The following is a 55,616-nucleotide window of genomic DNA, read 5'->3' on the forward strand; positions in this document are numbered from 1 at the left end:
CTGGAGATCTGCAACGCAGTCATCGAGGTGGTAAAGCCGACCGCTGACAACAAGCTGATCCTCAACCTGCCCTCGACCGTCGAGATGGCGACGCCGAACATCTATGCCGACCAGATCGAATGGATGTGCCGCAATATCGACAATCGCGAGAACGTCATCATCTCGCTGCACCCGCACAACGACCGTGGCACCGGGATTGCCGCGACCGAGCTGGCGCTGATGGCTGGCGCCGACCGCGTCGAAGGCACGCTGTTTGGCAATGGCGAGCGCACCGGCAATGTCGACGTGGTGACGCTGGCGCTCAACATGTACACGCAAGGGGTGGATCCTGGGCTGGACTGCACCGATATCGAGCGCATCAAGGACGTCTACGAATATTCCAACGAAATGGTCATTCCCGAGCGCCATCCTTACGTCGGCGAACTGGTCTATACGGCGTTTTCCGGCTCGCACCAGGATGCGATCAACAAGGGCATGAAGGCAATCAAGACCGCCAACCATCCGGTGTGGGAAGTGCCTTACCTGCCGATCGACCCGCGCGACGTCGGCCGGTCCTACGAGGCGATCATCCGCATCAACTCGCAATCGGGCAAGGGCGGCATCGCCTATATCCTGCAGCAGGATTACGGCATCAACCTGCCGCGCAATCTGCAGGTGGAGTTCCGCGAGGACATCCAGCGGATTACTGACGAGGAAGGCAAGGAAGTCGCTTCCAAGCGCATCCATGAGCGCTTTATCGAGCGCTATGTGGACCAGCCTTCAGCACGGCTGAAATTCGTCGATCACCAGACGTTCCCGGCCGGGATGGAGCACAAGGGCATCCGCGTCGTTTCCGCCGAGATCACCGATGGTGGTGAGACGAAGACGATCGAAGGCCGCGGCACGGGCCCGATCGACGGGTTCATCAACGCGCTGTCGGCCTATCTCGGGATCGAGTTGTCGGTGAACGAGTATTCGGAACACTCGCTGCAGCATGGCTCGAACGCCTCGGCGATCGCCTATGTCGAGGTCGAGCATCCGGGCGGCAAGCTGTTTGGCGCCGGCATCAACAACAACATCGTGACGGCATCGCTCGACGCGATCGTGTCGGCCGCCAACCGCGTGTTGGAAGAACGCGGCCGGTAAGCCGGGGCCTTTTGGGTATCAGAAGACACAAGCCGCATCGCCAGCCGATGCGGCTTTTTGCTGGGATCAGGTGGACCTGATCGCGCGTCGCTCAGATCAGTCCCGCGGCCTTGGCGGCGATCTCGTCGAGATCGGCGGCGGAGGAGGGGCCGACGACGACATAGGTCGCGAGCGGCGTGCTCCAGGACACAAGACCCGTATCGGCGCGGATGTCCTCGACCGGTTTGTTGGTGTCCGGACGGGTCTTGGAGAAGGTGATCGCGATGATCTCTCCTTCATCGCCGCGGCGATAGAGGAGGAGGCCGGAGGGGCGGTTGTCGGCGGTGAAAAGCCGTGCGCCGGCGAAGGCGAGCCCGCTTTGCGACAGGTCCGGAATGCGAAAGGCGATGCCGGTGCCTGTGGTCAGCCATGCGAGGATATCGCCCGGCCTGTCGGCACCGATTTCCACCAGACGATCGGGCAAGCGGGTATAGAGCCGGTAATGGGCGACGACGTCGTCAAGCCAGTCCCGCGAATCGAGCTGCACTTCCGAGCCGCCGAGACGGGTCGATCCCGGCTGCGTGCCGAGCGCATAGCCGATGCCGCCGCCGAGGCAGAGACTGAGAATGCATGCGACAAGCGCCTGCGTTCTGCTTGGCTTGAACGAGAGTGACTGGCGCTTTTTGTCATCAGGCAGCCTGATCGCGCGGCGCGGCAGCGGTGCGTTCTTGATGGTGCGGACGAGTTCGAGCGGCAATGTTTCCTTCATGGCATCGTCGAAGACGCGCCGGCCGTAATCCGTGCCGCGTTTCAGGTTGTCATGCAGGGCCCGCGCCTGCGGCTCGTTGACCAGAAGCGCTTCGATCTCCTGCCGTTCGTGTTCGTTGGCTTCGCCATCCAGGAAGGCCGAAATGCGCTGTTCGAGCGCGGACGAGGAAGCACTGGCTTTCATGCGCGGCGCTCCGATGCTTCCGGCGCGATTTCCGACAGTCTGAGCCGTGCAGAACACAGGCGTTCGGCGAAGGCCTGTTCCGGAATGCCGAGTATAGCAGCCGCCTCGCCATAGGCGAATGCCTCGACGTCCACGAGAAGGAAGACACTGGCGAGGCCTGAGGGCAGGGACAGCAGGATCTGATCCGATGTGGCCATCGTGGAAATTTCGGTAGCCGATACGACGCCCTGTGCCTTCGGGGTGGAGGACGGCTGGGTCTTGCGGCGCTTCTTGATCTCGTCGGACCAGGCTGTGCGCATCAGGCTGAACAGCCAGCTTTCGATGCGGCCTTCGCCCTTCCAGTGATGGCTTTTCTGGATTGCACGCGAACAGACTTCGCGCACCAGCCTGTCAGCATCCTCGGCGGTGCCTGCAAGCGTCAACGCGAAACGACGAAGCCTCGGCAGCAAGGCTACGAGGTCACGGCGAATGTCCATGGTCTGGGTCGGATTGTTCATGCGGAAACAAGCTTAACGGGGCTATGCGTTATGATTACGGCCATCTCGTTAAGCTATGAATCGAATGTGATGCATTTGCAACAGGCGACGCAATTAATCTACAAGATTTCGACGGTCTCGGGCTGGATCGCCGGCATAGGCAGTGGTTGATCGCCATAAAAGACGCGGCTGCTGTCCAGCGCAATGCCGTCACCTGCCTGCGTCAGCCCGTAGCGTTCACAAACCAGGTTCCAGTTGCCGGGTTCGCCAGACAGCGAAAACAGGTTGTAGGAAGCAGGTGGCTTGTGGCCGCCCGGACCTTGCGAGGCGGACGCGATACCGACGACCGGCACGGGCCGGTTATGGGTCTTGAGTTCGTAGACGGTGTTAAGGTGCGTATGGCCGTGCAACACCAGTTCGGCGCCGCCGGTCGAGATGGCCGCAGCAAATCGACGGATGCCGATCATACGCTTGTGCGATGACGCCGCGCCGTGGATCGGCGGGTGGTGAATCATCACCACTCGGAACAGTCCCCGTTCGCCGGCTTTCTTCAGCAGGTTCACGGTTTCGCGCGCCTGGCGCGGGCTGAAATAGCCGGATGCGGAAAACGGCGGCGTGGCATTGGATGTGGAGCAGCCGATAATGGCGATCGGGCCACGCTCCCGGTAGGTCGGGAAGATGTGATCGTCCTTCGGCCATTCGCCCGGATCGTCGTCGCTTTTCACGAAGGGATACCAAGCGGCAACCGACTTGTCGTGAGCGCCCGGCACATAGGCGTCGTGATTGCCCGGCACGACGGTCGTATCGGCGGGTTCGCCGATCGTATCGAGCCATTCGCGGGCCAGCCGGGTTTCGATCTTTGTCGCCAAATTGACCAGATCGCCTGTGATGAGCAACTGGTCCGGCTCTCGGTCCTTCATGTCGCTCAACAGCAGATCCAGCGTGTTGACGAGAAGATGCTTACGGCGGGTGCGGTGCCAGTTGACGAAACCGGTGATGCGTTTTGACAGAAGCTCGCGCATCGTCAGCCGCGGAAGGGGCCCCAGGTGGATATCGGAAATATGCGCGAACTTGAACATGGCGAAGACATAACGCATGAGAGAGCAATTGGTACCGAATTTATCGCCGCTCCCGAAGTTATGAAGTGGAACGCCTGAATGGTTGAGCAGGGCATTCCCGAAGTTACTGGCGGCCGCGCCCGCATTCTCGTCTGGCTGATGCACAAGGCGTTCATCGTCACACGAGGCATGACGATGGGTGTGCGGGCCGCCTGTTTCGACGACGAGGGCCGGATTTTCCTGGTGCGCCACACCTATGTCCCGGGATGGTATATGCCCGGCGGCGGCATGGAACGCGGCGAAACCGCGCTCCAGGCGCTGCACAAGGAACTGCGGGAAGAGGGAAATCTGGAGATTGTCGGAACGCCGGAGCTGTTCCACGTCTACCTGAACCGCAACGCCTCAAAGCGCGACCACGTGCTGTTCTACAAGGTCCACGTCAACCAGACGGCGCCGCGCGCCGCGGATTACGAAATTGCGGAAAGCGGCTTCTTTGGCCTCGACGCGCTACCGCCCGAGATCACCCAGGCAACGGCGCGGCGATTGCAGGAATTGGCAGGAGAGGTCGCGAAGGGGGACTACTGGTGAGAGTTACCCGCTTCCCTACCCCCGCCCATGCGGTGCGTCGAGATCGAGCTCTGGTCCTGTCGGGACGATGCCGGTCGGGTTTATGGTCTTGTGGCTCTCGTAGTAGTGGTGCTTGATGTGGAGGAGATTGCAGGTCTCGGCCACGCCCTCGTGCTGGTAGAGATCGCGCAGATAGGCTGAAAGGTTCGGGTAGTCGGCGATGCGGCGGATGTTGCATTTGAAGTGGCCGACATAGACCGGATCGAAGCGGATGAGTGTGGTGAACAGCCGCCAGTCGGCTTCGGTCAGCTTGTCTCCGAGCAGGTAGCGGCTTTTCGAGAGACGGGTCTCGAGACTGTCGAGCGTTTCGAACAGCTTTGAGACGGCCTCTTCATAGGCGTCTTGCGTGGTGGCGAAGCCGGCCTTGTAGACGCCGTTGTTGACGGTGTCGTAGATGACCGCGTTGATCTTATCGATCTCACTGCGCAGATCGTCTGGGTAGAAATCGACATCGGAGCCGGTGATGCCGTCGAAGGCGCTGTTCATCATGCGGATGATTTCGGCGCTTTCGTTCGAGACAATCGTGTTCTGCTGCTTGTCCCAAAGGACCGGAACCGTGACGCGGCCGGAATAGGCGGGATCGGCTTTCAGATAGACCTGGTAGAGATAGTCGGAGCCGAACAGGGCGTCGCCGGTTGCGCCGTCGCGTTTGCGGAATTCCCAGCCGTTTTCCAGCATCAGGTAGTCGACGACGGAGACCGAGATCAGATCCTGCAGCTTCTTGAGGTTGCGGAAAATCAGCGTCCGGTGCGCCCAAGGGCAGGCGAGCGATACATAGAGATGATAGCGTCCGGCTTCAGCCTTGAAGCCTGACTTTCCCGACGGTCCGGCAGAGCCGTCAGCTGTCACCCAATTGCGGAACTGTGATTCGGAGCGCTTGAAATGACCCTTGCTGGCCTTGGTGTCGTACCAGACGTCGTGCCACTTGCCGTCTACCAACATGCCCATTGCAATCTCCTTGTTTGTCTCAGCAGTTAGATACGGCAAAGCCAGACAATGACGAGGTGCGATTTTGTAAACGCTGCGTATTTGGATTGGACGGGCGGAAAAAATTCTGATAGCTCGCTTGTCACGATTGTTCGAAAACCCTCAGGGAATGACCGAAGTGCGGATACTGCGACGACGCTGAAGATCGACCACGACGCCGAATACGCGTCGTCGATATCGCTTGTCCTGTCTGCTCTCTCCTTACGGCTTCGGTTCTCCATGTCCCTGCATCTCGTTGCGTCGCAATCCTCCACATCCCAGAATTCCGCTTCCAAAAACTCCGCCAAGTCCATGGCGAAACACGACCTCGTCTATCTGACCGAGGATGCGTCTCACGACGACATCATCGAGGTGATCAACGAGGAGGCTTTCGGCCCCGGACGGCATGTGCGCGCCGCGTCCCGCATTCGCGAGCAGGGGCCGCATGACCGGTCGATCTCGTTTGTCTGTGCCGACGATGGCGAGACGATCGCTTCCGTGCGGATGACGCCGGTTCTGGCGGGAAGCGTGAAGGGCCATATGCTGGGGCCGCTCGCCGTGCGGCCATCACACAAGAACCTTGGCATCGGCCGCGAACTGGTGCGGATCGCCATCGATGCCGCCCGCCGGCATGGGTCGGAAGCCGTGATCCTGATTGGCGACCCGCCCTATTACATGCCGCTCGGCTTCGAGAAGGTGGCGTATGATGCGCTCGATTTTCCGGGACCGGTCGATCCGGGCCGGGTGCTGGTCGTGCCGCTCAAAGACGGTGTGCATGACGGGCTGAAGGGCGTGATCGGCTGGCGGGAGCTGTGATCGGGCGTCGGCGTGAAGTCGCAGGACTTGCCGCCAAGCGTCTGATCTAGAATCGTTTTTCCAGCCAGGTCACATCATGTCCACCGGCGAGGCCTTCGAGCTTGCCGATCGGCTGGTAGCCGAGCTTAAGGTAGAGCGCGAGTGCTGCCGGGTTCATCGTATCGATATAGGCGCCGATACAGCCGCGCTTCGCCGCCTCCGCTTCGGCCATGGTCATGAGGCGGGCGGCGAGGCCTTTGGCGCGCATCAATTCCGGAATGAACAGCATCGAGATGTAAAGCCAGCCGCGGCCGGTATAGCCGACGAGGCCGCCTGCGATATCGCCGGCCGTATCACGTAGCGGGATTGCCAGTTCGCGACGGTCGCTCGCGCCGAAGCATTCGATATTGAAGGCTTTCAGCTTGTCGAGGATGATGTCTTCGTCCTGCTGCGAGATGCCTTCGACGATTTCCAGATCCATATCCAACCTCTCGAGTTGCGGCCGAGATGGATAGACTAAAGCGCTTTTTGAAGGAAGGTGCGGGTTCTGGTTTCGACGAAATTTGGAATCTCGCCAAACACTTGGTAGCCGTGGCTCTTGTAGGCTTTGAGGGCGAGTGGGTTGAACGTATCGATCCAGGCGCCCTTGCAGCCGCGGGTGCGGGCTTCATTTTCGGCCTCGGTCAGAAGCTTTGCTGCCATGCCCTTGCCGCGCAGGGTTTCCGGAATGAACAGCAATTGCGTGAAGAGCCAGCCCCAGGACGTGTAGCCCGACAGACCGCCGATGACTGTGCCGCTCTCGTCGCGGATCAGTACGGCGAGCAGTTTCCTGTCGGAGGGGCCGACTTCGCCTTCGTTGAAGGCGGTGAGGCCGCCGCTGACGATTACTAGATCGTCTGGGCTCGGCGCGTCGGTGAGATAAAGCTCGTGCGCCATCAGCGACCCTCGCGCCACCACATTGCCGCCATCGCGAACAACAGCACAGACAGGCCGGCAAAGCCGGCAAACAGTGGCAGCGTGTTGATGCCGCGCAGCACCGTCTCGTCGGTCATGCGGATGACCATGCGGTTGGGATCGCTGACGCGAACTTCGCCGCGAACGGGGAGGATGTCGGGAATGGTGACGCCATCGCCCGAGGCGACGCGGGTCACGAGGCCACGGGTCTTGTCGGCATAGGGCCGCAAGGTTGCCTCGGTGGAGATCATTGCCTTGAACTCGGGCGAGTCGACCGCGCCGACATGAACAAGGGTCTGGAAGTCGCCGTTTCTCACCTCGAACAGGCCGGTTTCATCCATGCGGCTTTCATACCGGTATTCGCCGGGGCCGGCCGGCGTCATCTGCACGGTTTCGGTGCGGCCGGATGGGTAGCGGATGGTGGCGGGACCGGGATCGTCGCCGATCGTCTGGCGGGTGGCGGCGAGTGTGCGGCCGACGGAGCGGGCGGTCAGCGCCTCTTCCTCGAGTTCCGGCTCCTTCATCAACCAGTGAGCGATGCGGCGATAGAGCGCCACATGCGGGCCGCCGCCTTCGAAGCCACGGGCCCAGAGCCAGCCCTGATCCGACAGGAGCATGGCGACGCGGCCTTCGCCCTGACGGTTGAGGACGAGGAGAGGGCGGTCGCCATCGCCTTCCATCACCGTCTGGCCCTGCGGCGGATCGACATCGATGGTGCGGAACCAGCGTCCCCAGGCGGGCGGCGTCTGGTTGGAGCCTTCAAGACCGCGGGTTACCGGGTGCTTGGTGCCGACTTCCGACAGATGCGGGAAGAAGCCGGCATTGTGGACTTCGCCTGTGGGTGCGGCCGGCAGGACCTGTTCGAGCGGCGTCGCGGCAATCGAATCTTCGCCAGCATGTTCCGGGCCTGCCGCGATCAAAAGCGCGCCGCCGTTTTGCACATACTGGGAGATGTAGTCGTAATAGAGGATCGGCAGCACGCCGCGATGCTTGTAGCGATCGAAGATGATCAGATCGAAATCCTTGATCTTCTCGACGAACAGTTCTCGGGTGGGGAAGGCGATCAGCGACAGCTCGTTGATCGGCGTGCCATCCTGCTTTTCCGGCGGACGCAGGATGGTGAAATGCACGAGGTCGACGGAGGCGTCGGATTTCAGAAGGTTACGCCAGGCGCGCTCGCCGGCATGCGGTTCGCCGGAGACCAGCAGCACGCGCAGGTTCTGCCTGATACCATCGATGACATGGACGGCGCGGTTGTTGGCGGTGGTCACTTCGCCAGGCAGCTCGGCAACCGAGAACTCCATGACATTGTTGCCGCCGCGCTGGACGTTGAACGAAAACGGAGTGGTGACGCCCGGCGTTGCCTGCAGCGTTGCGATCTGCTGGCCGTTCATGCGCACGATGACTTCGGCGGGGCCGCCGCCCTGGCGACCGTCGTCGAACACGCGCAGCGTCAGTTCCTGCTCCTCACCGACGATGCCGAAGCGGGGCGCGCGCAGCACTTCGATGCGGCGATCGAATTCGTTTGGCTGGCCGGTGATCAGCCCGTGGACTGGCGCGTTGAAGCCGAGATCCTGGTTGATGCCGGGAAGATCGTGGATCTGGCCATCGGAAAGAAACACGGCGCCGCCGACACGGGCGGGCGGCACGTCCGACATGGCGGAGCGGAGTGCCGTCAACAGCTTCGTCGATGGTGTGTCGCTGTCTACATCGTCTCCGGCCTCGACGATGCGCGTCTCGATGCGGGGATAGCGGGAGAAGCGGTCGCGCAGTTCCGCCAGCGCCTGATCCGTCTGCTGCTCGCGGCCGGCCGTCTCCTGGCTCTGGGAGCGGTCGACGACGATTGGCACGATGGTGGAGAGCTGCTCCCGGTCCTCCTGGTTGAGCGTCGGGTTGGCAAGCGCCATCAGGAGGGCGGCAAGCGCCAGCGTGCGAAGGGTGGCGCCACGGACGCCGCGCAACAGCGCGGTGACGGCAAGGACGAGGGCCAGAGCACCGAGGGCTGCGAGGATCGGCCAAGAAAAGAAGGGGGCGAATTCGATGGTCATCGGTTACTGCCCCAGCCGTTCGAGGAGTGCGGGCACGTGGACCTGGTCGGCTTTGTAGTTGCCGGTCAGCATATACATCATGATGTTGACGCCGGCGCGGTAGGCGTATTCGCGCTGCATGTCATCTGGTGGCACGGTCGGGAGCATGGAATTCCCCTGTTGATCGACCGCCCAGGCGCCGGCAAAATCGTTGCCGGTGATCAGAAGCGGCGTCACGCCGTCGCCGCCCGAGGAGAGCTGCGAGGTGGAGTTGCGGGCATCCTGACGGGCTTCGACCCAGAGCGGACCGCCGCGATAGCGACCGGGAAAATCCTTGAGCAGATAGAAGGTGCGGGTCAGGACGTGGTTTTCCGGTGTCGGCTCGAGCGGCGGGATATCGATGCTGGCGAGGATTTCCTGCAGCCGCAGGCCGTTGGGGCTGGAGCTGCCATCGAGTGCTGAAACCTGGTCGCGGGTGTCGAACAGAACCGTGCCGCCGTTGCGCATATAGGCGTCGATGCGTGAGATCGAGGCCTGCGATGGCATCGGCGCTGTCGCGGAGACCGGCCAGTAGATGATCGGATAGAAGGAGAGGTCGTCCTTGGCGATATCGAGGCCGACAGGGGCGCCGGGTTCGAGCGTCGTGCGGTAGCTCATGTACTGGGTGAGACCGTCGAGGCCGCGTTCGGAGATGCTGTCGACATCGCTTTCGCCGGTCTGGACATAGGCAAGGTGAGTGGTGTCTAGGCGGTCAAGGATCTGCTCGTCGCCAGGCTTTGCGCCTTCGCCGGGCTGCATTTCGCGAAACGGCTGTGACTGAGCCGACTGCGGTTGCGACGCGGCAGCCGGCGGCGAGGGTGGCTGCTGGGCGAGCGACGGGTTCGGGTAAAGCAGCGCCAAAGCCAGCGCGAAGCCGAGGATCAGGGAGGCGGCTGTACCGGAGGCTCGGGTCGAGGTCGGCTTGGAGCGTCCGGGGCGGCGGGAAAAGGCACCGTTCATGAAGAGCATTACCAGGCTATCGAGGACGAGGAGCGCGAACGCTAGAGCAAATAGCGTCGGACGCAGGGACACTGCCTCGCCGCCAGCCAGTTGCTCGCGCGCCACCTGCGTTCCGCCGACCGATGGATCGAAGGGGGCAAGCACGGTCGCCGGGGCCAGGAGATTGACGGCGGAGTAGCCGTCCTCGGTGCCGTAGAGGCCGGGCGGGTGATCGAAGCTTGCGACAGGCCGGGCGTTTGCGGGGATGGTGATCGGGCGGGCAGCGCCGGTCTCGGTCGTCATCACGCCGTCGGCCGTGAGCAGACGGTAGGGCGGCAGGGCTGCAGCAGCGCCTTCGGTACCCGGTGCACCGGACGCGCTGCCACCGGCAGCACCGCCGACGCGGGCCATCTGCACCAGCCGGCGCAGCATCTCGACGAAATTGCCCGACAGCGGCAGGTTCGACCAGGTCGCCTCGGCGCTGGTATGGAACAGCACGATGCGGCCGGCCTCGACTTCCTTTTCGGTCACCAGCGGCGTGCCGTCGGCAAGGCTTGCCCAGGTGCGCTCGGCAAGGTCCGGCGTCGGTTCGGCGAGAACCTGGCGGGTCACGGTGATATCGGCTGCGCGCGGCAGGCCGGCGAAGGGGCCGAAATTCGGGAAATCCGCCAGTGCCTGCGGCTCCGACCAGGACATGGCGCCACCGAGGGCGCGTTCGCCCTGTCGCAGGGTGACAGGCACCAGCGGATCGTCGGCCGGTGCTGCGGCAAGGCGCGGTCCGGCAAAGCGGACCAGCGTGCCACCGCGGGAAATCCAGCGTTGCAGCGGCTGCGAGACTTCGGGCGGCAGGCGGCCGACATCGGCCATGATGATCGCCGAGGGATTGTCTTCGAGGATCTGCGGAATGGACACCGAGAGATCGGCCGTGTTGGGCTGGATCACATCGGCATAGGGCTGGAGAGCCCGGCTGATATAGTAGAGCGGCTGCAGCAACGGCTGGAAATCGCTTCCGCTTTCGCCGGCGATCAGCGCCACGCGACGGCGGCGGAAACCATCGTCAAGAAGGTGGGCGGCACCGGCGGTCGCGATGCCTTCGACGGAGAGGCGGGCGAAATCGTTGCGCAGTTCGAACGGGGCGGAGATTTCCGTCGTCGCCGTGTTGGCGCCATCGGCAAATTGGAGCGTGCCAGTGGCGAGCGAGCGACCCTGCGGATCGAGCGCGTTGACGGTGAACTGCTGCGTGCCTGCGGTGGAAAGGCGGGTGGCGCTGACATTCATTGCCGCGGAATTGTTGGTGGCACCGGTGATCGCGACGGCTGATTGTCCATCGCCTTCGAGGACGCGCATGTCGCCTGCCGAGAGGCCGGCAAGGGCGGTCATCGTTTCGGCATCCGTCGTGGCGGCGATGCCGTCGGAGACGAGCGCCAGCGTGCCTGGGCGGGTGCCGTTGAGAGCTTCCCGGAGGGCGGTGACGGCGAGGGCGCGGTCTGGCACAAGCGGCCTCGGGCTTGCGGCGGCGAGCTTGTCACGCGCGGTTGCGGCACTGCCGGGTGTTGCTTCCTGGTTCTGATCGGCGGTGAAGGCGATCGCGACCGGAAGGTCAGCGCTTTCGGCATCGTCGATCAGGAGATTGGCGGTCTCGACGCGGCGTTCCCAGTCGGTCGATGTCGCCCAGCCGTTGTCGATGACCAGCGCCAGCGGGCCGCCGGTGTTAAGCGAACTCGTGCGCGGGTTGATGACCGGATCGGCGATGGCGAGAATGATCGCGGCGGCCAGAGCCATGCGCAGAAGCGTCAGCCACCACGGGCTCTGGGACGGCGTTTCCTCGCGCTTCAGGACACTTGCGAGAATGCGCAGAGGCGGGAAGACTTCCGATTTTGGTCTCGGCGGGGTCAGCCGCAGCAGCCACCAGATGGCGGGCAGGGCGATCAGGCCGAACAGGATGGCGGGGTAGGCGAAAGCGAGCGCGCTCATGACCTCTCCTCCATGCGTCCGGTCTCAACACGTCGAGGTGCCGGCATGCCGGACAGGTAGCCGTGGACCGCAACCAGAGCTTCGGAGGCGAGACGGTCGGTGCGGTGGAACACGAAACTCCAGCCGAGACGGCGAAGGCCTTCTCCGAGCGCATCGCGGCGGGCGAGATAGGCGCGCTGGTATTCCTCGCGAATATTTTCGGCGCGGCCGGAGACGAGCTTTTCGCCGGTCTCGGGGTCGGTGAATTCGGTGCGGCCGGTATAGGGGAAGGTCTCTTCGGCGGGGTCGGCAACCTCGATCACATGGCCGCGCAGGCCGCGGCGGCCGAGCGGGGTGATGCGGTCCATGACCTTGTCGGCGTCATCGAGGAAATCGCCGATCAGAACGATATCGCTCTGGCCGCGGATCATGCCCGTGTCCGGTAGGCCGGTCGCCTGCGGTGCGTGCATAATGGCGGTCGCCAGCCGTTCGGCGGCGTTGCGGGCCGAGACCGGTTCCATGATGCCGGGACATCCGATCCGTTCGCCCGACCGGGCAAGGATTTCGGCGAGCGCCAGCATGATGACCAGCGCCCGGCTTTCCTTCGATACCGATCCGAATGTCGATTTGTACATCATCGACGGCGACATATCGGCCCAGAGCCAGATCGTGTGGGCGGCTTCCCATTCGCGGTCGCGGACATAGGTATGGTCGTCGCGGGCGGAGCGGCGCCAGTCGATGCGCGACAGGCTTTCGCCCTCGGCATAGGGCCGGAACTGCCAGAAGTTTTCGCCCATGCCGCGCTTGCGGCGGCCGTGCCAGCCGGCAATCACCGTATTGGCGATGCGCTTGGCCTCGACCATGCAGTCGGGTACCAGCATGGCGCGCTGCTGGGCGCGATGAAGGACATCGCTGCTGGCGGTTTGATCGACGATCTGGCCGATGGATGCCACGGAGGTTCCTTTCTAGCCTGAAGCGGCGATCTTCAGCCGCGGGCCTGTTTGACTAGGCCAGCAATGACATCGCGCACCGACATGCCTTCGGCGCGGGCGGCGAATGTCAGCGCCATGCGGTGCTGCAGGACCGGTTCGGCAAGCGCGTGGATATCGTCCAGCGAGGGAGCGAGGCGGCCTTCGTAAAGCGCGCGAGCGCGGGCCGTCAGCATCAGCGACTGGCCGGCACGCGGGCCTGGACCCCAGGCGACATGCTTGTCGGTGGAAGCGTTGCCGTGGCCCGGTCGGGCAGAGCGGACGAGCGACAGGATCGCATCGACCACCTTGTCGGAGACCGGCATCTGGCGGATCAGCGCCTGGATATCCTTCAGCCGCGTTGCGTCGATCACGCTGCGCGCCTTGGCTTCGGCGCTGCCCGTCGTGTCGAGCAGGATCTGGCGCTCGGCGGCAAGCTCCGGATATAGTACGTCCACCTGCAGCAGGAAACGGTCGAGCTGCGCTTCGGGAAGCGGATAGGTGCCTTCCTGTTCCAGCGGGTTCTGGGTGGCAAGGACGTGGAATGGTGCCGGCAGGTCATAGCGCTGGCCGGCGACGGTGATGTGATATTCCTGCATGGCCTGCAGCAGCGCCGACTGGGTGCGCGGCGAGGCGCGGTTGATTTCGTCGGCCATCAGCAGCTGTCCGAATACAGGTCCCTTGACGAAGCGGAAGGAGCGGCGGCCGGTCTCATCCGTATCCATCACTTCGGAGCCCAGAATATCCGACGGCATCAGGTCGGGGGTGAACTGGATGCGGTTCGAATCCAGCCCGAGGACGGTACCGAGCGTCGAGACGAGTTTGGTCTTGGCAAGGCCGGGAACACCGACCAGCAGCGCATGGCCACCGGAGAGGACCGCGAGCATGGTGTTCTCGACGACACGTTCCTGGCCGAAGATGACCTTGGCGACTTCCTCACGGACGGCGGCGATATCGGCAAGTGCCTTTTCGGCCGAGGCGATGATGGCTTTCTCGTCGAGGACTGTTTGCGTAGAATTCATCATGCCCATGTCGTTCACCATCACCCTTGATTGGTATCCAGATCCAGCAGGCTTCGCCGAACCAACTTGTCCGACCGTGAATCGCTGCGTCGCAGCAGTCACCTTAGACCTTGAAACTTATTCCGCCAAATAAGGCTGACAAGCACGCGATGAATGACTATCTCGTGAGAACATTCACCGTGGCTCATGCTTACGGTCGAACCGGGACTGAAAAATGGCAGTAGAACCAATTAACAAGGCGGCCGATGCTGCTGGTCTCGCGGCAATGATTGCCCATGCGTCCGAGCAGGCAAGTGGCGGCCCGAGAGGCGAAATGCCGGGCCTGCCGCCGGTCGAGCGGTGGAACCCGCCGTTCTGCGGCGATCTCGACATGGAAATCCGTGCCGACGGGACCTGGTTCTATCTGGGCACGCCGATCGGCCGGGCGCCGCTGGTCCGGCTGTTTTCGACCGTGCTGCGCAAGGACGAGGACGGCCGAACCTATCTTGTTACGCCTGTGGAAAAGGTCGCGATCCGTGTCGTCGATGCGCCGTTCGTGGCGGTGGAGATGCAAACGAGCCTACGAGACGGCCAGCAGGTGCTGACGTTTCGCACCGGTGTCGGCGATGTGGTGAAGGCCGGCAGCGACCATCCGATCCGCTTTGCGATCGCAGGAGAGGGGCAGGAGCTGAAGCCTTACCTGCATGTCCGCGGACGGCTCGAGGCACTGGTATCGCGGGCGGTGATGTATGATCTCGTGGCGCTTGGGGAGACGATCGAGATCGATGGGGTCGCGATGTTTGCGGTTCGGTCGGGTGATGCGGTGTTTCCGGTCATGCCGGCGGCCGAGCTGGAATTGTTGTCCCGATGAGCAGTCTTGGTTCTTATTCCGCTGACGAGTTTCGCCGCCGTTCGCTGTCCCAGAAGGGCGGGCCGATCGAGGATGCGTGGCGCGATCACGGCGATCATCTGCTTAACCCGGCCTGGGTGAACGCGACCGTTCAATCCAAGCTGAAGGATGCGGCCGTGCTGGTGCCCGTCATCGACGATGCCGATGGCGCCAAGGTTATCCTGACGCAGCGGACGGTCAAGCTGCGCAAGCATTCCGGCCAGATCGCGTTTCCGGGCGGTGCGATCGATCCCGAAGACGGATCGCCTGAGGTGGCGGCGCTGCGCGAGGCGGAGGAAGAGATCGGTCTTGACCGACGCTTCGTCGAGCCGCTGGCCAGGCTTCCCGACTATTATGCGGCGACCGGATTTCGCATCACGCCGGTGCTGGCCGTTGTGAGCCGCGGTTTCGAGCTGACCCTCAATCCGGACGAGGTGGACTCGGCTTTCGAAGTGCCCTTGTCGTTTCTGATGGACGAGGCGAACCACCAGCGCGGGACCCGCGACTGGAATGGCGCGACCCGGCACTTCTACGTCATGCCCTATGAGGACCGGGAAATCTGGGGCATTACCGCCGGAATTTTACGCACGCTGTATGAAAGGCTTTACGCATGACCTCCATTGCTACCCCCTCGGTTGCCGGTGAGGCATGGTTCAACGATGCCGCTCTGCAGCGGCTTCTAGCGCTTCTGAACGCCGATGGCGGCGAGGCGCGGGTGGCGGGTGGCGCGGTGCGGAACGCGCTGATGGGGCTCGCCGTCGCCGATATCGACGTGGCGACGACGCTTCTGCCGCAGGATGTGGTGGAGCGGGCAGAGGCTGCCGGCATGAAGGCTGTGCCGACCGGGATCGAGCATGGGACGGTGACGCTGGTGATCGACTGCACGCCGTTCGAGGTGACGACGCTTCGCCGCGACATCGAGACGGACGGACGCCATGCCAAGGTTTCGTTCGGCACCGACTGGCAGGCCGATGCGGAACGGCGCGACCTCACCATCAATGCACTCTACGCGGATGCGTCGGGCGCTGTGGTCGATCTCGTCAAGGGATTGCAGGACATCGAGAGCCGGACGATCCGGTTTATCGGCGACGCTTCGCAGCGGATTGCCGAGGATCATCTGCGCATTCTCAGGTTCTTCCGGTTTTTCGCCTATTACGGATCCGGCCGGCCGGATGCGGACGGATTGCGGGCATCGGCACGCGCCAAGGACAGGCTTTCGACGCTTTCTGGCGAGCGGGTCTGGGGCGAGACGAAGAAACTGCTGGCTGCCCCCGATCCGTCTCGCGCACTTTTGTGGATGCGGCAGGCGGGTGTTCTGACGGAAATCCTGCCCGAATCGGAAAAATGGGGCATCGACGGCATTCATCCGTTGGTCGCTGCGGAAGCGGCGCTCGGCTGGACGCCGGATCCGCTGCTGCGGCTTGCGGCGATCGTGCCGCCCGATGCGGAACGGCTTACGGCGATGGCAAAGCGGCTGCGGTTTTCGAATGCCGATGCGGCGAAGCTGGCCGTCTGGGCGTCCGCACCCGCCATTCCCGACGAGGTGACGGATGTCGGCTTCGATCGTCTGCTCTACCGAAATGGCGCGGCCGGCATGGTTGCACGCGTCAAGCTGGCGCTGTCGTCGGCCAGAGCAGCGGCCGAGGGCGATCCAATGGCGATGCGCAAGTCGGCAAGGCTGTCGGTTCTTCTGAAGCGGGCCGAGGGCTACGCGAAGCCGGTCTTTCCGATCGCGGGCGCCGACGTTCTCTCGGCAGGTGTGCCTGCCGGCAAGAGGGTCGGTGAGATCCTGAAGCAGATCGAGGACTTCTGGGTTGAGCGTAACTTCAACCCCGACCGGGCAGCACTGGCCGCCCGGCTGGACGAGATCGTGAAGCAGAGCTCCTGATCAATCCTCCTATTCGGAGATCGCCCAGGAGTGGAATACGGATGCCCGCTCCGCGGGAATCATCATGTGAGCGGCATTGGCCGCGCCGGATTCCGCCGACTTACCGGCAAGCTGCCGCTTCACTTGCTCGACACAGAAAGCGTGGGGCAGTTCGCCACCGCTTCTGGCTCGCATTTCGACGGCCAGACGCTCGACCAATTCGGGCGTCTTCATCAACTTCGAAACGGGGTATGGACTTGGTTTTGTCAGGCTGTTTGATGGGGTCATGGCTGTTCTCCCGTGCAACCAGAACGCACGCTAGCACCGAACACACCGATTCGAACATCGAATTTTTCGCAGATGACAACTACCAGTGGCCTTACAGTCATCAATTTCTTGAGAGCAGACTGCCCGGGCGTGCCAAAATGATCAGGGCCAGCGGACTGCCGGTGGCATCGAGGATAGAATCGATTCCACATTGCCGCCTGTCTTCAGGCCGAAAATGGTACCGCGGTCGTAGAGAAGGTTGAACTCCACGTAGCGGCCGCGACGGATCAGTTGCTCGTCGCGGTTCTCTTCGGTCCAGGGCCGGTTGAAATTGCCGCGGACGATCTTCGGATAGAGGAGGTTGAAGGCGCGGCCGACATCCTGCGTGAAGGCGAAATCGGCATCCCAGCCGCCTTTTTCCGCATCCGAATGGAGCCAGTCGAAAAAGATGCCGCCGACGCCGCGGGGCTCGTTGCGGTGCTTCAGGAAGAAATAGTCTTCGCACCATGCCTTGTAGCGGGGGTAATCGGCGACCGCGTGCCGATTGCACGTGATTTCCATGACCCGGTGGAAAAGCTGGGTATCGGGGTCTTCCTGGCTGCGGCGGATGTCGAGGACCGGCGTCAGGTCGGCGCCGCCACCGAACCACTGGCTGGTGGTGACGACCATGCGGGTGTTCATGTGCACTGCCGGCACATTGGGATTGACCGGATGGGCGATGAGCGAAATGCCCGACGCCCAGAACGCGGGGTCTTCGTCGGCGCCGGGGATCTGCTTGCGGAATTCTTCGGAAAACTCGCCGTGGACGGTGGACGTGTGGACGCCGACCTTCTCGAAGACGCGGCCTTCCATCATCGACATCGTGCCGCCGCCGCCTTCGCCCTCGTTGCGAAGCCAGTTCTTCCGGGTAAAGCGGCCGGGCGGCTGATCGGAGAGCGGGCCGGTCAGCTCGTCTTCCAAAGCCTCGAAGGAAGCACAGATCGTGTCGCGGAGGCTTTCGAACCAGGCTCGCGCGGCTGCCTTCTTCTCTTCGAGATTTTCGGGCAGTTCCTTGGGCAATGCCGGCCGTTCCATGGTCTTTTCCTTTTCCGCTATGCCTTTGATCTGATTCCGTATCCTCGCCGGCGGCACTTAGCATCTCAGACTTGCGCCGGCCATTCCCAAGCGCGTGAGGCCGCCCGTTTTAAGACAGGAAAACAGACTCGCAATGCGTGTGAGACCATATTATCTTGATGTCACCAGGTGCCGATAAGAGGGTTTGATGGCGAAATTCACACCCCCGCCACTCGACGGGCTGAAGCGCAGAATTCACCGCCACCGGCAGGAACAGGCCGGCGGACCGGGTAGCATGTTCGTGCGCGAGACATTTCTGATGACCCGCGAGGATGCCCGCGAAAAAGCGCGGCAATGGTTCGACGAATTTCCGAAGGCTGCCTACTGGACCGAAGTGGAAAGCTGGCGCCAGCTGGAGGGCGACCGCATCGAGTTCACCATGCGGAGACTTCCGACGGCGGACTAAGGAAGTCCCTCAGGCGCCGGGTTCGGCGAGGCGAAGGCGGCTTTCGATCAGTGCGCCGCTGTCATCGAGGATCGGATGCGCAACCGACACGATGTGCGCGTTGATGCGTTTGAGGTCACGCAGCATGTCGAGATGCAGCGAGCTGGTCTGCAGGCTTTCCAGTCGTCCGTCACGCAACCGCTCCAGATGCTTTTCGGCGGACCGCTTTTCGAGCCGACGGACTTCCACCTTGATTTCCATCAACTGCCGCGCCAGCGCCAGATCGCCGGTCTGGAAGATCGTCTGGGCGGTTCTCAGGTTGTCGACGGTCAGGCTGAGCAGCACCTGCAATTCATCGAAGCCGTCGTCCGAGAACTTGAGGCCGTGCGCGATCTTCTTGCGAACCTGTTCGGCGATGCCCTTTTCGATGATGTCGCCGATATGTTCGAGGTTGATCGCGTAATCGATGATGGCGATGGAGCGGCGGGCGTTCTCCGCATCGAGACCGGTGCGGCCCAGTTCCGACAGGTAGAGCTTCACATCCTGATGAAGGTGATCGACCCGTGACTCGAGCCCGGCGATGTCTGCAAGTGGGGCGATATCGTTACGTTTGAAGGCATTTTCGGTGCGGATCAGCATGCGCTCGATGGTGTCGCCGACGCCGAGCACTTCGCGCGTCGCGTTGGCGAGCGCCATCACCGGGTTGTCGAGCGCGTCCTGATCGAGGAAGCGGGGGCCGTCGTCTCGCTGCGGATCATCAGGGACGAGGCGAGATGCAAGGCGGGAGACTTGGGCTGAGAACGGGAATACGACCAGCGCAAGCAGGATATTGAAGGCGAGGTGCGCATCGACCGGGAGCTTTTCCGGCGACAGCGGCAGGGCTTGAACGGCATCGGCGACAGGGCCCGCGAGCGGCAACGCGATCGCGCAACCGATGCCGCGGGTGACAAGGTTGCCGAGCGTGATGCGTCTTGCGGCAGCGGGCGCAGAGAGAGTGGCGACGACGGGCGGAATGGCGCCACCGAGATTGGCGCCGAGGATCAGCACAATTACCAGGCCGGCGGAGACATTTCCGGTCGAGGCGAGCGAGAGGATCAGCACCACGACCGCCAGGCTGGACGACGAAACGAAAGCCAGAACCGCCGACAGGATCAGCGCCACCGGCCACGCGTCATCGAGCAGGCCGATAAAGGCCGCGAGCGCCGGCGACTGGCGCATCGGTTCGGTGGCGAGCCCAAGCAGATGCAGCGACAGCAGCATCAGGCCGACGCCTATCATGGCCGTGCCGCCGCCTTTGCGGGCTGGCGATGCACCGCGAAGCATGACCAGACCGATGAGGATGAGAAGCGGCGACAGCCACTCGATGCCGGTCGCGACCAGCCAGGCGGTAACGGCGGTGCCGACATTGGCGCCGAGGAGCACGATCTGCGCCATGCGTGGACGCACCATGCCGCGTTCGGCAAACGAGGCGAGCGTCAGTGCGGTCGCGGTCGAACTTTGCAAGGCGATCGTGGCGACAAGGCCGGAGACGAAGGAGCGCAGGCTGCTGCTGGTGCCGCGGGCTAGACCCGTCTTGAGGCGTGTCCCGAAGGCGCGGGTGACGCCATCCTTGATCTGCGCAAGGCCAAACAGAAGCAGGGCCACGGCGCCGAAAAGATTGATGATCACGATGGTGGATTGCATATCGGATTGTCTTCGCCCGGGGACGGTTCCTATCGAATGAAGTGCGATAATGAATTGCCGGCTAACGAATATAGGCCGATTACGCCGATGTGCAAATCACTGTTCGCGACAGTTTTTTACGCGTTTTGGCGCGGGGTCGGAGCGCGGATCAGGCGGCGTCTTCGATGGCTTGCTCTTTCACCATGACCGGCATAAGTTTGAGACCCAAAGCCTTCATCACGTTCACGATCGTGGCAAACTTAGGATTGCCTTCGCCGCTCAAAGCCTTGTAGAGCGCCGCCCGGCTCATGCCGGTTTTGCGGGCAAGCTTGCTCATGTTGCGGGCCTTGGCGACGGTTCCGAGGCATTTGGTGATGAAGGCCGGATCGCCTTCCTCGAAGGCTGCGACCATGAATTCGTGGATTCCTTCTTCGGTATCCACATATTCCGAAGGATCGAATAGACGGGTCTCGAGGGGCATGGCTAATCTCTCCACTCATTTGCCAGTCGCTTTGCCTCGGCAATATCGCGCTGCTGACTGCTTTTGTCGCCACCGCACAGAAGGACGACAACGGTGTCTCCGCGCTTTATGAAATAGAGCCGGTAGCCAAGGCCATGATCGACACGCATTTCTCCGCATCATAGAATAAACTCAGGCGTGTAAAAGACGCGAAATGCGCGTGCCGTTTATGAGGCGAAACCCGTCTGTCTCAGCGCCTCTCCTGATATCATTGCGGCCGACATGGCGACGTTGATGGAGCGTTGTCCTTCGCGCATCGGGATCAGTATGCGGGCATCCGCCGTTTCGTGGACGAGGTCCGGAACGCCGGCGCTCTCGCGGCCGAACAGCAGGATGTCGCCAGGCTGAAACTGGAAGTCCACGTAGGGTTGGGCGGCCTTTGTGGAGGCGAGGACCAGCCGCCGGTTTTCGGATCTCCGCCAGTCGTCGAACTGCTGCCAGTTGACGTGGCGGGTAAGTTCGACGTTTGCCAGGTAATCCATGCCTGAGCGTTTCAGGTTGCGATCCGAAATATCGAAGCCGGCCGGTTCGATGATATCGACGCCGAGGCCGAGGCAGGCGGCGAGGCGAAGGATCGTGCCGGTATTGCCGGGAATGTCAGGCTGGTAGAGGGCGATGCGCAGGTTGGTCATGGTTTTCCTTAAGCCGAGCCGGCCTGTGAGCTCAAGCGTTTGAGGGCGGTTTCGATCGGATTGCCGCAGATTTGGGACTTTTCAAAATGGCAATGAACGGGTAAAAGGGCATCGATCTTTAACGCCAGCCTATGGAGGCCTACATGGATATGACCGTGCCTATGCGCCTCCGCCCCCCGGTATTTGTCCGACAGGCTTAGGCGTCCGCGGTTTCACGCAGTCTTTTCACCTTTGTATTTTGCACGGCCGATATGCGGCAGCGCTCACCACATAACTGACCGGTTCGCCGTCGGCGCGTTTGCGTTGCGTGAAGCGGGTCCGATTGACGGAGCTATCAATGTTTTCCTGGTTCGAACGGCGGGTTCACCCTTATCCCGAGGAGACCCCAGGCCTGCCGCCTGCCGGCCTGATCGCCTTCCTCTGGCACTATACCAAGCCTGTCTGGCCCTGGGTGCTGATCATGTCGGTCTGCACGATGTTCATCGCGCTCGGCGAAGTGATGCTGTTCCAGTTTCTGGGCAATATCGTCGACTGGCTGACGCATGCCGAGCGTTCGACGTTCCTTGCGAACGAGGGAATGACGCTGGTTGCCATGGCACTGATGGTGCTGGTCGGGCTGCCGCTCGTCGCCGGCCTCAATTCTCTCATCATGCACCAGATCCTGATGGGCAATTTTCCGATGATCGCCCGTTGGCAGATGCACCGGTTCCTGCTCAACCACTCGATGACATTCTTTGCCAACGAGTTTGCGGGTCGCGTCTCGACCAAGGTCATGCAGACGTCGCTCGCGATCCGCGAAGTGGTGATGAAGGTGCTCGACGTCTTCGTCTATGTGGCAACCTACTTCATCTCGATGGTGGCGGTGGTTGCGGTCGCGGATATCCGTCTGGCGGTGCCGTTGGTGGTCTGGATCGCCTTTTATTCGGCAACCGTCGCCTACTACGTTCCCAAGCTCCGGAAGATCTCGGCAGCGCAGGCGGATGCGCGCTCGATGATGACCGGGCGTGTCGTCGACAGCTACACCAACATCGCGACGGTGAAGCTGTTTTCGCATTCCGGCCGTGAGGAAGACTACGCCAAGGATGCGATGGACGTGTTCCTGAAGACCGTGCATGGGCAGATGCGCAAGGTGACCGCGTTCCAGGTGCTGGTCTATTTCTACAACTGTGCAGCCCTGTTTGCCGTCGCGACGCTGTCGATCTGGTTCTGGCTGGACAGCGCGATCTCGATCGGCGCCATTGCCATCGCGATCGGCCTTGCAATGCGCATCAACGGCATGTCGCAGTGGATCATGTGGGAAGTCTCGGCGCTGTTTGAGAATATCGGCACGGTCTATGACGGCATGTCGATGATGACCAAGCCGCATGACGTCACCGATGTCGAGGATGCGTCGAAGCTTTCGGCGGCGAAAGGCCATATCGTCTACGACGACGTGCGCTTCCATTACGGCAAGGCAGCGGGCGTCATCGACGGGCTGACGCTGGATATCAAGGCCGGCGAGAAGGTTGGTCTGGTCGGGCGCTCCGGGGCCGGCAAGACGACTCTGATGAACCTGCTCCTGCGGTTCTACGATCTGGAAAGCGGGCGGATCACCATCGACGGGCAGGACATTGCCGGTGTGACGCAGGACAGTTTGCGGTCCTTGGTCGGCGTGGTGACACAGGACACATCGCTGCTGCATCGCTCGATCCGCGACAATATCGCCTATGGCCGGCCGGACGCGACCGATGCCGAGATCATCGAGGCGACCAAGCGGGCCAATGCCTGGGACTTCGTGGAAAGCCTTGTCGATCTTCAGGGGCGCAAGGGGCTCGACGCGCATGTGGGCGAGCGCGGCGTCAAGCTTTCGGGTGGCCAGCGTCAGCGGATCGCGATCGCCCGCGTGTTCCTGAAAGATGCGCCGATCCTGGTGCTGGACGAGGCGACCTCTGCGCTGGATTCGGAAGTCGAAGCGGCAATCCAGGAAAACCTGTTTGCCCTGATGCAGGGCAAGACGGTCATCGCCATCGCGCATCGGCTGTCGACGCTCACGGAGATGGACCGGGTGATCGTGCTCGACCGGGGCGCCATCGTCGAGACCGGCACGCATCGCGAACTGGCGGATCAGGGCGGTATTTATGCGGACCTCTGGAACCGTCAGTCCGGCGGCTTCATCGGGCATGAGGACGAGGGCCAGGCTGCCGAGTAAACCGTTGACGGAAGAGGCTCACGGTCGCCGGGGAAACCGGCGGCCGACAACGGTCGTCACGCGTCCGATGGGCGCTGGACGCTTCCGATCGGCGGGAGGGCGCGACGCCAACGATTCATAACTTGTTGCGCATGTTCCGAGCCACCCCGGGATGGTCGCTCACGCTCTCGGCGGCTCCCTAGGGAACGACGCCGCGGCCAGCGAAACATTCAACAATGTCAGGTATTTGCGACGACGCTAATATTTTTTTATGGCCGAGACGCAGTAAGTTTTTCTTTATCTAAAGCTGTCAAGTCTCGAGGGATTACACTCCCTCTCATTTCGGCTCCGGTCCCAGATGTTCAGCAAGATAAAGATCAAGTTTCTTCTGCCCGCTCTCTTCGGCATCACCGTTCTTCTGGTGATCCTTCAGGGCGCACTCGCCATGCGCTCCGTCAACCAGCTTGATGCTCAGACGTCCAACATCAGCCGTCGCATGGAACGCTCGGTGATGACCTCCAATATGGACAGGATCCTGTCCGATATTCGGCGTCTTTATTTGATGGCGCTTTCGGCCAGCAATGCCGCTGACCAGAAGCAGTGGCTCGATCAGATCCGCGCCAAGACGCAAGAGCGTGCCGAGGCTTTCAAGACATTCGCCGACACGGCCAGCCTCGATGTGACCAAGGACAAGATCGAAAAGCTCGAGGCGATCGTTGCCGATTACGACAAGCTGGGAGCTCAGTTCGTCAGCCTGCTGGGGGCCTCGCGCGTCTATGAGGCCAAGGCCGTCATCGCGCAGATGGTGCCCAAAGGCGGCGAGGCCGGCGATGTGATGCTGGACATGATCAACGACAACCGGCTGCACAGCCTCGAATACGGCAAGGTCGCCGATAGCGCCGCACGGTTTGCGGCTATCTCGACGATTGTCGTCGTCGTCTTCGCAACACTTCTCGCGCTTGCTGCAGGGCTTTTGTCCTACTTCCGCGTTGCGCGCCCGATTGCCGACATTACCGGTTCGATGAACACGCTTGCCTCCGGTAATGCGCAGGTTGCGATCCCTTACGCGGGGCGGAAGGATGAAATCGGCGAGATGGCAGCAGCCGTTTCCGTGTTTCGCAACAACGCCCTGGAGCGCGAGCGCCTGGAGCGGGAAACCGAAGCCAACCGTTCGATGAGCGAGAGCGAGCGGATTGCTCGTGAGGAGCAGAAGGCGCATGAGGCGGCCGAGGTTTCGTTTGCCGTCGATAGTCTTGCCAACGGTCTGAACTCCCTCTCGCACGGCGATATGACCTTCCGCATCGGACAGCCGTTCGCCGGACAGCTCGATCAGCTGCGCGTCAACTTTAACGCCTCGATGGACAATCTGCAGACTGTCCTTCGGTCGGTCGGCGACAATGCCCGGATGATCGATGCCGGTGCCAACGAGATCCGCTCTGCCGCAGACGATCTGTCGAAGCGTACCGAGCAGCAGGCGGCATCGGTCGAAGAGACCGCTGCGGCGCTCGAGGAGGTAACGACGGCCGTCAAGGATTCGGCAGCCCGTGCCGGAGAAGCCGGCAAGCTCGTCGAGCACACCCGCAACGGTGCCGAAAAGTCCGGCGATATCGTTCGCCAGGCCGTTGTTGCGATGGAAGCGATCGAAAAGTCGTCCGGCGAGATCGGCAACATCATCGGCGTGATCGACGACATCGCTTTCCAGACCAATCTTCTGGCGCTGAACGCCGGTGTCGAGGCAGCCAGGGCCGGCGAGGCAGGCAAAGGCTTTGCGGTCGTTGCCCAGGAAGTCCGCGAACTTGCCCAGCGGTCCGCGAAAGCGGCGCGCGAGATCAAGGTTCTGATCGGTGCTTCGGGCGAAAAGGTGCGTGACGGCGTTGCGCTGGTCGGCCAGACAGGTGCTGCCTTGCAATCGATCGTGACCGAAGTGCAGCAGATCAACACCAACGTCGCCTCGATCGTCGTGTCTTCGCGTGAGCAGTCGACGGGTCTGTCGGAGATCAGCACCTCGGTCAATCATATGGACCAGGGCACCCAGCAGAACGCGGCGATGGTAGAGCAGACGACGGCTGCCAGCCACAGCCTTGCCGCGCAGGCTGCATCGCTGATCGAGCTTTTGGCACAGTTCAAGCTGGAAGAGGGACGCAGTGCCGTCCGCTCGGCCACGCCTGCATCGCGACCGGCACAGTCACCCGTGCGCGCAATGGGCAACCGGATTGCCTCGGCATTCGGCGGCGGCCAGGCTGCAGCCAAGCAGGAATGGTCGGAGTTCTGATCCTGCCAAAATGATGAGTTCTGGAAACGGCTGCTTCGGCGGCCGTTTTCGTTTTGAAGCCCCCCTTATGAAAAGCGGGCGATTGCGGAATTATCCGGCGACAGCCGCATCCCAGCCTTTGCCCCTTTCGAAATCCGCCTATATCCTGCGGCATGATCATTCGTCTCTTCCGCGCCTTCGAAAATTATGTTCAGCCGTTTGCGCGCAAGGACGATCTGCGTCCGCCCGAAGACGTGTTCGCCTTTATCTGGTTCTACATCTCGCAGGCCAAGGCGCCGTTCTTCGGGATGCTCATTCTGGGTGGTCTGACGGCGGCGATCGAGGCGGCGCTGTTCTGGTTCGTAGGGCGGCTCGTGGATATCCTGTCGACGATCAAGCCGGGTGACGGCTGGACGGTGCTGCTCGACCAGCATGGCGGCGAGCTGTTGGGCATGCTGGTGCTGATCGGTGTCGTGCGCTTCCTGGTGACGATGTCGACCGCGCTGATCGACCAGCAGATCATTACGCCCGGGTTCTACAACCTGATGCGCTGGCAGTCCTACATGCATGTGGCGCGGCAATCGCTGTCGTTTTTCCAGAACGACTTTTCCGGCCGGATCGTCACCAAGGTCTGGTCGGGCGGGCAGGCGGCGGGCGATCTCGTCACCTCGCTGATGGAAAGCGTCTGGTTCGTCACGATCTACTCGGTCTCCATGCTCGTCCTGGTCGGCGGGCTGGACCTGCGGCTCGGGGTACTCGTCTGCGTCTGGGTGCTGGTATTCGGATTTCTGGCCCGCTATTTCGTGCCGCGCATCCGCTATCACTCGCGCGAGACGGCGGAGGCCGCCTCCATGCTCAACGGCCGCATGGTCGACGCCTACAGCAACATCCAGACGCTGAAACTGTTCGGGCGCGACGAGGCCAATGACCGCTACATGCGGCAGGGCTTTGAGACCTATCAGACCACGCTCATCCACTTTACCCGTTTCATCACCGGCGTCCGGGCGTCGATGGCGCTGCTGTCGGGCATCATGATCAGCAGCATGGCGGCGCTGTCGATCCATCTGTGGCTGTCCGGGCTGATCAGCTCCGGCGCGGTCGCGTTCACCTTGGCGCTGGTGCTGCGGCTCAATTTCCTGCTTGGCCGTCTGATGACCCAGTTCAACGGCATCATGCGCAATTTCGGCACCGTCCAGAACGCCGCCGAGCTTATCTCCAAGCCGATCGGGCTGGTCGACGTGCCCGGCGCGACGGAGCTCAAAGTCGAGCAGCCGGAGATCCGGTTTGAGAACATCCGGTTTCACTACGGCAAGGGCGAGGGCGTGATCGACAACCTGTCGCTGTCCATCCGGGCCGGCGAGAAGATCGGGATCGTCGGACGATCCGGTGCGGGCAAGTCGACGCTCGTCAACCTGCTGCTGCGCTTCTACGATCTGGAGGGCGGGCGCATCCTGATCGACGGGCAGGATATCTCGAAGGTCAGCCAAGAGTCGCTGCGTGCCAATCTCGGCATGGTGACGCAGGACACGTCGCTGCTGCATCGCTCGCTTCGCGACAACATCCTGTTCGGGAGACCCGATGCGACCGACGCACAGCTTCTCGATGCGGCCAAGAAGGCCGAGGCAGACGGGTTTATCCAGACGCTGACCGACCAGCGCGGCCGGCGCGGCTTCGATGCGCATGTGGGCGAGCGCGGCGTGAAACTGTCGGGCGGACAGCGACAGCGGGTGGCGATTGCCCGGGTGATGCTGAAGGACGCGCCAATCCTGGTGCTGGACGAGGCAACATCGGCGCTCGATTCGGAAGTGGAAGCCGCGATCCAGTCCAATCTGGAGCGGCTGATGCAGGGCAAGACTGTGCTCGCCATCGCGCACCGGCTTTCGACGATCGCGACGCTCGACCGGCTGATCGTGATGGACAAGGGCGCCATCATCGAGCAGGGCACCCATAACGAGCTGATTGCGGCGGGCGGTCTCTACGCGGACCTCTGGTCGCGCCAGTCTGGCGGGTTTCTGGGGATCGAAGACGAAGGCGACGTGGTCAAGGTCCGGTGATCGCGATGTCGGCGATCAGCCCGGCGTGGTTGGAGCCGTAGGTGTTCGGCATGCGGGTGAGCGACTTTATCTTGAGCGGGGCACGCACATAGACGTGGTCGATCGCCAGACCCAGCATCCGCGCCCGGACTGGCCAGGTGGGCGGCTCGAAGGCTGCTGTCTTCAGACCCGTCGAGTTCAGAAACATCCGCATGTTGGGTGGCAGGCTTGAGGCGTTGAAATCGCCTGACAGAACCAGCGGGCCATCGGTGGCGGTGATGGCGAGCGCTGCATTCATGAGTTCCATCGTGTGGAAGTTGTCGAAATACGGCTTCGTCGTATGGATGCCGACGACATGGACCTTGCGCCCGGAAACCGTGACCTCGCCCATGATAAAGCGATTGTCGAAGATATTGCTCAGGCTTCGAACCGAAGCGTTTTCGATCGGGGTTTTTGAAAACATCATCTGGTCGCACTCTTCCATGAGCACGCCGCAGCCGACGCGGTAGGGATAGACCGTGGCGATCTGCGTCAGATGTTCGTAAAGCGATTCGCCTTCCATGATGTTCACCACATCGGCGCCCGATGACAGGATGGCGCGGGTGATGCCCTCGGCATTTTCGTAGTTTTCGGAGAGGATGTTGAAGGACATCAGCCGGAAGGTCGGTGCGCTCTGATCGGCAGGCGTGACCTCCGCCGCAATTTCGCGCGCCATCCACAGAGGGTGCGCGGTCAAAAGCAGCGCGACCAGAAGCAGGGCATAGCTTGCGAGGTTGCGGTGGATAAGAAGCGCGACCGCCATGGCGACGACGCAGGCCGCGGCCGCATGAAATTGCAGGCTGTGCAGCGTTGCGAGGATCCAGTGAGGCCGCAGATAGCGTGTCAAGATCGCGAGAAGGACCAGCGACACGATGACGCAGATGGCGACCGATAACGTCTTTCTCATTCAGGATTTCCGAGCCGGCTGCCATGAAGCTTTCTGCCGCCTAGCATGCCGTTCCGCCACTGGCAACGCAACAGGCCCGGCCAGGGGCAAGGAAGGGCAGGCGATCTGGGGTTGTGGCCGCTTCGCCACGCCCGCGCGTCCCGGGGTGGGGCAGTTCGAACCGATGCGGCGCATATCCGGCAATACAGGGGGACGGTCCGCATCCTGGCCAGAATGTGGCGGGCAGGCACTTGCCAAGTTGGGACTTTATCTGCGATCAAGCACATGAGGCGCTATTTGCTGGGATTCCCAAGGCATGAGTGTGTCGGGGGAGCCGCGCGGAGGAGCGATGCGGATTTATCCGCTGGAGCGTGAGAGGATGACTGACCGTGAGCGAGCACGATACGCATAGTGCACGCGTGGAGCCCCATTCGGGTGAACCCACGCGGCGCGATTTCCTATATTTGACTACCGGCATGGCTGGCGCCGTGGGCGTCGCGGCTGTTGCCTGGCCGTTCATCGACCAGATGCGGCCTGATGCATCGACGCTTGCGCTCGCATCGATCGAAGTGAATGTCGCAGCTCTTGAGCCGGGTATGTCGCTCACCGTCAAATGGCGGGGCAAGCCGGTGTTCATCCGCAACCGGACGCCGAAGGAACTCGAAGAGGCCAACAAGGTTGAGCTTGCCGCGCTCAAGGATCCGGTGGCGCGCAATGCCAACTTGCCGGCCGATGCGCAAGCATCCGGCGTCGATCGTTCTGCCGGCGCCGGCAAGGAAAACTGGATCGTGATGATCGGCTCCTGCACCCATCTGGGTTGCGTGCCGCTCGGTCAGTCCGGGGACTTCGGCGGGTGGTTCTGTCCGTGTCATGGGTCGCACTACGATACGGCAGGCCGTATCCGTAAGGGACCTGCTCCGCAAAACCTGGCCATCCCGACGTTCGCATTTGCGTCGGATACCGTGATCCGGATCGGGTGAGGGGAGCATTCTCATGAGCGATCATTCGTCCTACCAGCCATCCACCGGCATTGAAAAATGGGTCGACCAGCGGCTGCCGCTGCCGCGTCTGATCCATGACAGTTTCATCTCGTTTCCGGTGCCGAGAAACCTCAACTACGCCTATACGTTCGGCGCCATGCTTGCGGTCATGCTGATCGTACAGATCCTGACCGGCGTCGTGCTGGCCATGCATTACACCGCATCGACAGTCGACGCGTTCGACTCGGTCGAGAAGATCATGCGCGACGTCAACCATGGTTGGCTGCTGCGCTACATGCACGCCAACGGCGCGTCGTTCTTCTTTATCGCCGTCTACCTGCATATCGGACGCGGTCTCTACTACGGTTCCTACAAGGCGCCGCGCGAAATCCTTTGGATCCTCGGCGTCGTCATCTATCTCCTGATGATGGCGACCGGCTTCATGGGCTACGTTCTGCCCTGGGGACAGATGTCGTTCTGGGGTGCCACCGTCATCACCGGCTTCTTCTCGGCCTTCCCGCTGGTGGGTGAATGGATACAGCAGTTCCTGCTCGGCGGCTTTGCCGTCGACCAGCCGACGCTCAACCGCTTCTTCTCGCTGCATTACCTGCTGCCGTTCATGATAACGGGCGTCGTCATCCTGCACATCTGGGCACTGCATGTGACCGGCCAGACCAACCCGACCGGAGTCGAGATCAAGACGAAGACGGATACGGTGCCGTTCACGCCTTATGCGACGCTCAAGGATGCGCTCGGCGTTTCGGTGTTCCTGATCGTCTACGCCTGGTTCATCTTCTACATGCCGAACTATCTCGGCCATCCGGACAACTACATCCCGGCTGATGCCCTGAAGACCCCGGCACATATCGTGCCCGAATGGTACTACCTGCCATTCTACGCAATGCTGCGCGCGATCACCTTCAACTTCCTGTTTATCGATAGCAAGCTCGGCGGCGTCCTGGTGATGTTCGGTGCGATCATCATCCTGTTCTTCCTGCCATGGCTCGATACATCGAAGGTGCGTTCGGCCGTCTACCGGCCCTGGTACAAGACGTTCTTCTGGATCTTCGTCGCCAATGCGATCATGCTCGGTTGGCTGGGGTCACAGCCGGCGGAAGGCATTTTCGTCGTGCTGTCGCAGATCGGAACGCTCTACTACTTCGGCTTCTTCCTCGTGATCATGCCGCTGCTCGGCCTGTTCGAGACACCTCGCCGCATTCCGAATTCGATCACGGAAGCGGTGCTGGAGAAACAGGGCAGATCAGCCAATGCCGGCGTTGCTGCCGGTCAGGCAAATGCCTGAGCGCAGGCGGGAGGAGACATACATGAAGAAGATCACACTCGGCCTCGCTTCGCTCACCCTGGCACTCGGCCTCACTATGACGTCCTTGAGTGCGCAGGAAAAGCATGACGTCGGCGCCGGTACGGCCGGCGGCGGCGGCGGTGACCATGCGGAGGGCGGCACGCCGCATTATCCGCTGCGTCATCCGGAACCTGTGGACTGGACCTTTGCCGGTCCCTTCGGCCACTACGACAAGGGCCAGCTGCAGCGCGGCCTCAAGGTCTATACGGAAGTCTGTTCCGCCTGCCATTCGATGCGGCTCGTTTCGTTCCGCACGCTCGAGGATCTCGGCTATTCGGACGGCCAGGTGAAGGCGCTTGCGGCCAATTACGAGGTGCAGGACGGTCCGAACGACGACGGCGAGATGTTTACCCGCAAGGCCGTGCCATCCGACCACTTTCCGTCTCCCTATCCGAACGCCCAGGCGGCGGCGGCGGCCAATAACGGTGCTGCACCGCCGGATATGTCGCTGCTTGCCAAGGCGCGCGGCATTACCCGCGGCTTCCCGCAGTTCGTGTTCGACATCTTTACCCAGTACCAGGAAGGCGGCCCGGACTATATCCACGCGCTGCTGACCGGCTACCAGGATCCGCCTCCGGGCGTGGAAGTCGCACCGGGGACGCACTACAATCCTTACTTTGCCAATGCCTCAGCGCTCGCCATGGCCCCGCCGATCAGCAACGATCAGGTGAGCTATGACGACGGTACGCCGCAGACGGTGGATCAGTATTCGAAGGACGTCGCCGCGTTCCTGATGTTCACTGCCGAGCCGCATCTGGAAGAGCGCAAGCGCACCGGTTTCATGGTGATGATCTTCCTGGTGATCTTTACCGGGCTGATCTATCTGACCAAGAAATCGGTCTATGCCCGCAAGCCGCATTGATATTTAAGGTCTTCATGGAAAAGGCGGCTTCGGCCGCCTTTTTTGTTGTCTTGCGGCTGGCCGCTCAAAGGTCCCGGCAGTGATCAGAAATAGGTGACCGTGACGATCACCGTGTCGGTGTAGTTGCCGGCGGCTGCCGGTTGCGGAGCGACGCGGCCAAAGACCGGTATCGACTGCACAGCGCCGGCCCCCGTGCCGGAGACCAGTGCGCTACCTGTCGCACCCCAAGGTCGAGAATGGGCCTGATCGGCGTAAAGGCCGTAGGCGATCGTGTTCGTGCCGGAGCGCATCAACCGTTGTTCCGGGTTGGTGGCCGCAGCCAGGCCGCCATCCATGGCGATGCTGTAGGTTGAGTTCGGCGTGCAGGTGACGTCGACCCCGCCGCTCGCGGTCACTTCGGAATCGATCAGGCCGTGAAGACCGAAATCTAGGTTCGAAACGGCGATCAGGCAGTTTGCCGCAACGGTTGCCTGGACGGTAAAGCTTGCCTGCGCCAGTGTCGCCGAGGTCGGTGCCGCGCAGTCGAGGGTGCTTCCCTCTTCGTAGTAGAACCGCACCTTGCCGGTGGCGAAGGAGGAGAGGTAGGTGCCGGTGCCAGCGCTCGTCTGGCCGGCAGACAGCCCTCCGTAAAGCGTCACGGCGCCATTGGCCTCACCATCAGATGCGGCGATGCGGATCGTCCGTGGCTGGCCGAGTGTCGTATCGTCATACGAACCCCAGCGGGTCGCGCGGCCGGCGTCGGCGTAGAGCTGGTAGCCGAGCTCGTTCGCGCCCGATCGCATGATGCGGGTCCCGCCGGATGTGCCACCGCTACCGCTGCCGAGATTGCCGCAGAGCGTGACCGCGGTTGCGTTGGCGCTGACGCCGCTGCAACTGATCGAAACCTGCGCCGTCGCATCGGCGGATGCGCCCGAGAGCGTATCGACATTGCCGAAATTGGCGGCGTCGATGTCCACGGTGCAGCTTGCGGCAGCGGCGTCGCCGGTGCCGGCTCCATAGAGCAGCAGGCCGATCCCGGCCTGGAGAAGAAGCGTTCTGAGGCGCTTAAGGCTGGCATATCGCATCGGTAATACTCACCTGTTTGCCCCGCTGGGGCTTGTATTGGAAGGTTGCCACGCAGGTGGTCTCATCTGGCAGCGTCAGGGTGAGGCGGTTGCTGGCTTTCAGATTTTCCACGAGCGTCTGGCCGTCATAGCCGACGACGAAGGGCTCCGATCCGGTCTTCGTCGTGCCGCTGGCGCCAACTGCGATGGGTTTTCCGTCCGGTCCGGAGAAGGTTACCAGTGCGGCGTTCGCATCGACGTCGACCTCGAAGTTGACGACGATCCCCGATCGGTCGGCCGGCACCACGACGGTGCGGGTGGTGTTGACGACGGCGTCGAGCGGCAGATCCTCGGGGTCGATCGCAATGTGGTTTTCCTGATAGGAGCGCAGGTTCGGAAGGAGCAGCTTGCCGCCGCTGTTTGTGCGGCCGGCTGGTCTGTTCTCATGCTGGACCTCGACGCCGGGCGCGCCTGCATCGACGATGGCGAACGCGTCGTTGATGCGGTTGGACGCGAAGACGCCGCCTCCGGCCGCGACCAGAGCTCCATCAACGGTCACACTGGCCCTTGTCTTGCTGCCGCGTTGGTCGACACGCGCTGCCACTTTTGCCGCCGAAGCGCGGTAGCTGACGGCTGCCGAGTTGATCGCGTTTTCCGACTGCGTCCGGCCAACGCTCCAGCCGTAGTCGCCGATCTGCTGACCCAGCGTGCGGCTGACCGTCTGCGTCACGCTGGTTTCGTCTGACTGCGATGCTACCGACGTGGTGGCCGAGATCCGCTTGCCGATCGGGACGAAGAGGCTTGCATAGATTCCGACAGTGCCGTCGGTCAGGCTCTTGATCGCGGACACGGAAAACGTGCTGTCATTGAACACCGGGCGGCTGTAGGAAAGGCCGAGGATACGCTGCCGGTCACCTTCGGCGGTCTCGGCATTGGTGAAGCTGAAGTTCAGGTTCGATCGGTCGAAAGGCATTGGGACCGACAGGGATACCTGGTCGAGCGCCTTGGGCGGCGCCGCTGATCCGAGCAAGATCCCGTCGGTGGAGCTGCGCTTGTCGGCTGTGACCGAGGCAATGTCCTGAAAACTGCCGAAGCTGCGCTGCATGCGGGCTCTGAGGTGAAAGCCCCGCATCTGTCGCTCCCAGGTCATGCCAACCTGCTCGCCTATTGAACCGTCGTGATAACTGCCAGCGCCCGAGAGCGAGATGACGCCACTCCATGGCGCGGCGAACACGGCGCCGACGCCGCCATGGACGAGATCCTCGCCGCCCTCGGCATGGCCTTCCATCGTCAGCCAGTTGGTCACGCCGGTGCGCAGGGTCAGCGATCCGTAAGGGCGTGAATCGTAGTCGTTTGAGTCGATCCCGTAGCCGTGTCGCGCAAAGCCCAGCTCGGCGGAGAAATCGTACAGCCCGCGGGCGAGCATCTGACTGGAGGCGATGAAGCTGCTTTCAGTCGACACCTGCTGCCCTTGCGCGTCGGTGACGACGACCCGGGCATTGCCGCTGCCGTCGACGAAGGGCAGGTTGGTGATGTCGAACGGACCTGCGCCGACCGAACTGGAAAAGCGCTTGGCATCATTGAGATAGACATCGACGGTGGAAGGCACGGCAGCGCTTGCCGACAGTTCCGGCACGGGAAAGGTGACCAGGTCGGATCTGAGCGAGAAGCTGCGTTGCACCTGCAGGCCTCCAAGACGGGTCGGGCGCGTCCAGTTCAGGCCGCCGGTGATGACGTCACCGGCGCTGTAGGTGACCATCGAGTCCTGGTCCGAATAGCGCCAGGTCGTATCCAGGCGTGTCGAACCGTAGTAGGTATCGTCAGAGGTGCTGGCGATGAATGTATTGCTGAGGACGCCCAGCGGGCTGAAATACAGGGCTTCGAAAGCGCCGCTTACTCCGGTGAAGCCGAACCGCCTATCCGTTTCGGAATTGTCGGATGACGCGACCAGGTTGTAGTTGAGGACTGCACCGGACGAGGACTGCGCCTTCAATCTCGGTTTCTTTGGGGCACCGCCGCGCGGCGCCTTGGCGTCGATGATTTTCGGCGCGCGTTCGCCGTTCGATGCGGTAAAATTGATCGTCTGCTGCAGATCGTCGTAGACGAAGGTGACTGATGGTAGCTGATCGATCGTCACGCGGCCATCGGCGCCGATTGCCGTCTTGGCGGGCTTGATGCCGATATTGCGCAGCTGCTCGATATCGATCGAGAGGGATCCGTCCGGTGCCTGCCGGAAGGCGGCAACGAGATTGGTCTTTACGCCGTTGATCGATACGTACAGATAGAGGTCGCTCGGCCCGCCCGTATCGGTGGCCGCAGGGACGTCAAAAGGATCGGCGTCGGCCGCCAGATCGGCATCCGGAGACGTATCCCCGGATGCCGCATGACCTGCGGTCGGCAGGACGAGGACGGCGAGGCACAAGCGCGCCAGGAGCAGGGCTGTCTGACGCGCCATGCGACCGACCCCCTAGTCGGTAAACCGAACGGGGATCGAATGCCGGATCATGACGCTGACCTGACCGGGGGTCTTTCGCCCGGCCTCGGGCAGCTGATCGATCAGAAGCCGGTAGGACTCTGTTCCGACAATCGGCTTCTTGCTGACACGGACAACTCTGATCGAGTTCTCAGTACCAGGCTTCAGCGTGGTGACCGGGGGGCTGGCAACCACGTCCGTGGTGGGATCGAGGCGATCCTTCCCATTGACTTTCGTCCAGCGAAAAACCCGCACCTGCACCTTGACCGGCCGCAACCCGTCTTCCCACACCCGAACCGTTCCCGTGGGGGAAGAGGCTTTCAGATCCAAAGTGATCGGAGAAACCCTCAACGCAGCTGCTCCGGCACCGCCGGCTATCAGGCACGCGAATAGGCTCGCTGCCATGAAGCGCATGGAGATCATCTTGTCATCCTTATTTTAGGTTAGCGACACGCCGCGCCGCCGAGCTTGCCGAAAGGTTCGTGCTTAGTAGTTGATCGTTGCGATCAAGACGTCGCCGTAGGTATCAGCCTGGACGCTCTGGTTCGCTGCAAGCACTGCCGTGAACGGAATGACGTCTGCTCCGCCAGTCGCGGTGCCGTCAAGCGTGTTCGTGCCGAGGGTGGCCCCCCAGATCGGGCCGGTCGCCAAGCCCTGGTGAACCGTATAGGTCGCCAGACCACCGTTGGCTACGCCTGTCATAAAGCGGGTTTCAACGGTTGCCAGGGCGCCATTGCCGACACCGAGCTGTATCTGATAGGGCGCATTCGCCGTGCATTGCACGGTCATGTTTCCGGGGACCTCGACGGCTACATCGATCAGGGCCTGATTGCCGAAGGCGACCGGATCAGTGGCCAGCGTGCATTCGGCAGCCACGGTCATCGAAACATCCATGTTGGCATCCAGTGTCTGGGCAAATGCGGCGCTGGACGTCAGGGAAATGGCTGTAGCGGCGAAAATCGTCGCGAGTATTGTCTTCGTCATGAAGGACCTCAATGGGCGCGATCATTCGCGCTTTGATAGAAATTGGCAATGTTGCCAACCCTAGACTGCGGTCCAATTTGTTAACGAAACATTAATGCCGTTTCTTTCACAAGTAACTAATTTACTCTAAATCAAATAAAGTGATGATGAATCGGAAAATCGCTCTTCCGCATTCAAACGAGCCAGCGCGTTATGCGAGGGCCAGGCGACAGTTTACTTATTCGTGATTTCTAATGGATGGCGGAATGTCGAGAGTGCAGGTATCGATTGCGGTGAATACTCAGATCGGTTTTGGTTGAAGAGACGGCGGACGAGAATGCGTCGCTGGGGGCACTGTTGCGTCCGCGGGTAGTGCGCGGTTTGATCTGGACAATGTCGACCGCAGCTGCCTATTGCTTTCCTTTAGCAACGAACAACAAACAAGGCTCCCGCCCCAATGTCCTCCCGTGACGACACACTCGCCGCCTCCATCCGTGCCATCCGTGATTACCCGAAACCAGGTATCATCTTTCGCGACATCACGACGCTGCTTGGCGATGCCAAGGCCTTCCGCCAGGCGGTGGACGATTTGGTGAAACCCTATGCCGGCATGTCCATCGCCCAGGTGGCCGGTATCGAGGCGCGTGGCTTTATTCTCGGTGGCGCACTGGCGCACCAGCTCTCGGCAGGGTTCGTGCCGATCCGCAAGAAGGGCAAGCTGCCGCACGAGACCGTGCGCGTGGCCTACAGCCTCGAATACGGCGTCGACGAGATGGAAATGCATGTGGATGCGATCAAGCCCGGCGAGAAAGTCATCCTGACGGACGACCTGATCGCGACCGGCGGCACGGCCGAAGGTGCGGTGAAGCTGCTGCGCCAGATGGGTGCGGAGATCGTATCGGCCTGTTTCGTCATCGACCTGCCGGAACTCGGCGGCCGCAAGAAGCTGGAAGCCCTCGGCGTCGAAGTGCGTACGCTGATCGAGTTCGAAGGGCACTGAAGAAAATTCCCAAATGCCGCCGGTTTTGAGGATTGCGACCGGCGGCGGAGGCGATATCCTTCACCCGTTCCGGACTTGACCGGAGCCTCGGGGAGACGGCCATGGATATCGCAAGCCTGACTGCCTTTGCCGCCGCGTTTCTGGTTTTCGCGGCAAGTCCCGGACCCGACAATGTGACGATCATGGCCCGTACGGTGTCGCACGGTGCGGCCGCCGGTATCGCCTACGGAGCCGGAACGGTCACCGGCATCCTGATCTTTCTGTTCCTCGCCGTGTTCGGCCTGTCGCTGGTGGCGGAGGAGCTGGGCATGGCAATGACGGTGCTGCGCTATGCCGGGGCTGCCTATCTGGTCTGGATGGGCGTGCGGTTGTGGTTTGCCGAGCCGGTTCCGGCCGATCATGCCGTGGTAACGGGCCGGTCGGGGCTGGTGGCGACATTTGCGACCGGTGTCCTTCTCAATCTCGGCAATCCGAAAATGCCGCTCTTTTACATAGCGCTCCTGCCCAACGTCGTTGGACCCAATCTCACGATGGAGCAGGCCGGCGTTTTGGCGCTTGTCATCGTCGCCGTCGAGGTTCTGGTGATCGGCGGCCACGTGGTTCTTGCCGGGCGGGCGAGGGCAGCACTGAAGCGCCCAGCGGTTCTGCGGCGCATCAACCGGGGCTGCGGAGCGGTGATGGTGGGGGCGGGCGTTGCTGCTATCGCCGTGCGATAGCGGGCTTTCAGGTGAATTCGAGAACGGTGCCTTCGTAGCGCATCACCGTCTCGCCGTGCTGGTTGACGCCGTCATTTTCCGTCAGGTTGATGAAGGTGCCGGGGCGGCTTCCGAGCGGGCGCGATTCGATCAGGGTCACGGAATAGGTGATGCGGTCGCCTGCATAGACGGGTTTCAGCCACTGCAGCGACTTGAAACCGGCCGAGGGGCCGAGTTTGGGTGCGACGTGGCCGGCGGCTTCGAGGCGGGCGACTTCCGCTGTCCAATAGGCCATGAACGTCTTCATCCAACCGGCGCAGGTGTGCCAGCCGGAGGCGCAGAGCCCGCCGAAGACGTAGTGTTTTGCGGCTTCCGCATCCACATGGAAGGGTTGCGGATCGAATTTCCGGGCGAACCGGATGATGTCTTCAGGGGTAAAGAGGAGCGTGCCGGTTTCGATCCGCGTGCCGGGGGGAGAGAGTTCGATCAGCCTCATGGCGTGACCTCGGCCGCGTTTCGGAGCCGGATCATGATCGGGTTTTCACCGCGCATGACGATCTGGCCTCGCTGATTGGTGACTTCGTGCAGGAAGTTGACGAGGCCGATGCCCGGGCGGGAGCGGAGCAGGCGGGTCGAGGCCACGGTGGAGCGGCCGGACAGCGTGTCGCCAGCGAGGACCGGCTTTTTCCATTCCATCAGCTCGATGCCGGGCGAGCCTTCGGACGCGGCGCGCGACAGCCAGCCGTCATACATCATCCGCATGAACATCGACGATGTATGCCAGCCGGACGCCGAGAGACCGCCGAGAATGCTGGCACGTCCGGCGGCTTCATCGAGATGCATGGGCTGCGGGTCGAATTCAGAAGCGAACTCGACGATCTCGTCTGCCGTCACGCGCTTAACTGCAAGCGGGAAGGTGCGATCCGGGGTGAAGTCCTCGAAGTGATATTCGATTTCCGTCATCGCGTTCGCGCCTCCGTGGTGTCCCGATCAGGTGTTGAAGCGGAAGTGGATCACGTCGCCGTCGTTTACGACATATTCCTTGCCTTCGTCGCGGCCCTTGCCAGCTTCCTTGGCGCCGACTTCGCCCTTGAAGGCGACGTAGTCGTCAAAGCCGATGGTGAAGGCGCGGATGAAGCCGCGTTCGAAATCCGTGTGGATGACGCCGGCAGCGGCCGGGGCCTTGGTGCCGCGGACGATCGTCCAGGCGCGGGTTTCCTTGGGGCCGACCGTGAAATAGGTGATCAGGTGAAGGAGGTTGTAACCGGCGCGGATGAGGCGGTCGAGGCCTGCTTCTTCAAGGCCGAGCGCCGAGAGGAATTCCTTGGCTTCGTCTTCCGGCAGCTGCGCGACTTCAGATTCGATGGCGGCCGAGATGATGACGCATTCGGCACCCTGTTCCTTGGCCATCGCGGCCACGGCCTTGGTGTGCTCGTTGCCGTCGACGGCATCGCTTTCGGCGACGTTGCAGACGTAGAGGACGGGATGCGAGGTCAGAAGGTTGAGGTCCTTGAGGATCTCGATGTCGTCGGCTGCCAGCGTCTTCAGAAGAATGCGGGCAGGCTTTCCCTCGTTGAGAAGCTTGATGACGGCTTCCATGACCGGCAGCTGGGCCACGGATTCCTTGTCGTTGGTCTTGGCGCGCTTGCGGGTCTGCTCGACGCGGCGTTCCAGGCTTTCGAGGTCGGCAAGCATCAGCTCGGTCTCGATCGTCTCGGCATCGCCGACCGGATTGATACGGCCTTCGACATGGGTAATGTCGTCGTCTTCGAAGCAGCGCAGCACGTGCACGACAGCATCGACTTCGCGGATATTGGCGAGGAACTTGTTGCCGAGACCTTCACCCTTCGAGGCGCCGCGCACGAGGCCGGCGATATCGACGAAGGAGATACGGGTCGGAATGATTTCCTTGGAGCCGGCGATGGTGGCCAGCTGCTGCATGCGCGGATCCGGAACCGCGACTTCGCCGGTGTTCGGCTCGATCGTGCAGAACGGATAGTTGGCAGCCTGCGCCGCCGCAGTCTTGGTGAGAGCGTTAAAGAGCGTGGACTTGCCGACATTCGGCAGGCCGACGATACCGCATTTGAAACCCATGGGACGGACCCCGTCTGACTAGAATTGTTCGTTGCCGTGGCTATGGGGGAAACAGGCCGGGCGGTCAAGGGTTGGCGGGGTGAGGGAGGTCGTCGGAACGCTGGTAACGACGCAAAACAGAATTCGGAAACGAGACGTCGGCTTGCGATGCAAACACAAATCAGACCCACCGGTCCCAATCGGGCAAATCACCGCAGTTGCTTGAATTTCGGACCCGTCGGTGCGATATAGCCAGCATACAATCATTGCTGTTTGAGCATGGCGAACGTCATCAGGAGATGCGGATGGCCGGAGACACCACCCTCACGCCGAAGACGACGACAAAGCCCAAGCTGGAGCGACCGAAGCTCTACAAGGTTATGCTCGTCAACGACGATTATACGCCACGCGAATTCGTGACCATGGTTCTGAAAGCCGTGTTCCGGATGAGCGAGGATACCGGCCGCCGGGTGATGATGACCGCCCACCAGATGGGTGTGGCGGTCGTGGTTGTCTGCACCAAGGATATTGCAGAGACCAAGGCCACCGAGGCGATCGATCTCGCCAAGGAAGCCGGTTTTCCGCTGATGTTCACGACCGAGCCTGAAGAATAGCCGGTCGTCGGCTCAGGAAGCGGTGACGCCGAGAGCTTCGGCCGAGATCCAGAACACTGCGTCCTGCGATTCCTCGGTTTCCAGCCAGACGAAGTCGAGACCCGGAAATTCCTCCTCGAGGATTTCACGGCCGGAGCCGATCTCGCAGATCATGCCGCCTTCGGGATTGAGGTGGTTTGCGGCGTCTGCCAGCAATGTCCGCACCAGATCGAGACCATCAACACCGCCATCGAACGCCATCGAAGGCTCGGCACGGAATTCCGCCGGGAAACCATCCATCGCGTCGTGATCGACATAGGGCGGGTTGGTGATGATCAGGTCGTATTTCCGGCCTGCGAGCGGCTGGAAGAGATCGCCCTGATGCAGGCTCACCTGCTGTTCGACCTCGTGTTCCCTAAGATTCAGCTTTGCCACTTCCAGCGCGTCGGCCGACAGATCGACCGCATCGACGGCGGCGTTGGGGAAGAATTTGGCGGCGAGCACCGCAAGGCAGCCGGAGCCGGTGCAGATGTCCACGGCGCTCTCGACCATCATCTGGTCGGGCATGAAGGACGATCCGTTCGGACCGAGATATTCGCGAAACAGGATCTCGCCGATATGCGAGCGTGGCACGATGACCCGCTCGTCAACCAGAAACCGGACGCCCTGGATATAGGCGCGGCCGGTGAGATAGGACGACGGTTTACGGGTCGTGACGCGGGCCTCGATACGCTCTGCGAGAAGCCTGCGCTCGGCCGGCAGGAGGCGCGCGTCGAGGAAGGGATCGAGTGCGTCGATCGGCAGGTCGAGCGTATCGAGCAGCAGAAAGGCCGCGTCGTCGCCGGCCGTCGTGGTGCCGTGGCCAAAGGAAAGATTGGCGGCGTTGAAGCGCGAGATTGCATAGCGCCAGTAATCGCGCAGCGTGACGAGTTCGGTCGTGAGAGCGGTCATATCTGGTGTCATCTTACTTGTCCTTGTCGCCGAACAGTTTCTTCAGCATGTCGGCCATCGGGCCGGTGGCCGGGATGTTCGGTTTCATGCCGCCGCGCGCCTGGTGGATATGGCTCTTGCCCGCTGGTTTTGGTGCCTTCGGGGTGGGCTTCGGCTTTTCGTCCTCGTCCGGCTGGCTGCCGACGGCAAGGGCGAGCTTGTTCATCAGCTGCGAATCCTCGCCATTCACCAGCATTTCGGCATTGTCGGCAAGCGCATCGAGAAGCTGCGGCAACCAGGCCTGATCCAGCTTGTCGAAATCGCCGAGCACGTGGTTGTTGACGAATTCCTTGGCGCCGGGATGGCCGATGCCGAGCCGCAGGCGGCGGTAATCCTTGCCACAATGGGCGTCGAGCGACTTGATGCCGTTGTGACCGCCATGTCCGCCGGCCGTCTTGATGCGCGCCTTGCCGGGCGCAAGATCCAGCTCATCGTAGATCGCGATGATATTTTCAGGCCCGAGCTTGTAGAAGCGCATGGCCTCGCCGACCGCTTCGCCCGACAGGTTCATGTAGGTCTGCGGCTTGATCAGCAGAACCTTGTCGCCGGCGAGCTCGCCTTCGGAAATGAGGGCCTTGAACTTCTTTGCCCATGGCGAAAAGCCCGGCCGCCGCTGGATGGCGTCGAGCGCCATGAAGCCGATATTGTGGCGATTGCCGGAGTACTTGCTGCCGGGATTGCCGAGACCCGCAATGATCAACATGAAGTGCGTCCGAATTTTCGTACAGGATGTGGTCTCACCACCCCGAAACGGAACGGAAGTCAACCCGGTTTCGTCCCTGCCGACTGATTGGCACCGCTGATCGCTTGCTCAGTGTTCGGCCTTGAGGCCGTAGCGCCGGTAGATCGTGTCCTGGCGGCCATCAAGGATCATGCTGTCGAGTGCGGCCTGCATTTTAGCGATCAAGGCGTCCGGGACTGTTTTCTGACAGGCAATGCCGAGCTTCTCCTCGGAGAGGGGAACCACCCTCTCGACGTCGGTGCCATTGTTCTTCAGCCTCTGATAGACGCCTTCCGACATGGGCATCATGTCGATCCGGCCCCGGACGAGCTTGCGCAGCGACGTGTCGAAATCGGCGCTGAGATCGAGGTTCGCAAATCCCATCGATTTCAGAAGGTCTTCGGTGAAATCGAGCCGATGGGTTCCGATCAGAAAGCTCTTCGCCTCATCGAGCGTCGTGGCGTGGATCGACGAGCCCGCCCGCTTGACCAGGATCGTATGGTTCACGGAGATCGTCATGACCCATTTGAACCGCGGCTTGCGGTCCGCTGTCTGCGCTGCCGAGAAGGCGCAGGTCATCGGCTCGGTCTCGGCGAGCGCGATGGCGCGGGCCCAAGGGATCATTTCAACGTCAAAGGGTATTTGCGCTTGCCGCATGATGACATCGATCTGGTCTATGCCCGCGCCGCCATAGCGCCCGTTCTGATCACGGTAGCTGAAGGGTGCATAGGGCTCTGTCTTGAGCTGGAGCCTGTCTGCGGCGTGCGCCTGCAGGCAAGACCACGGTCCGATTGTTGCAGCGAGAGCAAGCACGACGAGTGCTGCGCTTGTCATGCCACACCTGATCGAGGACATCTGCTGCTCCACATCGAGGGCCGGGATTTCAGCTTGCAATAGAATCAATTCGGTCGCCGCTTCGGTCGGCGTTCAACATCGTAAGGACATCGCCGATCGCTTGCGGTCGTGCGAAGTAGTAACCCTGAGCGTATTCGATGCCCATGTCGATGAGTGTCGAACGCTGATATTCGGTTTCGACGCCTTCGGCGACGACATGGCAGTTCATCTTGTGCGAGATCGCGGCAATGCCTTCGATCAGCATCTTGTTTCGACGATCGATATCATCATCGCCATTGTTGAGAGACCGGATAAAGGATTGGTCGATCTTGACGATATCGACCGGGAAACGGCTGAGATAGCTGAGCGAGGAATAGCCGGTTCCGAAGTCGTCAAGCGCGATGCGGCAACCGATGTTGCGGATCTCGTCGAGCAGCCTGCGGATTTCCGGATTGTCATGCATCAGCACGGCCTCCGTGATCTCGATGACCAGTCGGGACGGGCGGATTGCGTAGCGGCCGAGCAAGGTTGACAGCTTGACGGGAAGGCTCGCATCGAATTGCAGCGGCGATACGTTGACGGCGACATAGGTGTCAGACATGCCCGGTATCCGGGAGATGCGGGCAAGATTGGCGACGGCGTCCTCAAGGATGAGATTGCCGATCTGGCCGATCGTGCCGGTTTCCTCGGCGACGCTGACGATTGCGCCCGGAGGAACAAGCCCCTTGCGCGGATGGCGCATGCGCATGAGCGCTTCAAAGCCGTTGCAGGCGCCGGTCCTGATATCCACGATCGGCTGGAGATGCGCTTCGAACCAGTTGGCGGCAAGCGCTGCTTCGATGTCGGTTTCGATTTCGGCACGTTCCCGCGTCTTGTCGAGGATGGCCGAATTATAGACCTGCGCACCGTTCTTGCCGTCGCGCTTGCGGGCATACATGGCCAGATCCGACTTCTGCAAAAGCTCGGCGCCGCTTGCGGCATGGGCAGGGTAGAAGGCAAGGCCGATACTGGCGCTAAGGCGCACACTGTTGGTCTCGATGCGGAATGGAACGTCAAAGAACTCGACGATTCTCTGGCACAGCTCGGTGCCGCGCCGTTCCGACCCCTCGCCACACAGAAGAATGGCAAACTCGTCGCCGCCCAGGCGCGATGCCGCGTCGTGGTCGCCCAAAAGCGGCAGCATCCGCTCGACGAACTGGCCAAGCACGAGATCGCCGGCCGCATGACCGAGATTGTCGTTGATCGATTTGAACCGATCGAGATCAACGAACAGACAGGCGATGTCGGTTCCGTTGCGATCCGCCTCGATGATTTTCTGCTCAAGCGCCGCCTCGAACCCCTGACGGTTGAGAAGACCGGTCAGGTGGTCGGAAATGGCCTGCTGATAGTTGCGGATTTCTGACTGCTTGAGCTCGGTGACGTCGGTCATCACGCTCAGCGAGCCGGTCTCGCCGTCGCCCGCGGAACCGAGTTCGGTCTCGGCGATAAGGACGTTCATCGTCTTGCCGGACTGACAGATGAAGCGCACGGTGACTTCGAACGCCGGTCCGCGCGATCGCACCTGCGATTTCCTGTTGTGGTAGAGGCTGCGGTCTTCCGGCATCACCAGTTCGCAGAAGGGCAGGTTCAATATGTCAGATCGGCTGTACCCGGTCGCAACGAGCCAGTAGTCGCTGACGGCGGCGATCCTGTCGTCGGCGTCGAGCGAAAACAGCATGGCCGGCGTGAGATTGTAGGTCTGCGTCGTCTTGCGATGTGCCAGTTTCAGCTCGCGCTCCTCGTGTTCGAGAAGGGTCTGCATCTCGTTGAAGCTCTTGGCCAGGCGTCCCATTTCATCGGTGGAGCGCCAGTCGACATGGTGACGAGAACCGAGGCGACGGGTCGCTTCGATTGCGGCGGTCAAACGCAGAAGAGGTTTGATCACCATCACGCGGTTGCCGAGAATGGCGGCGCCGAACACGGTCAGGATGGCGATGATGAAGATCGAGATGAAGGCGAACTCGAATTCGTGAAGCTTCGAGAACCAGCCGATTGTCGGGATGCTGACGCTGACCTTACCGACAACGCGAGCGCCGTAGTTCGACATGTAGGTGATGGGCTGTGAGCGGATCGTCAGGTCGCTCAGGGATATCTCTTGCGGCGTGACTTCCGATATATTCAGTTTGCCCGTCGTGTCGGTGACGCGAACCGCGTAGATGGTCGGATCTTTCACCATGGCGACGGCGATCTGGTGAACGCTTTCGGTATCGAGATCCCAGAGGGGCTTGGCAAGCGCCTGCGAGTTCGTCGCCAGAACGATGTCGACATGCTCTTCGAGCGCCCGAACCGCCTGCTGCGATGACAACGCCAAAAGCAGCGTGAACAACGGCACGACGACGGCCAGAAGCGCGCCCGAGATAATGGCTATGAACCGACTCTCAACGGAATGAGCCACCCGTATTCCCCGCCTGCTTGTAGTCGGTGTTAGCCGCCGACTGCGTGTTCCCCAACACAGTAATTGGCCGGATAATTCCAGCCATTGATTAAGCTTTACTGAAGCCGGGAAGAGTAAAGCGAAGCGGATCTTAAAGAGGGTTACGTAATCCTGACCGGAAAACGTAAAAGCCCGCCTTCGGTGGAAGGCGGGCTCTCAGAAAGACAAGACGAAAATGTCTTATTCGGCTTCAGGAGCCGCAGTCTCAGTCGCTTCTTCTTCTTCGACGCCTGCAGCAGGTGCAACGATCGTCGCGATGGTGAAGTCGCGGTCGGTGATGACAGGTGTCACGCCCTTCGGCAGCTTAACGGCCGAGATGTGGAGGCTGTCGCCGATCTTGGCGTCGGTCAGATCAACCGTGATGAATTCCGGGATCTGGTCGGCCGGGCAATGGAACTCGACCGTGTGACGGACGATGTTCAGAACGGCGCCCTGCTTGATGGCCGACTTGTCTTCGTTTTCGAAGTGTACCGGTACTTCGACGTTGACTTCAGTCTTGGCCGAAACGCGCAGGAAGTCGACATGCATGGTGAAGTCGCGGACCGGATCCAGCTGGTAGTCCTTCGGGAGGACCTGGATCTTCTTGCCGTCGAATTCGATCGTCGCGATGGTGGTCATGAAACCGCCAGCGTGAATGCGCTTCGTGACTTCGTTCGTGTTGAGCACGATCGACAGAGGAGCCTGCTTGTCACCATAGATGACTGCAGGGATAAAACCGTTGCGGCGAAGTTCACGGGAGGACCCCTTACCGACCCGTTCGCGCGCCTCGGCCTTGAGCACGTAAGTTTCCTTGCTCATGGCAATTCCTTTCGAGGTTGTTTGGAGAGTTCTTCGCGGACAGTGCCGCGTCAAACCGGAGGGCATCGTCCGACGCTCTCCATCCGCGTTGCCTCCAAGGGTGTCTACGCGGACGGGGTCCCTATAGTCCATCAGGGCAGGAGACGCAAGGGATCTGCGGCGTGGTTGGCTCTGCAAACCGGTCGTCGTCGTTACCTACCGCCAGATACCTGCGTGGCCAATATGAAACTTCCGGTATGTGCCGTTTTGCCATCCATTAATGACGTTCATTCGATATTAGCGAGATTCGATAAATGCGAGGTCCGGGCGACCGAATTTGTTAAATTGTGAGGGTCAAGACGGTGTTAACTCCGGAGACCAAGATCTAACATGTACGCCGTTCTGTCCTGTCTGGCCTATGAGCACAATCTCTTCCTCGTCGTCGTGGCGGGGGCGCTCTGCTTCATTGCGAATGCGGGAACCGTGGTTTTTGCCGCCCGGGCACGACAGGCAAACGACCGCAGCCGCTACGGCTGGGTGATCGTCTCCGGCGGAGCAGGGGGCTTCGGGATCTGGGCAACACATTTCGTGGCCATGCTCGCCTACGATCCGGGCCAGCTCTTCACATTCAATCTGTCGCTGACGCTGCTGTCGCTTGGTATTGCATTTCTCGCGACATTTGCGGCGGGACTGCTTGCCGTGCTGTTTACCGGCAAATCCGGCGCTGTGGCCGCTGGCCTGGTATTCGGTACCGGCGTTTCCTGCATGCATTTTACCGGCATGGCGGCGATCGAGTTCGGCGGCCTGATCGTCTGGTCGCAGCCGCTGGTCATCGCTGCCATCGTCACCGCGATCGTCATGTCGACGACAGCCTTCCTCATGATCCTGAAGGGAGGCCTTGCAAACAACATTCTTGCTGCAGGTCTCCTGTCGCTCGGTATCGTCTTTATGCATTTCATCGCGATGGGCGCGGCAACGCTTGTCCCGGGTTTCGGGATCCTGCCTGAAGACGGGATGCTGTCGAAGCCGCTGATGCTGGCAACGATCATTGCCGTCTCGCTGTCGCTGATCGGGTCGGGCCTGGCCGTTGCCACAATCACCGGGCGTGCGGCGCGGTCCTCGAAGGCCAGCGAAGCCAATTTCCAGATGCTCGTGCGCGGGGTGACCGACTACGCGATCTACATGCTTTCACCCGAGGGCGCCGTCTCCAGCTGGAATGCAGGGGCAGAGCGTGCCAAGGGGTACAGGGCCGACGAGATCATTGGTCAGCATTTTGCACGTTTCTATTCGGATGAAGAACAAGCCCGGGGTCTGCCGGAACAGGCGCTCGCAACAGCGCGCACAACCGGTCTGTTCGAGGCGGAAGGCCGGCGCTACCGCAAGGATGGGAGCTGGTTCTGGGCACATGTGGTGATCCAGCCCGTCCTCGACGACGATGGCGTGCTTGCCGGCTACGCCAAGATCACGCGCGACATCACCCGTCAGAGACAGGACACCGACCGGATCGCCTCCGTGACGCAGAACCTCGATCTGGCGCTTGAGAACATGGCGCAGGGGATCTGCCTGTTCGATCGCGAGCAGCGGTTGGTGCTGACGAACCGGCGCTATGGCCAGATTTTTCGGTTTGAGGAAGGCGCTCTGAAGCCGGGTATGACATACCGCGAGATCGTGGCTCTTGGCTACAGGACCTCGTTTGCCGACGCGGCGGAGGCGGAAGCACGGGCAGAACAGCATTACCAGCGCAACATCGCAGCCATCAATTCCAGGCAGGAAGCCCTTCTACACCGACTGAGCGACGATCGGACGATCCGGATCGATTTCAGCTATCTCGATCAGGGCGGCTGGGTCTCGACATTCGAGGATATCAGCGAGCGGATACGGTCGGAGGAAAAGATCGCCTTCATGGCGAAGCATGACAGCCTGACGCAGCTTCCGAACCGTTCGGCCCTGATGGAATATCTCGAAGCCGAGGTCCGTAACGCCGAGAGCGAGGGCGGGCATGTTGCGGTCGTCGGTATCGATCTCAACAAGTTCAAACAGATCAACGATCAGTTCGGGCACGCGGCCGGCGATGCCGTGCTCAAGGAAATTGCCGAGCGGATGAATTCGATCGTGCGGCCGCACGAGATGTTTGCCCGGTTCGGCGGCGACGAATTCGTGGCCGTGAAGCGCTACGGGGATTTGGCCGAAGTGTCCGAGTTCCTCGACCGATTGTCGGATGCGTTCGGGCAGCCGATCCAGATCGAGGTGCATCGTCTCAGTCCCGGCGCAAGCATGGGTGTCGCGCTCTACCCGCATGACGGGGCATCCCCCGATGCGCTGATCGCGAACGCGGACCTGGCCATGTACCGCGCCAAGGGCTCGCTCTCGCGCGACATCTGCTTCTACGACATCGAGATGGACGAGGCCGCCCGCGACCGAACCAAGATGGCGGAGGATCTTTGGACGGCGATCGAGCAGGATCAGCTCAGGCTGCACTACCAGGTGCAGAAATCGGTCGCGACCGATGAGATCACCGGTTACGAGGTCCTGCTGCGCTGGAGCCATCCGGAGCGGGGCAATGTCTCGCCGGCAGATTTTATCGGGGTTGCCGAGGAATGCGGCGCCATCCTGCCGATCGGCGCGTGGGTTCTGCGCGAAGCATGCCGGGAGGCGGCGAACTGGCCGAATGACTACAAGGTCGCGGTCAATCTGTCGCCGGTGCAGATCGCCCATGCCGACATGCCGGCGCTGGTCCATACCGTGCTTCTGGAAACCGGTCTGAAACCAAGCCGTCTCGAGCTTGAAATCACCGAAAGCTCGATCATCAGCGACAAGCAGCGGGCGATGAATGCGCTTCGCTCCATCAAGGCGCTGGGCGTATCGATTGCGATCGACGATTTCGGGACCGGCTATTCGTCGCTGGAGACGCTGCGCGCCTTCCCGTTCGACAAGATCAAGCTCGACCGGAGCTTCCTGACCGAAGTGGACCGCAGCGAGCAGGCAACGGCCATGGTGCGAGCAATTCTGGCTTTGGGGCAGGGCCTGCAGATCCCGGTTCTCGCGGAGGGTGTCGAGACGGTGAACCAGCTCGACATTCTGCGGCGGGAAGGATGCCACGAAGTGCAGGGCTATCTTCTCGGTCGGCCGATGCCGATGGAAGATCAGCCGAACCCGCAGTCTGGGTCAGAAATGGGCTCGGCCAACCAGAACGCTGCCTGAAGATCGCGGAAACGTTTGACCTAGCGTCGAGGTTCGCCGCCGGGGGCGTAGGCCGTTTTCTGCTCGAACCGGAATTTGTGGCCGCAGTCGCTACAACGCAGCATGTATTTGCGCGGATCTTTCGAGGCGAACTCGGTCTGAAAACCTTTCGGGAGTTCGTCGATACGAAAATCGCGATTGCTGGCGCGCTTGTCGTCGGACTCGGAGACTTCGGCATAACCGGCGTGTCCGCACTGCGAGCATTCGAGTTTTCGGGAATAGCGGTCGCGGGCGGCCATGCGGAACTCCTTGGGTACCGCGCCTACATAGTCAACAGACGCCTCGAATGCAAAACGCCGGGATGAAAATCCCGGCGTTTATATTCTTGGCGTTCAACTCACGTCGCGATCAGCGGCGGCATTCGCCCGGAGAGACCGCGCCAAAGCCGGCATTGCGGGCTTCGCAGGCATTCGGGAATGTCTGGAGCCGACCGCCACGCTGGCCGCAGACCGGGCGATATTCGCGGGTGCACATGCCGCCGCCATTTTCAGGACGGTCAGGTCTGCCGGGACGATCCGGCCTCGAGGGGCGATCCCAATCCGGGCGGTCAGGCCGTGATGGACGATCCGGGCGATCGGGTCTGGATGGGCGATCCCAATCTGGACGGGGATCGGGGCGATCGGGCCGGCTCCAGCCGGGGGCGGGACGTTCCGGCGGATAGCCGGGGCCCGGACCTGCGTCGACGCAGGCGGAAAGCATTGGAGCCAGGATGAAAAGTGCAAGCCATTTCGGCTTGTTTCGTAGGATCGACATCGCGATAGGTCCTCCCTCTGCAGATGGATGGCAGACCTCTATCAGACTTACATAGCCGTGGGACAGGGGCCGCAGCATTTTTGCTGCCGAGCCCGTCCCACGGTCATGCGTCAATCCTAGTCGAACAGGCTCGAGACGGACTCTTCCATGGCGGTACGGTTGATCGCCTCGCCGAGAAGGTTTGCCGTGGTGATGACGCGGATATTGTGCGCCGACTGAACGGATGTCGTCGGCTGGATCGAATCCGTGATCACCAGTTCCTTGAGCTTGGACGCCGCGATGCGGGCAACGGCACCGCCCGACAGCACGCCGTGGGTGATGTAGGCGGTCACGCTGGTGGCGCCATTCTTCAAGAGCGCTTCGGCCGCGTTGCAGAGTGTGCCGCCGGAATCGACGATATCGTCGATCAGGAGACAGTCCTTGCCGGTCACGTCACCGATGACGTTCATGACTTCCGACTCGCCTGCGCGTTCACGCCGCTTGTCGACGATGGCGAGCTGGCAGCCCAGGCGCTTGGCAAGCGCACGGGCGCGAACCACGCCGCCGACATCCGGCGAGACCACCATGACGTTGTTGAGGTCGTAGTGTTCCTTCACGTCGCGCGCAAGAATCGGCACGGCGTAGAGGTTGTCGGTCGGGATATCGAAGAAGCCCTGGATCTGGTCTGCGTGCAGATCGAGCGTCATGACACGGTTGGCGCCGGCCTCGGTGATGAGGTTGGCGACGAGCTTGGCCGAGATCGGCGTGCGCGGCCCGGCCTTGCGGTCCTGGCGGGCATAGCCGAAATAGGGAAGCACAGCCGTGATGCGCTTGGCGGAAGACCGCCGGAACGCATCGATCATGATCAGCAGTTCCATCAGGTGATCGTTGGTCGGAAACGACGTGGACTGGATGACGAACACGTCTTCCCCACGGACATTCTCCTGTATTTCAACGAAGATTTCCTGGTCTGCAAATCGCCTTACCGAGGCTTTTCCGACTGGTACATTAAGATAGCTGCAGATCGCGTCGGCCAGATGCCGGTTCGAATTGCCTGCGAAAACCTTCATTGCGGTCCGCCTGTATTGAAGCTGGATGGCGGCCTTTTACCGGCGCCACCTTCGAATGCAATAGCGTTTTCCCTCAGGCCACCGTTTTTTGCGAAGAAACAGTGACCGTGTCACATCATGGTTACCTAACCGCCATGCGATTGCCGCCAGCTCATATAGTCCTGGATCGTCTTTGCGGCGATGAGTTCCATGGTTGAGGAGGGCACTGCGGCCCATGGATCCTGGCCGCTGCCGGGCACATTTTCCTGCCCCTGCATGCGGTGAAGTCTGGAGCCGGTATTGTCGAGAACATCCCAGACGTAGACGATGGTGATCTTTTCGCCATCGCTGAAGGCCGAGAAATAGCCCTTGAGGATCTGCTCGGTACCCGTATCGCTGGAGGGACGGATCGTCAGCCCGGCGGCGCGCGCCTCGGCGCCAAGCCGTCGCGACAGCGGCGTTACGGCCTGGACAGGGGCACCGATGATCGGCAGGAAGCGGATGGTGTTGCCGGCGGCGGCGGGCAGGGAAGCCTCCTGCTGGGGCGCTGCAGCGGTAGACTGGGTTTCAGCCTGGCTTTGGCCCTGCCAGTCGGGCGGTGGGCCTGAAGAGGCGGGCGAGGTCTGGTTGCCAGACTGAATCGCCTGGGCCTGCGCCTCGAGCGTATTTTGCGGGCGCGGCTGGTAGGTGTCGTTTCTGTAGGTCTGATTGCTGTAGGTCTCGGGCCTTGGGGATCGGGCCATGCGCTCCGTATCGGCCTGGGTGACCGGTGTCGATGCGCGGTTGCCGCCGCCGATCTCGGCGCGCGGCGTCAGGGCCTCGCTGGTGTTGCAGCCGGAGACGGACAGCGCAACGATGCAGGCGGAAAGCAGTTTTCCGATAAGCCGCATGCGTTCGCCCCTTTGCCGGTTCCCATCCCGCGACAAGCTAAGGTCGGATTTTCCGGCCTGTCAATGATCGCGGGCTTCTCAGCCCTGGATAAGGTCGAGACCATGACGTGAAAGCGGCTGGGGAGCGCCTTCCGTCGTCAGATAGGTCTGGCCGAGCGTCATGGCCGCGCCGCTGTCGCTGTCCATGATGATCATGTGCACGAACAGTGTCATGCCGGGCAGGATCTCCTGCGGGTTGCCGAAGTGGAACATCTGGTGCTCCATCCAGGACGGCGAGAAGCGGGCGCCCAGCGAATAGCCGCAGGCATTCAGCCGGTGGCGGGAGAGGCCGCGTTCGTCGAGGATCCTGGCATGGGTATCGAACACGTCCCCGAATGTATGACCTGGAGACAGAACCTCCTCGATCGCCCGGATCGTCTCAAGGCAGGCTTTGTAGAGTTCCTTGTGGCGCGGCGATGGCTCGCCGACGAGCGCGGTGCGCATCATCGCGACGTGATAGTGGGCGGCCGTGCCGGCCCATTCGAGCGTCAGCTGGTCGGTGGCATCGAGCTTGCGGCGACCGGCCTTGTAACGGCACAGAAGCGCATCTTCGCCGGACCCGATGATGAATTCGTTGGCGGGATAATCGCCACCGCCGGAAAATACGGCACCCTGCATCGCCGCAAGGATATCGGCCTCGTCGCCGCCGGCCTTGATCAGCGGCAGAGCGGCGTCGAGCGCATCATCGGCCAGTTCGGCGGCGCGTTGCACATGAGCGATCTCGGCCGCGCTTTTGATGAGGCGCAGCCGGCTGACCAGATAGGATGCGTCACTGAGCTGACCGAAATTGGTGAGCTGGTTGTCGAGCAGGCGCGCGATGCGGCCGGTCATGCCGTGCGTGTCGTATTCGACGCCGATCTTTGCGCCGAGCAGATCGAGTTCGCTCAAGAGGTTCTTGAGATCGAGCGTCGGATCGGCATTCACCCGGTCGACCCAGACGACGATGTTTTCGATGATCGAGGTCTGGCGGGCCTGGCGAAGGTCGGCAGAGCGCGTGAGCAGCGTCATCGAGCCATCGGCCTTCACGACCAGCGTCTGGAAGAAGCAGTAGCCGAACGTGTCGTAGCCGGTCAGCCAGTACATGCTTTCCTGCGCAAACAACAGGATGGCATCGAGCTTTTCCTCGGCCATCTTCGTCGTCAGGCGGGCGAGACGATCGGCATATTCCGATCTGTCGAAGTGCAGAGCCATGGTAGTCCTCCCGAACTTTTATTGCTGAAGCGCGATGGCTGAAATCTGGCGGCCGTAATCCGGCTCTTGGTCATGCGTCGTGCGGCGATAGGAAAAGAAGCGTTCCCGATCCGGGTAGGTGTCGAGGCCGAGGTTCTCAGCGGCGACGCCTGCCGCCTTCAGGCGCGACATGGTGAGAGCGGGTAGATCGAACATGGAATGCTGCGGCTTTGGAGACGGTGTGAAGAAGGCTGCGTATTCGGGGGTCACGCCGAGGAAGCGTTCCACGAATTCCGGGCCGACCTCGTAGCTGTCAGGGCCGATCGAGGGTCCGAGAACGGCCACGATCTTTTCCCTTTCAGCGCCGAGCGACACCATCGCGTCGATCGTGTTCTCGAGCACGCCTGTCAGCGCGCCCTTCCAGCCGGCGTGGGCCGCGCCGATCACGCCATTGTCGCCATCGGCAAACAGGATGGGGCCGCAGTCGGCAGACAGGACGCCGATTACGACGCCGGGCGTGGCCGCGACCATCGCATCGACCTGCGGGCGCTCGCCTGAATAGGCGGCATCGACCACGACCACATCGGGCGAATGGACCTGATGGACGGTTGCGAGCTTTTCGAGCGGCAGATCGAACCAGGCCGCAACCCGCCGGCGGTTTTCGAGAACGAGCGTCTGATCGTCTTTCGACCCGACACCGACATTGAGGCCGGCGTAGATTCCGTCCGAAACCCCGCCCTTTCGCGTGAAGAAGCCGTGGCGGATTTTGGCGCCGGCTTTAGCGTTCAAGACTGCGCTTTCGATCGGCGTCGGCGAGGCGTTCTCCGGCATCGGTTTATCCACCCTGCTGATTTTGTTGGTTTTTGAGTGATGCACCGTCGGCGGCACTCGCTGCTTCGATTGGGCGCGAGATTGGCGCAAGCCGATAGCGTGTGTCAATCCGCCCGGACGTGCTCTTTCAGTCGACCGGACGGAAGGGCATCAGATTGACCGCGGAGCCCGAGACGGCGATGACCTTGAAAAGCTCGCCCATCTTGCCCGCACCTTCGCCGGCAAGACGATCGACCGCGGCAGCAATCAGCCGCTGTTCGGACGGTTCCTTGTCGCGCGCAAGGGCTGAAGCCCGTTCGGCAAGGCCGAGGCCATAGAGGAACTCGCCCTGATGGAGGCCGCCGTTCAGATGAATGCCGGACGCCAAGGCGACCTTGGCGAGATCTTCGAAATCGACATGGCTGGTCAGATCTGCCTCGCCGGGGCTGGCAAGCGGCGGGTCATAGTCGTGGTTCTTTACGGCCTGCAGCGTATCGCCGAAACTGGTGACCATATGGCCGTAGTCGATGACGAGCGCACTGCCGCCGAAATGCCTTAGCCTTTCGCAGAGCGTCTGCATGACGGCCTGGCGGGCAGGGGCAAATTCGAAGATCGTGCCTTCCGGGATGGAAGCGACCGGGGCGGGCAGGAGAACCGGATCGAGCGTGGCGATGCCGGCGACGAAAGACAGCTCGTCCTCCGGGCCAAGGCCCACCAGCCTTTCGCGAAAACCGGTCGGGGTCCGCACGAACTGGCGGATCGGGATTGCGTCGAACAGTTCGTTGGCGGCGATCAGGGTGAACCCTTCCGGCACGTCTTCGAAACTGTCGTGCCAGGAAATCTTGGTCGAATAGGCCTCGAGCGTCACGCGCTGAACGCCGCGAAGGCGTTCGCTGGTTTCCACCAGATGGACACGCAGGCCGTCCATCAGGGATGGTGCGATGCGCTGGATGACGCGAAGCATGTCGGACATCATCGTGCCGCGGCCGGGACCGATCTCGACCAGGCGCACATCGCCCGGGCTACCCTGGCGCTGCCAGGCATGGACCATGAAGATGCCGACCATTTCGCCGAACAGTTGGCTGATCTCCGGCGCGGTGACGAAATCACCATGCCGGCCGAAAGGTTCGCGGGTGCGGTAGTAGCCGAATTCCGGATCGGCGAGGCAGAGCGCGAAATAGTCGGTGACGCTGATCGGTCCGCTGGCGCGGATCAGCGTCTTGATCTTTTCGGCAAGGGGCGTGGTTACTTCTGGGCTGTTCACGGGTGCCTCACA

The 55,616-nt window shown here is 61.8% G+C and carries 54 protein-coding genes (2 of these 54 running past the window's edge); 17 read left to right on the forward strand and 37 right to left on the reverse strand.

The features are described 5' to 3' along the window. Nucleotides 1–1,125, forward strand: partial view of a 2-isopropylmalate synthase gene (leuA, locus tag G6K99_RS09680; protein ID WP_174196808.1) — the 3' portion only. The gene continues 603 nt to the left of window position 1, outside the view; only the last 1,125 of its 1,728 coding nucleotides appear in the window; the start codon falls outside the window, past its left edge; it ends in the stop codon at nucleotides 1,123–1,125. A gap of 91 nt (nucleotides 1,126–1,216) precedes the next feature. Here the strand turns inward: leuA and G6K99_RS09685 are convergent, their stop codons facing one another. The 3 genes from G6K99_RS09685 to G6K99_RS09695 form a co-directional block, all read right to left on the reverse strand. Further along, nucleotides 1,217–2,056, reverse strand: coding sequence for an anti-sigma factor (locus G6K99_RS09685; RefSeq protein WP_174196406.1), 840 nt, complete (start codon nucleotides 2,054–2,056; stop codon nucleotides 1,217–1,219). After that, nucleotides 2,053–2,553: an RNA polymerase sigma factor gene (locus tag G6K99_RS09690; RefSeq protein ID WP_062582897.1), complete on the reverse strand. Its 501-nt coding sequence runs from the start codon at nucleotides 2,551–2,553 to the stop codon at nucleotides 2,053–2,055. The genes G6K99_RS09685 and G6K99_RS09690 overlap by 4 nt, the downstream gene beginning before the upstream one ends. 98 nt (nucleotides 2,554–2,651) lie before the next feature. Beyond that, nucleotides 2,652–3,611, reverse strand: coding sequence for a metallophosphoesterase (locus G6K99_RS09695; protein ID WP_174196809.1), 960 nt, complete (start codon nucleotides 3,609–3,611; stop codon nucleotides 2,652–2,654). Nucleotides 3,612–3,689: 78 nt separating this feature from the next. Here G6K99_RS09695 and G6K99_RS09700 point away from each other — a divergent pair, with 78 nt between their 5' ends. Further along, entirely contained in the window at nucleotides 3,690–4,178 is a 489-nt protein-coding gene (locus G6K99_RS09700; RefSeq protein WP_174196407.1) for an NUDIX domain-containing protein, read from the forward strand. A 15-nt stretch (nucleotides 4,179–4,193) separates the two neighbouring features. Here G6K99_RS09700 and G6K99_RS09705 read toward each other — a convergent pair whose 3' ends face one another. Beyond that, on the reverse strand, nucleotides 4,194–5,165 hold the full coding sequence (locus tag G6K99_RS09705) for a glutathione S-transferase family protein (RefSeq protein WP_174196408.1): 972 nt from the start codon (nucleotides 5,163–5,165) through the stop codon (nucleotides 4,194–4,196). 330 nt (nucleotides 5,166–5,495) lie between these two features. On the opposite strand from G6K99_RS09705, the gene G6K99_RS09710 reads away from it, so the two are divergent. Then, nucleotides 5,496–5,999, forward strand: coding sequence for a GNAT family N-acetyltransferase (locus tag G6K99_RS09710; protein ID WP_062455683.1), 504 nt, complete (start codon nucleotides 5,496–5,498; stop codon nucleotides 5,997–5,999). A 46-nt stretch (nucleotides 6,000–6,045) separates the two neighbouring features. On the opposite strand, the gene G6K99_RS09715 is transcribed toward G6K99_RS09710, so the two are convergent. From G6K99_RS09715 to G6K99_RS09740, 6 genes are read right to left on the reverse strand one after another with little or no spacing between them, the layout of a single operon-like run. After that, nucleotides 6,046–6,459, reverse strand: coding sequence for a GNAT family N-acetyltransferase (locus G6K99_RS09715; RefSeq protein ID WP_174196409.1), 414 nt, complete (start codon nucleotides 6,457–6,459; stop codon nucleotides 6,046–6,048). 35 nt (nucleotides 6,460–6,494) lie between these two features. After that, entirely contained in the window at nucleotides 6,495–6,914 is a 420-nt protein-coding gene (locus G6K99_RS09720) for an N-acetyltransferase (RefSeq protein WP_174196410.1), read from the reverse strand. Beyond that, on the reverse strand, nucleotides 6,914–8,980 hold the full coding sequence (locus tag G6K99_RS09725; protein WP_174196411.1) for a hypothetical protein: 2,067 nt from the start codon (nucleotides 8,978–8,980) through the stop codon (nucleotides 6,914–6,916). Before G6K99_RS09725 ends, G6K99_RS09720 begins: the two co-directional genes overlap by 1 nt. Before the next feature lie 3 nt (nucleotides 8,981–8,983). Continuing rightward, nucleotides 8,984–11,911 carry a DUF4159 domain-containing protein gene (locus tag G6K99_RS09730; protein WP_174196412.1) on the reverse strand — a complete coding sequence of 976 codons (2,928 nt, stop codon included), beginning with the start codon at nucleotides 11,909–11,911 and terminating at the stop codon, nucleotides 8,984–8,986. After that, nucleotides 11,908–12,843, reverse strand: a complete 936-nt coding sequence (locus tag G6K99_RS09735; protein ID WP_174196413.1) for a DUF58 domain-containing protein — start codon at nucleotides 12,841–12,843, stop codon at nucleotides 11,908–11,910. Before G6K99_RS09735 ends, G6K99_RS09730 begins: the two co-directional genes overlap by 4 nt. 32 nt (nucleotides 12,844–12,875) lie before the next feature. Further along, a complete protein-coding gene (locus tag G6K99_RS09740; RefSeq protein WP_174196414.1) occupies nucleotides 12,876–13,889 on the reverse strand; it encodes a MoxR family ATPase in 1,014 nt (337 codons plus the stop codon). 205 nt (nucleotides 13,890–14,094) lie between these two features. On the opposite strand from G6K99_RS09740, the gene G6K99_RS09745 reads away from it, so the two are divergent. The 3 genes from G6K99_RS09745 to G6K99_RS09755 are packed head-to-tail and all read left to right on the forward strand — an operon-like array spanning nucleotide 14,095 to nucleotide 16,636. Beyond that, nucleotides 14,095–14,730: a DUF1285 domain-containing protein gene (locus G6K99_RS09745; RefSeq protein WP_174196415.1), complete on the forward strand. Its 636-nt coding sequence runs from the start codon at nucleotides 14,095–14,097 to the stop codon at nucleotides 14,728–14,730. Continuing rightward, nucleotides 14,727–15,362, forward strand: coding sequence for a CoA pyrophosphatase (locus G6K99_RS09750; protein ID WP_174196416.1), 636 nt, complete (start codon nucleotides 14,727–14,729; stop codon nucleotides 15,360–15,362). The genes G6K99_RS09745 and G6K99_RS09750 overlap by 4 nt, the downstream gene beginning before the upstream one ends. Beyond that, the gene (locus G6K99_RS09755) at nucleotides 15,359–16,636 is read left to right on the forward strand and encodes a CCA tRNA nucleotidyltransferase (RefSeq protein ID WP_174196417.1); all 1,278 of its coding nucleotides are present in this window, start codon (nucleotides 15,359–15,361) and stop codon (nucleotides 16,634–16,636) included. Before G6K99_RS09750 ends, G6K99_RS09755 begins: the two co-directional genes overlap by 4 nt. A 9-nt stretch (nucleotides 16,637–16,645) precedes the next feature. Here G6K99_RS09755 and G6K99_RS09760 read toward each other — a convergent pair whose 3' ends face one another. Continuing rightward, nucleotides 16,646–16,903: a hypothetical protein gene (locus G6K99_RS09760; protein ID WP_092660339.1), complete on the reverse strand. Its 258-nt coding sequence runs from the start codon at nucleotides 16,901–16,903 to the stop codon at nucleotides 16,646–16,648. A gap of 141 nt (nucleotides 16,904–17,044) precedes the next feature. Further along, on the reverse strand, nucleotides 17,045–17,956 hold the full coding sequence (gene hemF / locus G6K99_RS09765) for an oxygen-dependent coproporphyrinogen oxidase (RefSeq protein WP_062455712.1): 912 nt from the start codon (nucleotides 17,954–17,956) through the stop codon (nucleotides 17,045–17,047). A gap of 187 nt (nucleotides 17,957–18,143) precedes the next feature. Here hemF and G6K99_RS09770 point away from each other — a divergent pair, with 187 nt between their 5' ends. Further along, nucleotides 18,144–18,401, forward strand: coding sequence for a hypothetical protein (locus G6K99_RS09770; RefSeq protein ID WP_062455715.1), 258 nt, complete (start codon nucleotides 18,144–18,146; stop codon nucleotides 18,399–18,401). 9 nt (nucleotides 18,402–18,410) lie between these two features. On the opposite strand, the gene G6K99_RS09775 is transcribed toward G6K99_RS09770, so the two are convergent. From G6K99_RS09775 to G6K99_RS09790, 4 genes are all read right to left on the reverse strand, one after another. Beyond that, a complete protein-coding gene (locus G6K99_RS09775) occupies nucleotides 18,411–20,063 on the reverse strand; it encodes a Na/Pi cotransporter family protein (RefSeq protein ID WP_174196418.1) in 1,653 nt (550 codons plus the stop codon). A gap of 148 nt (nucleotides 20,064–20,211) precedes the next feature. Then, entirely contained in the window at nucleotides 20,212–20,523 is a 312-nt protein-coding gene (locus G6K99_RS09780) for an addiction module antidote protein (RefSeq protein WP_174196419.1), read from the reverse strand. Nucleotides 20,524–20,525: 2 nt separating this feature from the next. Then, a complete protein-coding gene (locus tag G6K99_RS09785) occupies nucleotides 20,526–20,672 on the reverse strand; it encodes a type II toxin-antitoxin system RelE/ParE family toxin (RefSeq protein WP_174196420.1) in 147 nt (48 codons plus the stop codon). A gap of 57 nt (nucleotides 20,673–20,729) precedes the next feature. Next, nucleotides 20,730–21,194: a tRNA (cytidine(34)-2'-O)-methyltransferase gene (locus G6K99_RS09790; RefSeq protein ID WP_174196421.1), complete on the reverse strand. Its 465-nt coding sequence runs from the start codon at nucleotides 21,192–21,194 to the stop codon at nucleotides 20,730–20,732. Nucleotides 21,195–21,531: 337 nt separating this feature from the next. On the opposite strand from G6K99_RS09790, the gene G6K99_RS09795 reads away from it, so the two are divergent. The 3 genes from G6K99_RS09795 (at nucleotide 21,532) to G6K99_RS09805 (ending at nucleotide 27,666) form a co-directional block, all read left to right on the forward strand. After that, entirely contained in the window at nucleotides 21,532–23,382 is a 1,851-nt protein-coding gene (locus G6K99_RS09795) for an ABC transporter ATP-binding protein (RefSeq protein WP_092660349.1), read from the forward strand. A 337-nt stretch (nucleotides 23,383–23,719) separates the two neighbouring features. Beyond that, on the forward strand, nucleotides 23,720–25,633 hold the full coding sequence (locus G6K99_RS09800) for a methyl-accepting chemotaxis protein (RefSeq protein ID WP_062582930.1): 1,914 nt from the start codon (nucleotides 23,720–23,722) through the stop codon (nucleotides 25,631–25,633). 152 nt (nucleotides 25,634–25,785) lie between these two features. Continuing rightward, nucleotides 25,786–27,666, forward strand: coding sequence for an ABC transporter ATP-binding protein (locus G6K99_RS09805; protein ID WP_062455734.1), 1,881 nt, complete (start codon nucleotides 25,786–25,788; stop codon nucleotides 27,664–27,666). Here G6K99_RS09805 and G6K99_RS09810 read toward each other — a convergent pair. Next, nucleotides 27,653–28,591: an endonuclease/exonuclease/phosphatase family protein gene (locus tag G6K99_RS09810; protein WP_174196422.1), complete on the reverse strand. Its 939-nt coding sequence runs from the start codon at nucleotides 28,589–28,591 to the stop codon at nucleotides 27,653–27,655. The two genes, G6K99_RS09805 and G6K99_RS09810, sit on opposite strands and share 14 nt — an antisense overlap. A 368-nt stretch (nucleotides 28,592–28,959) precedes the next feature. Here G6K99_RS09810 and petA point away from each other — a divergent pair, with 368 nt between their 5' ends. The 3 genes from petA to G6K99_RS09825 are packed head-to-tail and all read left to right on the forward strand — an operon-like array spanning nucleotide 28,960 to nucleotide 31,775. After that, nucleotides 28,960–29,550, forward strand: coding sequence for a ubiquinol-cytochrome c reductase iron-sulfur subunit (gene petA, locus G6K99_RS09815; protein WP_062455741.1), 591 nt, complete (start codon nucleotides 28,960–28,962; stop codon nucleotides 29,548–29,550). 13 nt (nucleotides 29,551–29,563) lie between these two features. Next, nucleotides 29,564–30,853 carry a cytochrome b N-terminal domain-containing protein gene (locus G6K99_RS09820; protein WP_174196423.1) on the forward strand — a complete coding sequence of 430 codons (1,290 nt, stop codon included), beginning with the start codon at nucleotides 29,564–29,566 and terminating at the stop codon, nucleotides 30,851–30,853. 22 nt (nucleotides 30,854–30,875) lie between these two features. Then, entirely contained in the window at nucleotides 30,876–31,775 is a 900-nt protein-coding gene (locus G6K99_RS09825) for a cytochrome c1 (protein ID WP_174196424.1), read from the forward strand. An 83-nt stretch (nucleotides 31,776–31,858) separates the two neighbouring features. Here the strand turns inward: G6K99_RS09825 and G6K99_RS09830 are convergent, their stop codons facing one another. The 4 genes from G6K99_RS09830 to G6K99_RS09845 all read right to left on the reverse strand — a co-directional run bounded on the left by G6K99_RS09830 (nucleotide 31,859) and on the right by G6K99_RS09845 (nucleotide 36,275). After that, nucleotides 31,859–32,839, reverse strand: a complete 981-nt coding sequence (locus G6K99_RS09830; protein ID WP_174196425.1) for a spore coat protein U domain-containing protein — start codon at nucleotides 32,837–32,839, stop codon at nucleotides 31,859–31,861. Next, nucleotides 32,820–35,273, reverse strand: coding sequence for a fimbria/pilus outer membrane usher protein (locus G6K99_RS09835; RefSeq protein WP_174196426.1), 2,454 nt, complete (start codon nucleotides 35,271–35,273; stop codon nucleotides 32,820–32,822). Before G6K99_RS09835 ends, G6K99_RS09830 begins: the two co-directional genes overlap by 20 nt. A 12-nt stretch (nucleotides 35,274–35,285) precedes the next feature. After that, nucleotides 35,286–35,714 carry a molecular chaperone gene (locus G6K99_RS09840; protein ID WP_062455754.1) on the reverse strand — a complete coding sequence of 143 codons (429 nt, stop codon included), beginning with the start codon at nucleotides 35,712–35,714 and terminating at the stop codon, nucleotides 35,286–35,288. Between the two features lie 63 nt (nucleotides 35,715–35,777). Then, nucleotides 35,778–36,275 (reverse strand): spore coat protein U domain-containing protein, encoded by a 498-nt coding sequence (locus G6K99_RS09845; RefSeq protein WP_174196427.1) that lies wholly within the window; start codon nucleotides 36,273–36,275, stop codon nucleotides 35,778–35,780. A 436-nt stretch (nucleotides 36,276–36,711) separates the two neighbouring features. Between G6K99_RS09845 and G6K99_RS09850 the strand changes: the two genes are divergently transcribed. Both G6K99_RS09850 and G6K99_RS09855 read left to right on the forward strand, forming a co-directional pair. Beyond that, nucleotides 36,712–37,254, forward strand: a complete 543-nt coding sequence (locus G6K99_RS09850; RefSeq protein ID WP_174196428.1) for an adenine phosphoribosyltransferase — start codon at nucleotides 36,712–36,714, stop codon at nucleotides 37,252–37,254. A gap of 101 nt (nucleotides 37,255–37,355) precedes the next feature. Continuing rightward, nucleotides 37,356–37,970 (forward strand): LysE family translocator, encoded by a 615-nt coding sequence (locus G6K99_RS09855; protein WP_174196429.1) that lies wholly within the window; start codon nucleotides 37,356–37,358, stop codon nucleotides 37,968–37,970. Nucleotides 37,971–37,977: 7 nt separating this feature from the next. Here the strand turns inward: G6K99_RS09855 and G6K99_RS09860 are convergent, their stop codons facing one another. The 3 genes from G6K99_RS09860 to ychF are packed head-to-tail and all read right to left on the reverse strand — an operon-like array spanning nucleotide 37,978 to nucleotide 40,043. Next, nucleotides 37,978–38,445 (reverse strand): MaoC family dehydratase, encoded by a 468-nt coding sequence (locus tag G6K99_RS09860; RefSeq protein WP_174196430.1) that lies wholly within the window; start codon nucleotides 38,443–38,445, stop codon nucleotides 37,978–37,980. After that, nucleotides 38,442–38,912, reverse strand: a complete 471-nt coding sequence (locus G6K99_RS09865; protein ID WP_174196431.1) for a MaoC family dehydratase — start codon at nucleotides 38,910–38,912, stop codon at nucleotides 38,442–38,444. The genes G6K99_RS09860 and G6K99_RS09865 overlap by 4 nt, the downstream gene beginning before the upstream one ends. A 27-nt stretch (nucleotides 38,913–38,939) precedes the next feature. After that, complete coding sequence (gene ychF, locus G6K99_RS09870; protein WP_174196432.1) at nucleotides 38,940–40,043, reverse strand: redox-regulated ATPase YchF; 1,104 nt, start codon at nucleotides 40,041–40,043, stop codon at nucleotides 38,940–38,942. Nucleotides 40,044–40,327: 284 nt separating this feature from the next. On the opposite strand from ychF, the gene clpS reads away from it, so the two are divergent. Beyond that, nucleotides 40,328–40,636 carry an ATP-dependent Clp protease adapter ClpS gene (gene clpS, locus G6K99_RS09875; RefSeq protein ID WP_062455774.1) on the forward strand — a complete coding sequence of 103 codons (309 nt, stop codon included), beginning with the start codon at nucleotides 40,328–40,330 and terminating at the stop codon, nucleotides 40,634–40,636. 12 nt (nucleotides 40,637–40,648) lie between these two features. Here the strand turns inward: clpS and prmB are convergent, their stop codons facing one another. From prmB to G6K99_RS09900, 5 genes are all read right to left on the reverse strand, one after another. Continuing rightward, on the reverse strand, nucleotides 40,649–41,578 hold the full coding sequence (prmB, locus tag G6K99_RS09880) for a 50S ribosomal protein L3 N(5)-glutamine methyltransferase (protein WP_174196433.1): 930 nt from the start codon (nucleotides 41,576–41,578) through the stop codon (nucleotides 40,649–40,651). 1 nt (nucleotide 41,579) lies between these two features. After that, on the reverse strand, nucleotides 41,580–42,308 hold the full coding sequence (gene pth, locus G6K99_RS09885) for an aminoacyl-tRNA hydrolase (protein ID WP_174196434.1): 729 nt from the start codon (nucleotides 42,306–42,308) through the stop codon (nucleotides 41,580–41,582). 108 nt (nucleotides 42,309–42,416) lie between these two features. Continuing rightward, nucleotides 42,417–43,181: an ABC transporter substrate-binding protein gene (locus G6K99_RS09890; RefSeq protein WP_244631421.1), complete on the reverse strand. Its 765-nt coding sequence runs from the start codon at nucleotides 43,179–43,181 to the stop codon at nucleotides 42,417–42,419. A 28-nt stretch (nucleotides 43,182–43,209) separates the two neighbouring features. Next, nucleotides 43,210–45,594 (reverse strand): bifunctional diguanylate cyclase/phosphodiesterase, encoded by a 2,385-nt coding sequence (locus G6K99_RS09895; RefSeq protein WP_092660378.1) that lies wholly within the window; start codon nucleotides 45,592–45,594, stop codon nucleotides 43,210–43,212. Between the two features lie 219 nt (nucleotides 45,595–45,813). Then, on the reverse strand, nucleotides 45,814–46,431 hold the full coding sequence (locus tag G6K99_RS09900; protein ID WP_062455789.1) for a 50S ribosomal protein L25/general stress protein Ctc: 618 nt from the start codon (nucleotides 46,429–46,431) through the stop codon (nucleotides 45,814–45,816). Nucleotides 46,432–46,800: 369 nt separating this feature from the next. Between G6K99_RS09900 and G6K99_RS09905 the strand changes: the two genes are divergently transcribed. Continuing rightward, nucleotides 46,801–49,611 carry an EAL domain-containing protein gene (locus G6K99_RS09905; RefSeq protein WP_174196435.1) on the forward strand — a complete coding sequence of 937 codons (2,811 nt, stop codon included), beginning with the start codon at nucleotides 46,801–46,803 and terminating at the stop codon, nucleotides 49,609–49,611. A 20-nt stretch (nucleotides 49,612–49,631) separates the two neighbouring features. Here the strand turns inward: G6K99_RS09905 and G6K99_RS09910 are convergent, their stop codons facing one another. The 8 genes from G6K99_RS09910 to lgt form a co-directional block, all read right to left on the reverse strand. Further along, nucleotides 49,632–49,889, reverse strand: coding sequence for a hypothetical protein (locus G6K99_RS09910; RefSeq protein WP_062455795.1), 258 nt, complete (start codon nucleotides 49,887–49,889; stop codon nucleotides 49,632–49,634). Nucleotides 49,890–49,998: 109 nt separating this feature from the next. Next, complete coding sequence (locus tag G6K99_RS09915; RefSeq protein ID WP_082472021.1) at nucleotides 49,999–50,403, reverse strand: Kazal-type serine protease inhibitor; 405 nt, start codon at nucleotides 50,401–50,403, stop codon at nucleotides 49,999–50,001. A 116-nt stretch (nucleotides 50,404–50,519) separates the two neighbouring features. Then, nucleotides 50,520–51,452, reverse strand: a complete 933-nt coding sequence (locus G6K99_RS09920; protein WP_062455798.1) for a ribose-phosphate pyrophosphokinase — start codon at nucleotides 51,450–51,452, stop codon at nucleotides 50,520–50,522. 125 nt (nucleotides 51,453–51,577) lie between these two features. Then, the gene (locus tag G6K99_RS09925; protein WP_174196436.1) at nucleotides 51,578–52,321 is read right to left on the reverse strand and encodes a hypothetical protein; all 744 of its coding nucleotides are present in this window, start codon (nucleotides 52,319–52,321) and stop codon (nucleotides 51,578–51,580) included. Between the two features lie 78 nt (nucleotides 52,322–52,399). Beyond that, nucleotides 52,400–53,551 carry a Xaa-Pro peptidase family protein gene (locus G6K99_RS09930; protein WP_174196437.1) on the reverse strand — a complete coding sequence of 384 codons (1,152 nt, stop codon included), beginning with the start codon at nucleotides 53,549–53,551 and terminating at the stop codon, nucleotides 52,400–52,402. Nucleotides 53,552–53,569: 18 nt separating this feature from the next. After that, the gene (gene pgeF / locus G6K99_RS09935; protein WP_174196438.1) at nucleotides 53,570–54,361 is read right to left on the reverse strand and encodes a peptidoglycan editing factor PgeF; all 792 of its coding nucleotides are present in this window, start codon (nucleotides 54,359–54,361) and stop codon (nucleotides 53,570–53,572) included. Nucleotides 54,362–54,488: 127 nt separating this feature from the next. Beyond that, nucleotides 54,489–55,604, reverse strand: coding sequence for a class I SAM-dependent methyltransferase (locus G6K99_RS09940; protein ID WP_062455810.1), 1,116 nt, complete (start codon nucleotides 55,602–55,604; stop codon nucleotides 54,489–54,491). Nucleotides 55,605–55,611: 7 nt separating this feature from the next. Next, nucleotides 55,612–55,616, reverse strand: partial view of a prolipoprotein diacylglyceryl transferase gene (lgt, locus tag G6K99_RS09945; RefSeq protein WP_062457920.1) — the 3' end only. It continues 814 nt past the right edge of the window; the window shows 5 of its 819 coding nt (coding positions 815–819); its start codon lies off the right edge, out of view; its stop codon occupies nucleotides 55,612–55,614.

It is taken from the genome of Neorhizobium sp. AL 9.2.2 (assembly GCF_013317225.1).
GTDB lineage: Bacteria > Pseudomonadota > Alphaproteobacteria > Rhizobiales > Rhizobiaceae > Neorhizobium > Neorhizobium soli.

Excerpts from the sequence above, each read along its gene's own strand:
- G6K99_RS09855 (WP_174196429.1), top strand. The coding sequence starts at position 37,356 with ATGGATATCGCAAGCCTGACTGCCTTTGCCGCCGCGTTTCTGGTTTTC.
- clpS (WP_062455774.1), top strand. The coding sequence starts at position 40,328 with ATGGCCGGAGACACCACCCTCACGCCGAAGACGACGACAAAGCCCAAG.
- G6K99_RS09865 (WP_174196431.1), bottom strand. The coding sequence starts at position 38,912 with ATGACGGAAATCGAATATCACTTCGAGGACTTCACCCCGGATCGCACC.
- G6K99_RS09730 (WP_174196412.1), bottom strand. The coding sequence starts at position 11,911 with ATGAGCGCGCTCGCTTTCGCCTACCCCGCCATCCTGTTCGGCCTGATC.
- G6K99_RS09720 (WP_174196410.1), bottom strand. The coding sequence starts at position 6,914 with ATGGCGCACGAGCTTTATCTCACCGACGCGCCGAGCCCAGACGATCTA.
- G6K99_RS09825 (WP_174196424.1), top strand. The coding sequence starts at position 30,876 with ATGAAGAAGATCACACTCGGCCTCGCTTCGCTCACCCTGGCACTCGGC.
- G6K99_RS09760 (WP_092660339.1), bottom strand. The coding sequence starts at position 16,903 with ATGACCCCATCAAACAGCCTGACAAAACCAAGTCCATACCCCGTTTCG.
- pth (WP_174196434.1), bottom strand. The coding sequence starts at position 42,308 with ATGTTGATCATTGCGGGTCTCGGCAATCCCGGCAGCAAGTACTCCGGC.
- G6K99_RS09770 (WP_062455715.1), top strand. The coding sequence starts at position 18,144 with ATGGCGAAATTCACACCCCCGCCACTCGACGGGCTGAAGCGCAGAATT.
- G6K99_RS09930 (WP_174196437.1), bottom strand. The coding sequence starts at position 53,551 with ATGGCTCTGCACTTCGACAGATCGGAATATGCCGATCGTCTCGCCCGC.
- G6K99_RS09725 (WP_174196411.1), bottom strand. The coding sequence starts at position 8,980 with ATGACCATCGAATTCGCCCCCTTCTTTTCTTGGCCGATCCTCGCAGCC.
- G6K99_RS09800 (WP_062582930.1), top strand. The coding sequence starts at position 23,720 with ATGTTCAGCAAGATAAAGATCAAGTTTCTTCTGCCCGCTCTCTTCGGC.
- G6K99_RS09755 (WP_174196417.1), top strand. The coding sequence starts at position 15,359 with ATGACCTCCATTGCTACCCCCTCGGTTGCCGGTGAGGCATGGTTCAAC.
- pgeF (WP_174196438.1), bottom strand. The coding sequence starts at position 54,361 with ATGCCGGAGAACGCCTCGCCGACGCCGATCGAAAGCGCAGTCTTGAAC.
- prmB (WP_174196433.1), bottom strand. The coding sequence starts at position 41,578 with ATGACACCAGATATGACCGCTCTCACGACCGAACTCGTCACGCTGCGC.
- G6K99_RS09850 (WP_174196428.1), top strand. The coding sequence starts at position 36,712 with ATGTCCTCCCGTGACGACACACTCGCCGCCTCCATCCGTGCCATCCGT.
- G6K99_RS09690 (WP_062582897.1), bottom strand. The coding sequence starts at position 2,553 with ATGAACAATCCGACCCAGACCATGGACATTCGCCGTGACCTCGTAGCC.
- G6K99_RS09695 (WP_174196809.1), bottom strand. The coding sequence starts at position 3,611 with ATGTTCAAGTTCGCGCATATTTCCGATATCCACCTGGGGCCCCTTCCG.
- G6K99_RS09810 (WP_174196422.1), bottom strand. The coding sequence starts at position 28,591 with ATGAGAAAGACGTTATCGGTCGCCATCTGCGTCATCGTGTCGCTGGTC.
- G6K99_RS09775 (WP_174196418.1), bottom strand. The coding sequence starts at position 20,063 with ATGCAATCCACCATCGTGATCATCAATCTTTTCGGCGCCGTGGCCCTG.
- G6K99_RS09925 (WP_174196436.1), bottom strand. The coding sequence starts at position 52,321 with ATGCGGCTTATCGGAAAACTGCTTTCCGCCTGCATCGTTGCGCTGTCC.
- G6K99_RS09685 (WP_174196406.1), bottom strand. The coding sequence starts at position 2,056 with ATGAAAGCCAGTGCTTCCTCGTCCGCGCTCGAACAGCGCATTTCGGCC.
- G6K99_RS09835 (WP_174196426.1), bottom strand. The coding sequence starts at position 35,273 with ATGGCGCGTCAGACAGCCCTGCTCCTGGCGCGCTTGTGCCTCGCCGTC.
- G6K99_RS09910 (WP_062455795.1), bottom strand. The coding sequence starts at position 49,889 with ATGGCCGCCCGCGACCGCTATTCCCGAAAACTCGAATGCTCGCAGTGC.
- G6K99_RS09795 (WP_092660349.1), top strand. The coding sequence starts at position 21,532 with ATGTTTTCCTGGTTCGAACGGCGGGTTCACCCTTATCCCGAGGAGACC.
- G6K99_RS09745 (WP_174196415.1), top strand. The coding sequence starts at position 14,095 with ATGGCAGTAGAACCAATTAACAAGGCGGCCGATGCTGCTGGTCTCGCG.
- G6K99_RS09700 (WP_174196407.1), top strand. The coding sequence starts at position 3,690 with ATGGTTGAGCAGGGCATTCCCGAAGTTACTGGCGGCCGCGCCCGCATT.
- G6K99_RS09920 (WP_062455798.1), bottom strand. The coding sequence starts at position 51,452 with ATGAAGGTTTTCGCAGGCAATTCGAACCGGCATCTGGCCGACGCGATC.
- G6K99_RS09905 (WP_174196435.1), top strand. The coding sequence starts at position 46,801 with ATGTACGCCGTTCTGTCCTGTCTGGCCTATGAGCACAATCTCTTCCTC.
- G6K99_RS09890 (WP_244631421.1), bottom strand. The coding sequence starts at position 43,181 with ATGTCCTCGATCAGGTGTGGCATGACAAGCGCAGCACTCGTCGTGCTT.
- hemF (WP_062455712.1), bottom strand. The coding sequence starts at position 17,956 with ATGGAACGGCCGGCATTGCCCAAGGAACTGCCCGAAAATCTCGAAGAG.
- G6K99_RS09860 (WP_174196430.1), bottom strand. The coding sequence starts at position 38,445 with ATGAGGCTGATCGAACTCTCTCCCCCCGGCACGCGGATCGAAACCGGC.
- G6K99_RS09805 (WP_062455734.1), top strand. The coding sequence starts at position 25,786 with ATGATCATTCGTCTCTTCCGCGCCTTCGAAAATTATGTTCAGCCGTTT.
- G6K99_RS09750 (WP_174196416.1), top strand. The coding sequence starts at position 14,727 with ATGAGCAGTCTTGGTTCTTATTCCGCTGACGAGTTTCGCCGCCGTTCG.
- G6K99_RS09705 (WP_174196408.1), bottom strand. The coding sequence starts at position 5,165 with ATGGGCATGTTGGTAGACGGCAAGTGGCACGACGTCTGGTACGACACC.
- G6K99_RS09715 (WP_174196409.1), bottom strand. The coding sequence starts at position 6,459 with ATGGATCTGGAAATCGTCGAAGGCATCTCGCAGCAGGACGAAGACATC.
- G6K99_RS09820 (WP_174196423.1), top strand. The coding sequence starts at position 29,564 with ATGAGCGATCATTCGTCCTACCAGCCATCCACCGGCATTGAAAAATGG.
- G6K99_RS09710 (WP_062455683.1), top strand. The coding sequence starts at position 5,496 with ATGGCGAAACACGACCTCGTCTATCTGACCGAGGATGCGTCTCACGAC.
- G6K99_RS09840 (WP_062455754.1), bottom strand. The coding sequence starts at position 35,714 with ATGATCTCCATGCGCTTCATGGCAGCGAGCCTATTCGCGTGCCTGATA.
- G6K99_RS09915 (WP_082472021.1), bottom strand. The coding sequence starts at position 50,403 with ATGTCGATCCTACGAAACAAGCCGAAATGGCTTGCACTTTTCATCCTG.
- G6K99_RS09900 (WP_062455789.1), bottom strand. The coding sequence starts at position 46,431 with ATGAGCAAGGAAACTTACGTGCTCAAGGCCGAGGCGCGCGAACGGGTC.
- G6K99_RS09780 (WP_174196419.1), bottom strand. The coding sequence starts at position 20,523 with ATGCCCCTCGAGACCCGTCTATTCGATCCTTCGGAATATGTGGATACC.
- G6K99_RS09790 (WP_174196421.1), bottom strand. The coding sequence starts at position 21,194 with ATGACCAACCTGCGCATCGCCCTCTACCAGCCTGACATTCCCGGCAAT.
- G6K99_RS09845 (WP_174196427.1), bottom strand. The coding sequence starts at position 36,275 with ATGACGAAGACAATACTCGCGACGATTTTCGCCGCTACAGCCATTTCC.
- G6K99_RS09785 (WP_174196420.1), bottom strand. The coding sequence starts at position 20,672 with ATGCGTGTCGATCATGGCCTTGGCTACCGGCTCTATTTCATAAAGCGC.
- G6K99_RS09830 (WP_174196425.1), bottom strand. The coding sequence starts at position 32,839 with ATGCGATATGCCAGCCTTAAGCGCCTCAGAACGCTTCTTCTCCAGGCC.
- ychF (WP_174196432.1), bottom strand. The coding sequence starts at position 40,043 with ATGGGTTTCAAATGCGGTATCGTCGGCCTGCCGAATGTCGGCAAGTCC.
- G6K99_RS09740 (WP_174196414.1), bottom strand. The coding sequence starts at position 13,889 with ATGGGCATGATGAATTCTACGCAAACAGTCCTCGACGAGAAAGCCATC.